We start from the raw sequence: 56,718 nt of genomic DNA, 5'->3' as shown, positions 1-56,718 counted from the left end.
ACAAGATGCTCCGCCGCAACCTCGGGCTGTACGGCGTGGGCGGTCTGATCGCCCCGTTCATCGGCATCAAGCTCATCGACCTCCTGATCACCCTCATCCCCGGAATCGGCTGATACCCGCCATGAACAACTCCGTAGGCAACACAGCACGTCTGATCGGTGCGGGCCTCAGGGCCCTGCTCGTCCTGACGATCGTGTGCGGCGTGCTCTACCCCCTCGCCGTCACCGGGATCGCCCAGGCCCTCTTCAACGACAAGGCCAACGGCTCCGAGATCAAGGACAAGAGCGGCAACGTCGTCGGATCCTCCCTCATCGGGCAGACCTACAACCTGCCCAAGCAGAACCCCGACGACGCCGAAGAGGCCGCCAAGCCGGACCTCAAGTGGTTCCAGCCCCGCCCCTCCAACGGACTCGGCACCAACAGCGTCAACACCCAGTACTCCCTGATCCTCTCCGGCGCCACCAACAAGGCCGGCGACAACCCGGACCTCGTCAAGCTGGTCACGGACGCCAAGGAGGCCGTGGTCACCGACAATTCGACGGCGACCTACAAGGTCAGGCCCCAGGACGTACCGGCCGACGCCGTCACCTCCTCCGGCTCCGGCCTCGACCCGAACATCTCCCCCGCCTACGCCGAACTCCAGATCCACCGGGTCGCCGAGCGGAACGGCCTCGACGTCAAGCAGGTCAAGGAACTCGTCGCCGATCACACCCAGGGCCGCACCCTCGGCTTCATGGGCGAACCCCGCGTCAACGTCCTCGAACTCAACACCGCCCTCAAGGCACTGACCGACAACTGATGGTTCGCCTCTCACGAGCCGGGAGCCGGCAGGGCGCGGAATGCTCGCGTCTTGCCGGCTCCTTACGTGCCCGCATCGAAGGAAAGGCTGCACACCAATGACCCGGGTGCTGGTGGTGGAGGACGATCCCCAGCTCGTCCGCGCACTCAAGATCAACCTCCAGGCGCGCAAATTCGACGTCGAGGAGGCTCCCGACGGCAGCTCCGCCCTGCGGCTCGCAGCAGCCCGCAAACCCGACGTCATCGTCCTCGACCTCGGGCTGCCCGACATGGACGGCATCGACGTCATCAAGGGGGTACGGGGCTGGAGCCGCGTACCCATCCTCGTGCTGTCCGCACGCCACACCTCGGAAGACAAGATCCGGGCCCTGGACGCGGGCGCCGACGACTACGTGACGAAACCGTTCAGCATGGACGAGCTCCTGGCCCGGCTCCGCGCGGCCACCCGGCGGCAGGCGGATCCGGAGCAGCGGACCGGCGACATCACGCTGGTGACGACCGACGGGTTCACCATCGACCTGCTCGCCAAGAAGGCCAAGCGCGGCGACCTCACCGTGCGGCTCACCCCGACGGAGTGGCACCTGCTGGAGATCCTCGTCACCCACCCCGGTCACCTGGTCTCCCAGAGCCGGCTGCTGCTCGAAGTCTGGGGCCCGACCTACAGCGACAACACAAACTACCTGCGTGTCTACATGGCCCAGCTCCGGCGGAAGCTCGAAGCGGACCCCTCTCACCCCCGGTACCTGATCACGGAACCGGGCATGGGCTACCGCTTCGAACCCTGAACAGCGACAGGACGGTCCGGGCGAAGGCCCCCGCCGCCGCCGAGGGCGCGCGGCACGTCGTGCGGCTCCGCGAGCCGGCCACACCGTCTGGAGGGACACACCGAGACGCCGGAGCGCGCCCCTGCCGTCAGCAGGTCTTGCCCGGGGCAGCCGCGACAGCCCTCAGCAGGTCTCGTACCAAGTCGAAATCGATGTCCCCCGGCTTGCGGAACCGCAGACAGCCCTTGCCCATGTCCTGCCCGGCCAGCCGCTCCTCGAACGCCTCCCGGACATCGCTCCGCATGAGGTAGAAGGAGACGTACTGCTTCTGACTGGCGAAGGCGATCTCGGCGGCGCCCTCCCGCTCGTAGGCGGGCATGCCGTACGCCATGACCTCGTCGAACCCCTTGAGCTCGGCCCGGCACAACCGCCTCAGCCTGGTCAGGGCGTCCCTGCGCCCGTCCGGCACCTCGGCCAGATACCCGTCGACGTCGCCCGCACCGCTCCGCACCATGCTGTGAGCCTAGTCCAGCCCCGGGTGACGATCCTTTCGAACACGGTCCGGTGCGGGTCATCGCGCCGACGCGCAGTCGGGGAGGAAGAGGATCCCCGCGAGGGCCGTGCCGCGGATCCCGCCCGGGTCGACGCCCGGCCGGGCTCCGGCCGGCTCAGCCGTCGTCGCCGCGCCTCACCGTGCGGTCGGTCTTCAGGTCGTCGAGCTGCTCCTGGACGCGCTGCAGCGTGTCGGGGCAGGAGACCTTCAGCAGGAGCGCCTCCGCCTGGACGGCGCCGCGGTCGGCGATGACGGGCCGCTGGCCGGGGCCGGTGGCACCGTTGGAGAGGTTGATCTTCCACAGGGCCGACTTGAGGGCGGACGCCGGGTCCTCACAGACGATGCCCCCGTCCTCGCCGAGCGCCCGCGCCAGGGCGTCCGGCTCCGCCGCCGGGGTGCGCCGGCTCGGCTTGCGCATGCGCAGGCACAGCCAGTGGTGAACACCGAGGTGCCGCCGGACCCGGAGTAGTTGACGATCACCGCGACGGACGCCAGCACGGTCGCGGCGACCACCCCGAACGCCGGCACGCCCTTGGCGGACAGCTGCTTGAACCGTGCGGGCAGCAGCCCGTCGTGCGTCGCGGCGAGCGGCATCTCCGCGCAGATCATCGTCCAGCCGTTCAGCGCGCCGAGCCCGGAGATGATCACGGCGACGGCCATGACGTTCCCGGCCCAGGTCCCACCGAAGATCACGTTCGCGGCGTCCGAGAACGGCGCGGTGGAGTCCTTCAGCCGCGCGGCCGGCAGAATCCCGAACACCGCGACCAGCGAGAGCATGTACACCACGGCCGTCGCCAGCGTCCCGATCACGGTGGAGCGCGGGATGTTGCGATCCGGATCGCGCACCTTGCCCGCGGCCACCGCGACGGTCTCCACCCCGAAATAGCTGAACAGGCCGATCGCCATGCCGCCGCCGATGGCGGCGACGGTGCCCTCGCCGCTGATGTTCGCCGGGCTGTGGTTCGCCCCGTCCACGAAGAACAGTCCGACGGTCGCCATGAACGCCAGCGCCGCGAACTTCAGCACCGTGGTCACCACCTGCACCAGGCCCATCTGCCGCACCCCGACGAGGTTCACCCACGCGGACAGCCACAGCCCGGCCAGCACCAACAGGACCGAGAAGAACCGGTTGTGCCCCTTGTTCAGGAACACCTCGGCGTACAGCACCCAGCCGACCGCGATCGCCGCGTTGCCTGCCCACGCGCTGATCCAGTACGAGCACGCGCTGAAGAATCAACGCGGTGGCGACCCTCAGCCCGAAACTGCGCTGATCCGAGCCGGCGGGCCGCGGCGGTCCACTGCCGTCGCCCGACGCGTTCGGAGCCGCCATGGCCCTCTCCCGTCGCTCCGAGAACGCCGGGCCGCCCCGACACGGGCGATCCAGGCCATGCGCCGAGCTTCGACACGCCACGCGCACCACGCAACAGCACGAGGACGGGGCGTGCGCCGCCCGGGTGAACCCGGGCGACGTCCGGGTGAGCCGCCCGCACCGACACCACAGTGTTACGGCGCCGACAGCGCGGAGCCTGGTCGAGGTCGTCCGGCGCGAGACCGGGCCGACCTCGGCCAGGACGACTGGTCAGTCGTCGATCGCCTGGTAGAGGGTGGTCCAGAAGTCGCTGATGAGCCGCGCCGAATCCGGAGTGGACATCCCGGTCTGGGTGAGGAGGATGCCGACGAGCCCGTTGTCCGGGTCGGCGTACGTGGTGGTGCCGGTTCCGCCGTCCCAGCCGAACTGGCCGATGGGCGCGTAGTCGCCGCGGTACGTGCGCACCGCCATCCCGAAGCCCCAGCCGCCGTGCTGCCCCTGGCCGTGTGACAGGTGGACGAGCTTGCGGGCTCGGTCTTCCCGGTCGGCCAGCTGCTCGGCGGGGAGGCGGTTGGTGGTCATGAGCTCGACGGCGGGCCGGGACAGGATCCGCCGGTCGCCGTGCGTCCCGTGGTTGAGCAGCATCCGGAAGTAGGCGTGGTAGTCGTCGATGGTGGAATCGAGCCCTCCCCCGCCCGACTGGAACGCCGGGGGCCGGCTGTGGTGTCCCCCTTCGGCCTCGTCCGCCACGGTGAACTCTCCGGTCTGCGGATCGGGGGCGTACAGGGGCGGCAGCCGGTCGATCTTGTCGGCGGGCACGTGGAACCCCGTGTCCTTCATCCCCAGTGGCTCGAAGACGCGCTCGCGCAGGAACGCCTCGAACGACTGGCCGGTGACCCTGGCCACCAGCACTCCGAGCACGTCGTCGCCGACGTTGTACAGCCACCGCTCCCCGGGCTGGTGCATCAGCGGGAGCGTGCCCAGGCGGCGCATCCACTCGTCCGGCTCCGGCGCCGGCAGCAGCCATCCGTCCTCCTGGCCGTACACCCCCCGCTCGAAGAGCGCGCCCATGATCGGCGAGGTCGGCGCCGTCAGGTCCAGCCCCAGCCCGAGCGTGGAGGTGAGCAGGTCCCGCACGGTGATCGGACGCCGCGCCGGCACGGTGTCCTCCAGCGGGCCGTCGGCCCGCCTCAGGACCTGCCGGTCGGCGAGCTCGGGCAGCCACCGGTCCACCGGGTCGTCCAGGCGTATGCGGCACTCGTCCAGCAGGGCCATCGCCGCGGCGGACGCGACCGGCTTGGTCGTCGAGGCCATCCGGAAAATGGTGTCCCGGCGCATCGGTAAACCGCCTTCATGGCGCATCGTCCCGATCGCTTCGACGTGTGTCTCCTCGCCCCGGCTCACCAGGGCGACGAGCCCGGGGATCCTCCCGGACTCCACGTGCCGTAGCAGCACCTCGCTCAGCCTGCGCAGTCCTGCTTCGGAGAAGCCTTTGTTGCCGTGTTCCACTGTGAATCCCCCTGTTCAGTCTGTTCGATCTCGTCGCCGTTTCGCCGTTTCGCCGTTTCGCCGTTTCGCCGTCAGACCGTCCCGTCCTCTTCGGCGGCGGCGTGCTCGATGTCGTCGGTGAGCCGCTTGCGCGCACGGGCGGGGACGTACCCACCGTCCGAGTAGTTCTGGGCGAAGGTCTCGACGAACTCCACCGGGTCCTCCCCGACGATCTCGCGGACCGGCGTGCCGTCCACGGCGGCCCGCTCGAACAGGTCCGCGAGGTCCTCGAACATCGATGCGTTGCTGTCGGCGTCGACCGGCACGAAGTGCATCAGGTGCCGCTCGATCGCCTCGACGGCCGCGCGGTACCCCCCGGGCAGCTCCTTGACGCGCGCCTTGTACGCCCTCCACCGCTTCTTGGGCCCGATCACCTTCGCGATGATCCCGCTCTTCTCGACCTCGGACATGACTACCCGCCCTCCCCTTCACGGAGCTGTTCCAGTCGTTCCGCGAGGAAGCTCCACGTCCCCCAGAACTCTTCGAGATATTCCCGCCCCTGGGCGTTGAGGGAGTGCACCTTGCGGGGCGGCCCCTTCTCCGAGGCGACCTTCTCCACGTCGACGAGACCACGCTTCTCCATCCTGATGAGCAGCGCGTAGACGGTCCCCTCGGCGATGCCGGAGAAGCCCTGCTCCCTCAGGCGCGCCGTGATCTCGTACCCGTAGGCGGGCCTGCCGGCCAGTGACGCGAGGATGATGCCCTCCAACGTGCCCTTGAGCATCTCGGTCAGCAGTTTGGCCATGGAACGCCTCCTCCCCGAGCTATTAAGCGTCGTTGACTACTGGTATACCGTAACGCTGACTACCAGTACTTAGCAAGACGGATTAGCAGGGAAGGAGGAGGCGTCCCGGACGCTCATCCCATGCCGGGGATGTGGGAGACCAGCAGGTCGATGAACTTGATCCCGAGGAACGGCAGGACGAGCCCGCCCAAGCCGTAGACGCCGAGGTTGCGGCGCAGCAGGTCATGAGCGGAGGCGGGCTTGTAGCGGACGCCGCGCAGGGCGAGCGGGATGAGGGCGACGATGATCAGCGCGTTGAAGATGATCGCCGAGGTGATCGCGGACCGGGGGCTGCTCAGGCCCATGATGTTGAGGGCTTCGAGGCCCGGGTAGGCAGCCGTGAACATGGCGGGGATGATCGCGAAGTACTTGGCGACGTCGTTGGTGATGGAGAAGGTGGTCAGGGCGCCGCGGGTGATGAGGAGCTGTTTGCCGATCTCCACGATGTCGATGAGTTTGGTGGGGTTGGAGTCCAGGTCGACCATGTTCCCGGCTTCCTTGGCGGCGGAGGTCCCGGTGTTCATGGCGACGCCCACGTCGGCCTGGGCCAGGGCGGGGGCGTCGTTGGTTCCGTCGCCGGTCATCGCGACGAGCTTGCCGCCGGCCTGCTCCCGCTTGATGAGGGCGAGCTTGTCCTCGGGTGTGGCTTCCGCCAGGTACTCGTCGACGCCGGCCTCGGCGGCGATGGCGCGGGCCGTCAGCTCGTTGTCGCCGGTCACCATGACCGTACGGATCCCCATCCGGCGCAGCTCCTCGAAGCGCTCCCGGATCCCTTCCTTGACCACGTCCTTGAGGTGGATGATCCCGAGCACCCGCGGCCCGTCCCAGTCGTGGACCGCCACGAGCAGGGGCGTGCCCCCGGACTCCGACACGGTGGCCGACCAGGCCGGCGCCTCCGGTGGTACGGTGCCGCCCCGCATCGTCACCCAGTCGCAGACCTGAACGGCCGCGCCCTTGCGGATGGCGCAGCCGGCGCCGTTGTCCCAGCTCAGGTTGACGCCGCTCATCCGGGTCCGGGCGCTGAACTCGGTGAACCGCGGATTGCTGAGGTCCTCCGCGGCGGCCGGCTGCAGCCCGTACTGCCGGGCGAGAGCCACGACGGAGCGGCCTTCGGGAGTCTCGTCGGCGAGCGAGGACAGCTGGGCGGCGTCCGCCAGCTTCGCGTGGCCGACGCCGGGCAGGGGGATGAAGGCCACGGCCTCGCGGTTGCCGAGGGTGATGGTGCCGGTCTTGTCGAGCAGCAGGGTGTTCACGTCTCCGGCGGCCTCGACGGCACGTCCGCTCATGGCGATGACGTTGCGCTGGACGAGCCGGTCCATGCCCGCGATACCGATGGCCGACAGGAGGGCACCGATCGTGGTGGGGATGAGGGTGACGAGGAGGGCGACCAGGACGGTCGTGGACTGTGGGGCGTGCGCGTAGGCGGCCATGGGCTGGATCGCGACGACCACGAGGACGAAGATGACGGTCAGGGCGGCCAGCAGGATGTTCAGTGCGATCTCGTTCGGGGTCTTCTGGCGGGTGGCGCCCTCGACCAGGGCGATCATCCGGTCGATGAAGCTGTGCCCCGGACGTGAGGTGACCCGCACGACGATCGCGTCGGACAGCACGGTCGTACCACCGGTCACGCCGCAACGGTCGCCGCCCGATTCCCGCAGCACGGGCGCCGATTCGCCGGTGACGGCCGACTCGTCGACCATCGCGGCCCCGTCGACGACGTCGCCGTCGGCCGGGATCAGCTCGCCGGCCTCGACGAGGACGAAGTCGAAGGGCTGGAGCTCGGCCGGCGTGACCACCTCGGTCTCGGCCCGGTTCAGGTTCGCCCCGTACGTCCAGTGGTTCAGCCGCACCGCGACCGTGTCCGTACGTGCCTTGCGCAGTGATTCGGCCTGGGCGCGGCCCCGCCCCTCGGCGACGGCCTCGGCGAGGTTGGCGAACAGGACCGTCAGCCAGAGCCAGACGCTGATCACCCAGGTGAAGACGGAGGGGTGGATGAGCGCCGAGAGCGTGGTCAGAACGGATCCGACGGCGACGACGAACAGCACCGGCTTCTTGACCAGTTCGCGGGGGTGAAGCTTGCCGAAGGCCTCCCGTGCGGAGGCGGCGAGGAGCTCGGGGTCCACCACGTTCACCTGGCCGGACCGTTTTCGGGACGGTCGATTGGTCGGGTTCCGCGGAGGTGTCCCGAGACCCGGAGGAATGTGCTGCGCAGCGGCGGGAGGCATGAAGCGACCTTCTGGATGGGTTCGAGGTGGCAGCCCTGGCAGCTCGTGGCCAGGATGCGGAAGAAGGGTGCCGCCGCCGGGGACTGTCTCCATGGACCCCCTCGGCCGTCATGTGAGTGATTTCGAGGTCCCCGGCGGCGCAACAGGCAGGAAACTACTGCCCGTTCCACCAGGAGCCTCCCAGCGGGCGCGGGAATTGGCACCTCCTTGACGGCGGCGCACGGAACGCGTCAAACCGCCGTGAGAGCAGCGTCAACACCGGCCGCGGCCAGGACCAGCACGCTCGACTCCCGCCCGTAAGCGACGGGCGCCATCGCATCCGGGGAGAGCGCGGCCGGCCCCTTGAGGGCGGTCAGCCGGTGGCGTTCGCCGCCATCGGTACGCGGGCCGCCGGAGCGGGCCCGTCCGGTGGCCGTCGCGCCGGCCGCGCAGGCCGGCTCCGCCCTGGATACGGCCGGCCCGTTCCACCAGACCTGACCGGGCCTGACCGGGCCTTTTCCGGCGCCTCCCGTAAGGGTGACGTTAAGAGTTCCCGCGCGCCCGTATGGACCCCGTCAAGGCGTCTTAACGCCGGGATGAAGACACGGTTATCTCGTCATCGGCCATCTGGCCGATTCATTTCCTACGCCGAACTCCAGATCCACCGGGTCGCCGAGCGGAACGGCCTCGACGTCAAGCAGGTCAAGGAACTCGTCGCCGATCACACCCAGGGCCGCACCCTCGGCTTCATGGGCGAACCCCGCGTCAACGTCCTCGAACTCAACACCGCCCTCAAGGCACTGACCGACAACTGATGGTTCGCCTCTCACGAGCCGGGAGCCGGCAGGGCGCGGAATGCTCGCGTCTTGCCGGCTCCTTACGTGCCCGCATCGAAGGAAAGGCTGCACACCAATGACCCGGGTGCTGGTGGTGGAGGACGATCCCCAGCTCGTCCGCGCACTCAAGATCAACCTCCAGGCGCGCAAATTCGACGTCGAGGAGGCTCCCGACGGCAGCTCCGCCCTGCGGCTCGCAGCAGCCCGCAAACCCGACGTCATCGTCCTCGACCTCGGGCTGCCCGACATGGACGGCATCGACGTCATCAAGGGGGTACGGGGCTGGAGCCGCGTACCCATCCTCGTGCTGTCCGCACGCCACACCTCGGAAGACAAGATCCGTGCCCTGGACGCGGGCGCCGACGACTACGTGACGAAACCGTTCAGCATGGACGAGCTCCTGGCCCGGCTCCGCGCGGCCGCCCGCAGACGGGAGCCGCACGGTGCCCCGCAGGCCAATGAGGTTTCCGTGGTCACGACCGACGAGTTCACCGTCGACCTGGTCGCGAAGAAGGTGCACCGGGGCGACCGCACGGTACGGCTGACCCCCACCGAGTGGCACCTGCTGGAAATCCTCATCACCCACCCGGGCCGGCTGATCACCCAGAGCCGACTGCTGCTGGAGGTCTGGGGCCCCAGCTACGGGGAGAACACCAACTACCTGCGCGTCTACATGGCCCAGCTCCGGCGCAAACTGGAACCGGACCCCGCGCACCCCCGGTACCTGATCACCGAACCGGGCATGGGCTACCGCTTCGAACCCTGATCACCCGACCGACCGTCAACAGAGAAGAAGAGTCTGAACATGGGACGCGGCAAGCTCCGCATCTACCTCGGTGCGGCACCGGGCGTCGGCAAGACGTACGCGATGCTCTCCGAGGCACACCGCCGGGTCGAGCGGGGCACCGACTGCGTCGTCGGCTTCGTCGAGCACCACAGCCGTCCGCGGACCGAGGTCATGCTGCACGGCCTCGAACTCATCGAACGGCGCGAGCTGGAATACCGCGGCTCCACCTTCACCGAGATGGACGTGGACGCGATCCTCGCCCGGCGGCCCGCCGTCGCGCTGGTGGACGAACTCGCCCACACCAACGTCCCCGGCTCCCGCAATGCCAAGCGGTGGCAGGACGTCGAGGAGCTCCTCCAGGCCGGCATCGACGTCGTTTCGACCGTGAACATCCAGCACCTGGAGTCGCTGGGCGACGTGGTCGAGACGATCACCGGAGTCCGGCAGCGCGAGACGGTCCCCGACGAGGTCGCGCGCCGCGCCGACCAGATCGAGCTCGTCGACATGTCCCCGCAGGCCCTGCGGCGGCGCATGGCCCACGGCAACGTCTACAAGCCCGACAAGGTCGACGCGGCCCTGTCGAACTACTTCCGCCCGGGCAACCTGACCGCGCTGCGCGAGCTCGCGCTGCTGTGGGTGGCCGACCGGGTCGACGAGTACCTCCAGGAGTACCGGGGCGAGCACAACATCCGCTCCACCTGGCAGGCCCGCGAACGCATCGTCGTCGGCCTCACCGGCGGTCCCGAAGGCCGTACCCTCATCCGCCGTGCCGCACGCCTCGCCGAGAAGGGCGCCGGAGGCGAGGTCCTCGCCGTGTACATCGCCGCCAGCGACGGCCTCACCTCCGCCTCGCCCAAGGAACTCGCCCTCCAGCGCACCCTGGTGGAGGACCTCGGCGGCACCTTCCACCACGTCATAGGCGACGACGTCTCCGACGCCCTGCTGGAATTCGCCCGCGGCTGCAACGCCACCCAGATCGTGCTCGGCGTCAGCCGCCGCCGCTCCTGGCAGTACGCCTTCAGCCCCGGCGTCAGCGCCACCGTCGCCCGCGAGTCGGGACCGGACCTCGACGTCCACATCGTCACCCACGACGAGGCCGCCAAGGGCCGCGGCCTGCCCGTCGCCCGCGGCGCACGGCTGGGCCGCTCCCGCATCATCTGGGGCTGGCTCACCGGCATCGCAGGCCCGGCCCTGCTCGCCGTGCTGCTGAGCCAACTCGTCCCCGAGCTCGGGCTCGCGAACGACATGCTGCTCTTCCTCACGTTCACCGTGGCGGCGGCGCTGCTCGGCGGCCTGCTCCCCGCGCTGGCCTCGGCGGCGTTCGGGTCCCTGCTGCTGAACTACTACTTCACCCCGCCGCTCCACGAGTTCACGATCTCCGACCCGAAGAACATCGTGGCCATCGCGATCTTCGTCGGCGTCGCGGTGTCGGTGGCCTCCGTGGTGGACCTGGCCGCCCGGCGCACCCACCAGGCCGCCCGCCTGCGCGCCGAGTCCGAGATCCTCTCGTTCCTCGCGGGCAGCGTCCTGCGCGGCGAGGACTCCCTCGGCGCCCTCCTGGAGCGGCTGCGCGAGACCTTCGCCATGCAGTCGGTGGCCCTCCTGGAGCGCAGCAGCGAGGTCGACCCCTGGACGACGGCGGCGTCCGTCGGCACCGGCACGGTCGTCCGCCCCGAGGACGCGGACGTGGACCTGCCCATCGGCGACAACATGGCGCTCGCCCTGACCGGCCGGGTCCTGCCCGCAGAGGACCGCCGTGTCCTCGGCGCCTTCGCCGCTCAGGCAGCCGTCGTACTCGACCGCCAGCGCCTGGTCGACGAGGCGGAGAAGTCACGTGAACTCGCCGAGGCCAACCGCATCCGTACGGCCCTGCTCGCCGCCGTCAGCCACGACCTGCGGACCCCGCTCGCCGGCATCAAGGCGTCCGTCACCTCCCTGCGCTCCGACGACGTCGAATGGTCCGAGGACGACAAGGCCGAACTGCTCGAAGGCATCGAGGACGGCGCGGACCGCCTCGCCGCCCTGATCGGCAACCTCCTCGACATGTCCCGCCTCAACACCGGCACCGTCGTCCCGCTCATCCGCGAGACCGACCTCGACGAGGTCGTACCCATGGCGCTGGGGGGCGTACCGGAGGACAGCGTGGACCTGGACATCCCCGAGACGCTGCCGATGGTCGCCGTCGACCGCGGCCTGCTGGAACGGGCCGTCGCCAACATCGTCGAGAACGCCGTCAAGTACAGCCCCCACGGCGAGTCCGTCAACGTATCGGCGAGCGCCCTGGGGAGCCGCGTCGAGCTCCGGGTGGTCGACCGGGGTCCTGGCGTCCCGGACGAGGCCAAGGACCGCATCTTCGAACCCTTCCAGCGCCACGGAGACGCCCCCCGCGGCGCCGGCGTCGGCCTGGGCCTCGCCGTCGCCCGCGGCTTCACCGAGGCCATCGGCGGCACCCTCGCGGCCGAGGACACCCCGGGCGGCGGCCTCACCATGGTCCTCACCCTCCCCATAGCGGAGGGCAGCCATCCGGTATCACCGGAGCTCCCGACGTCTGCGGTCACCTGACGATCGAGGCAACCCGCGAAGTCGCCGGCACAAATGCCCGAGTACGGGCCGATGACCCGCACACGTGAGCCGTCCGGCCCCGGTATCCCCACACCGGAGAGCCGGACGGCTCGCGTGTTGTGCGACGGGTGACCGACACGCGGTCGCACCGGCCCGTACCCCCACGGTGGGACCGTGCGCTTCATCGGCGGTGTTCAGGTCACCGCCCACCATCCGCGTGCCGCCGGTCCGTCGTCCGGCTCCGTCGCCACACCAGTCTGTGCCGAGCGGACGGCCCTGGCAGCGCTCCTTGACGTGTTCCTTCCGCGCGGAAGTCGATCTTTGATGCGGTGCTGACGAACGGTCATCAGGAGCCCGTCAAGAAGTCTTCGGGCGCTTGCCTCCGGCTCCTCCGATGCGCTGGGATTGCGGCATGAACAGCGGTCCGCGCTACGACGATCGGCCACCGGATCAGGTGCAGCCGACGGCGCCCGCTGTCCGCCCGGCCCTCTGACGTCGGCCGCGCGTCCTCCCCGTACCTGCCATCAGCCCCCTGAAGGGCGCTGACCGAGGCCGCGTACGCATCCTCACCTTCACCGCATGGACCGAGCCCACGCACCAGCCTCTCGCCGGGGCGCCGGGGCGCCGGGCACATCAGCCATGCCTTCCTCCAGGAATCCGACATGTCTTCATCCCTGTCCGGCCGTACCGTCCTCGTCACCGGCGCCACCTCCGGCATCGGCTACGAGACCGCCCGCCGGCTCGCCGAGCGCGGCGCCGGCGTCCTCCTCCACGGCCGCACGCCGGAGGAGGCCCAGGCCGCCGCGGACCGGCTCATCGCCACCGCCGGTGCGGACGGTGCCCGTCTCCGGCCGCTAGCCGCCGACTTCGTCCGCCTGGAGGAGGTCGAGAGCCTGGCCCACGCCGTCGTACGCGACCACCCGCGCCTCGACGTACTCGTCAACAACGCGGCCATCGCGGCACCGGAACGCCACACCCTCACCGCAGACGGCAACGAGATCTCCTTCCAGGTCAACTTCCTGGCCCACTACCTCCTCACCAACCTCCTGGAGCCCGCCCTCACCGGTAATCCCGGCGGGCGCGTCGTCAACGTCTCCTCCGCGCTCCACCGCTCCGGCGCCATCCAGTGGAACGACCCCCAGCGGGTGCGGCGCTACTCCCGCCTCGCCGCGTACGCCCAGTCGCAGCTCGCGCTGACCGTCTTCGCCGCCGACCCGCGCGTCACCGCCGTCTCCGTCGATCCCGGCGTCTGCGAGACCGGTCTCCTCCCGCTGTACGGCCACGAGGGCGCCCCCGCCGCCGAGGGCGCCGAGCACGTCGTGCGGCTCTGCGACCCGGCCACCGAGATCGTCAACGGCGCCTACTACGACCGCTCCGAGCGCGTCGCCCCGGCACCCGCCGCCACCGAGGACCGCACCGTCAAGCGCCTCACCAAGCTCGCCGACCTCCTCGTCGGCCACCCCGCCTGAAGGGACACACGGACAGGTCCAAGCGCGCACGCGACCCCCGGTCCGAGAAACCGAGCACCACCTGGAGAGCAGGGGCGGACCGGCCGGGCTCGCGGCTTCCGGGCATGCCCGGGCCGCTCTCGCCAAGGGCCGGATCCTCTCCGTCGCCCGCACCTACTTCGTCGCCCGGCCGGCTGCCGGCCTGGACGGCCGGTTTCCGGCTGACCCGCGCATACGTCCACCACGCCACCGGCCGGCCCCGGCATACACGGTCCGGACGACCCCGGTTCCTGCATGAGGCACGTCTCGCCGCAGACGGCCCACCGTCCCCCTGACCATGCACGGTGTCCGGCGGGGCCGTCAACACACCGTCAAGGCCCCGCTCGAGAGCCGTCAGGGGTGCATCAGGGGCGATTCGTTCCCGGCTCCACTGCTGTTCGATGGTGAGGTCGAGGACACGCGAAGGAGTCGGGTGCGGGTGAGCACGGAGAACATCGTCGGCATCGTCATTGCGGTCTGCTTGGTCGGGTACCTGGTCCTGGCCCACCTCTTCCCCGAGAAGTTCTGAGCATGGCGACCACGAACGACGCCTGGCCGGAAGCGGCGGCGCGGCAGCCGGTCCTCAGGCCCGGACGGCTCAAGGTCTTCCTGGGCGCGGCCCCCGGCGTCGGCAAGACGTACCGGATGCCCGACGAGGCGCACCGCAGGGCGGGGCGTGGCGCGGATGTGGTGGCCGGTTACCATGAGCGACCCGGACAGCGTGCTGGCGCTGGTGGTCTTCGCCGTCGTCGCCGCCACCGTGGCCGCCGCGGCGGACCGGTCACTGCGCCTCTCCCGCCGCGCCGTCGGGCCACGGCCGAGGCCGAGACGATGTCCTCGCTGGCCGGCAGCATCGTCCGCGGCGACCAGGCGATACCGGCACTGCTGGAACGCGCCCGGGAGACCTTCGGCATGGACACCGTCGATCTGGTTCGGAGGCACCGGACCCGGGATCGGGAACGAACGGCGGACGCCGCACTCGGACGGAGGCCGACCCCGCCCTGGTGGTCGCCGCCGGATCCGGGGCCTTCCTCGTGCTGCGCGGGCGTACGCCGCCCTCCTCCGAGCGCCGTGTGCTGGCCGCGTTCGCCGCGCACGTCGGCGCCGCGGTCGAGCGGGCCCGTCTGGCGGAGGCCGCCGCCGAAGTCGAACCCATCAGGGCCGCCGACCGCCTGCGCACCGCCCTGATGCGCGCCGTCAGCCACGACCTGCGGACCCCGTTGGCAGGGGCGCTGGCCGCGATCAGCTCACTGCGCACCCCGGACGTGGACTTCTCCGAGGAGGACCGGGCGGAGCTGCTCGAATCCGCCGAGACGTCCCTGAACCGGCTGAACCGGCTGGTTGAGAACCTGCTCGACCTCAGCCGCCTGCAGGCCGGCGCCCTCACCCTGGCGCTGCGGACCACCACCCTGGAGGAAGTCCTGCCGGCCGCCCTGGAGTCGCTGGAACTGCCGTCCGCGGCCGGGCCCGCCGTCGACGCGCAGAACCTGGAGACGGCGCCGGCACTGCGGGCGGATCCGCCCCTGCTCGAACGAGTACTGGCGAACCTGATCGGCAACGCGGTCCGCCACGCCCCCGCCGACCGCCCCGTGCTGGTCACGGCGAGCGCCCTGGCCGGCCGAGCCGAAGTCAGGATCGCCGACCGGGGCCCCGGAATCGCCGCCGACGACCGCGAACGTGCCTTCGAGCCCTTCCAGCGCCTCGGTGACCGCGACAACACCTCCGGCCTCGGCCTCGGCCTGGCCCTGGCCCGGGGGCTCACCGAGGCCATGGACGGCACGCTCACAGCCGAGGACACCCCCGGCGGAGGCCTGACCATGGTCCTGTCCCTGCCCGTAGCCGCCGATGTGGCCGCGGGGCGGCCCTGACCTCGTGGCCGTATCGGCCACCACATCGGGCGGCCGCTCCGGGAGGACGACGCGGAGCGCATGACGTGGAGCCGTGCTGTGCTCGGCCGCGGCGCACAGGCCCGTTTCGACGGCGTGGGCGTCGTAGGGGCACATGGGGGTGGAGCCGCTCCGGTGCCGGCGACGACGTACCAGCGGGGCTCGGCGGCGTGCCCGGACCCTGGGTGGGCCGTCGGCCGTGCGGCACCGTCGACGGGCTCCTGCCCGCTCGTCACACCGCTCCGCGTCCTCCTTCCCCGGTGCGCTCCCGCACTCCGTCGTGCGTGGGGCGGCCCATGGCGCGGCCGCGCGGCGGGCGCTGGGCACGCGTGGTCAGCACCAAGCCGAAGAGGAGTGCCGCACAACCCGGCATGGTGACGACGGGGCGGTAGACGGGATCGACCACCAGGAGGCCGGTCAGCTGCACACCCAGCGCGGCCGCGACGAGCAGCTGAGCCCAGCCGAGCAGACGGGGGCGGACGATGTACCGGCGCTGCCAGGGCAGCAGCCAGCCACGGCTGAGCGTCGCCACACCAGAGGCCGCGAGCAGCAGCGCCATCACGCCGATGGGTATCGCGACATACAGGCCAAATCCCATGTCACCCTCCTGTTTCCGTGGGAGCGATGATGTCAGGCACCCTTCGGCCCACCTTCGGGAGGTGGCGGCCCGGGCCGGGGCCCCCAGGACCCCCTCGACGGCTTCGTCACCGACACCGTCGAAGAGGAACTCGCCTACACCATGGAACAGCTGGCCGTCCCGCCCGCCACCATGCGCAAGCACGTCGAGGAGACCCTCGACCTCCTGGGCCTCGCCGACCTCCGCCACCGCGCCCTCCACGAACTCTCCGGCGGCCAGCAGCAGCGCGTCGCCATCGGCTCCGTCCTCACCGCCCACCCCCGCATCCTCGTCCTGGACGAACCGACCTCCGCGCTGGACCCGACCGCCGCCGAAGAGGTCCTGGCCGCCGTCACCCGCCTCGTCCACGACCTCGGAGTCACCGTCCTCCTCGCCGAACACCGCCTGGAGCGCGTCGTCCAGTACGCCGACCGCGTCATCCACCTCCCAGGCGACGGCCGCGTCGTCTACGGACCGCCCGCCGGGATCTTCCGTACGTCGTCGATCGCCCCGCCCATCGTCGAGCTCGGCCGCGCCGCCCGCTGGGACCCGCTCCCGCTCTCCGTCCGCGACGCCCGCCGCGCCGCCGCACCCCTGCGCACCCGGCTCGCCGGAACCACTCCCCCGCCGGTACGCCCGGCGCCCGCCGTCGACGGCGGCACGCTGCTGACGGCCCGCGGGGTGACGGTGGCCTACCAGGGCGTCCCGGCCATCCGCGAGGTCGACCTGGACCTGCGCGGGGGCCAGATCACCGCGCTCATGGGCCGCAACGGATCAGGCAAGTCCTCCTTGCTGTGGGCCCTCCAGGGCTCCGGGCCGCGCAAGGCCGGCTCCGTGGCCGTCGTGACCCCCGGCGGCGCCCGGCCACCCCAGGATCCGCGGAAGGTGTCCGCCGCCGAGGCCCGACAGCTGGTCGGGCTGGTCGCACAGACCCCCACCGACCTCCTCTACCTGGAGAGCGTGAAGCAGGAACTGGACCAGGCCGACACCGAGTCCGGGGTCGCCCCCGACGGGATCCGGGCCCGCACCGTCCTGGACCGGCTCGCGCCCGGCATCCCCGACGCCGCCCACCCCCGCGACCTGTCCGAGGGCCAGAAACTCGCCCTCGTCCTCGCGATCCAGCTGACCGCGGCACCCGGGGCGCTGCTCCTGGACGAGCCAACCCGCGGGCTCGACTACCGCGCCAAGAGCGAACTGATCCGCATCATCGACGACCTCGCCGCCGAGGGCCGGGCCGTGGTGATCTCCACCCACGACGTCGAGTTCGTCGCCCGCGCCGCCGACCGCGTCGTGGTCATGGCCGAGGGCGACGTCGTCGCCGACGGCCCCACCACCGAGGTCATCGTCGCCTCCCCCGTCTTCGCACCCCAGACCGCGAAGATCCTCGCCCCGCCGCTGATCTGCGGGGTCCTCCTCGTCATCGTGCTGTGCGTGGTGATCTCCGAGATCGCCGAAGGCGGCATCAACTCCAAGGCCCTCGCCATGCCGGGCGTGCTGTCCGCGGTGAACGCCGCGATCCGCCCGCTGGGCGCGGGCACGGCCGGGATCGAGACGGTGATCTTCATCCTGGTCCTCGCCGGCCGGGTCTACGGTCCGGGCTTCGGCTTCACCCTGGGCTGCACCTCACTGTTCGCCTCCGCCCTCATCACGGGCGGGGTCGGGCCCCGGATGCCGTACCAGATGTTCGGATGCGCCTTCGTCGGCATGCTCGCCGGCTTCCTCCCCAAGGCCACCGGCCGCCGCGAGATCGCCCTCCTCGCCGTCTACGGCTCGCTCTGCGGCTACCTCTTCGGCTTCCTCCTCAACCTCTCTTTCTGGCCCTTCTCCCTCGACCCCGACAGCTCGATCGCCTACCTGCCCGGCCTGCCCTTCACCGAGCAGTTCCATCGCTACCTCGCCTTCGACCTGGCCACCTCCCTCGGCTGGGACACCGGCCGCGCCGTCACCGACTTCGTCTGCATCTGTCTGGCCGGCCCGGCCGTCCTCACGGTCTTCCGCCGCGCAGCCCGCAAGGCCCGCTTCCAGGCCCCATCCGCTTCGCTCCCCGTAGGGCGGCGGATGGGGCCCCAGGCACAAGGACACCGGACGGACCGGGTACGCCGACCGGTCCCGCTTCTCAGTCACACACTTGGCCTACCCAAAGCTTGTAGCGCGGGTTCGGCTCCCGGCCTCCGCTCGACAGCAAAGCCCCAGGTCAGCAACCTGAGGCTTGCTCGTTTTCCTGGGCCGGCGGGAAGGCTGCCCCCGCCGGTGGTCAGGCGTGCTTGTCCGCGGGGTGGTGGGTGGGCTGGACCGACCAGGTCGGGGGTTCGTCGTTGCCCGAGTCCTCGTCGCGTTCCGCGTCGGCGAAGGTCGCGTGGATCTTGTCCGGGGCGTGGTGGACAGGGGCGTAGACGGCGTAGAGCTGCAAGGGCTCGTCACCCGTGTTGGTGACGTTGTGCCACGTGCCGGCGGGTACGAAGACCGCCCAGCCGTCCTCGACCTCCTGATCGAAGTCGAGGCGGTCCTTCGCGCTGCCCATCTGGACGCGGCCGCGGCCCGCGTCGAGCCGGAGGAACTGGTCGGTCTCCGGGTGTGCCTCCAGGCCGATGTCCTCGCCCACCGGGATCGACATGAGGGTCAGCTGGAGGTACTTCCCGGACCAGGCGACCGAGCGGTAGTCGGTGTTCTCCAGCGTCGCCTGCTCGAGGTCGAAGCTCTGAGGTTCGGGGCCGATGTCCTTGATGGTCATGCTTCTCTCCCGGTCGGCGTAGGTGGTACGCGTTCGGGCGCAGGTTTTGCGCCGGGCCAACCCTTCCAGACTCACCGGGGTGTTGTGGACCGACGCCAGTGACACTCGAGCCGGGTGGTCACGGGCGCCAGGACGCGGAGTCGGCCGCGCCCTCGCCGCCCGGCCGGGCGAGGGCCAGGCAGGAGTCGACGGTCCGGGCGGGCAGGTCCAGCCCGGTCATCACTTTGTGGATCACGCGCGGCAGCTCGTCGTCGAGATTGCCCCCAGCGCCCTATGTCTTGGACAAGGGCGTGGCTTCCCTTCGGCGAGGCGGGCGTCGGCCGGTCACGAGAGGGGCCTGTGGTATTCCGACCCCGTGCCGTTCCACTGCAGGTCCTCGGCCCGGTCGTGGTGGTTCACCGTGCCGGACGACGGGTGGGTCGCCACTCCGCCGACGGAGGAACCGCCAATGACGGCGGCCAGGATGAACGCCGGCGCCAGGACAGCGAACGAAAGGGACTGACGCAACGGAGCGCCGGATTTGTATCGCTTCATTTCATGCATCCGTTCTGGTGAGTTCTGCGCCGCGTGCCACGGGGCCCGCAGCGATTGGCCATGCTGCCAGTCCGTGATCAACGGGTGATCAATGTGCAGGTCGGGCAGTGCACCGGTGGCTGCTGTGCCCAATGCCGCGACGGCCGCCTCCGCGACGGGAGCGGCTTCCCACGGGCCGTGAATGACGTCATGGAGCGAGGCTCCGGTCCGCCGTCAGGCCACCCATGATCTCCGCGTCGTCGGCCAGGATCGCCTGGTGCAGCGCATGCAACTGCCGGCCGGGGAAGATTCCCAGGTCGTCGGCGAGCAGCTGGTGCGCCTCGCGATAGGTGGCCAGCGCGGCGTGGCGTTGGCCGGACCGCCACAGGGCCATCATGAGATCCGCGCGCAGTCGTTCCTGGTGCGGATGATCAGTGACCGTGGCGAGGAGTTCGGGAATTATCTCGAAGTGCTGACCGTCCGCGAGCTGCGCCTGGAAGTACTTCATCAGCAGTCCGAGCCGGAACTGTTCCAGCCTGGCCGCCTCGGCCTGCATGACCAGAGTGTGGGTGAGGCCGCTCAGAGGCTTGCCCCGCCACAGCCGGATCGCCTCGCGCAGCAGCCTTCCGGCCTCCTTGGGCGCACCGTTGTGGAGGCTTTCCCGGCCGAGCTGCCACAGTTGCTGGCACCGCACCAGGTCGACCTGATCGGACTCGGCCGTGAGCTGGTACCCGTCGCTGGTCGTGATCAGACGGACGCCGGTCGCGTAGGCGAACTGCCGGCGCAGGCGGCTCACGTACAGTTGGATGTTCTTCTTGGCGCTCGAAGGTGGCACCTCCCCCCAGACGGCCTCCATGATGTTGTCGACCGAGACGTGCCGGTTGGCATGGAGACACAGGTAGGCGAAGAGGATCTGCGGCTTCGCTCCTCCCGGGGACACGGTGACACCGGACACGAGGATCTCGAGCGGCCCTAAGAGATTCAGCTGAGTGGGGCCGGTCTCGACCCCCGCGTCCAGGTCGGCGTCCGAGGGAGACGCTCCGCCGCCCTGCCACGCTCTGCGCATGAGCTCCACTTCTACCCCCTTACGAGAAACAAGGACCATCCGGGGAAATAGCGACGCGTCCTGATGACGGGCCGCATGTCAGACGAGGGGCGAGGCATAGACTCATCCGGATTCCTATTTTATGAACTCATCGGCGACCCGGGGCGGCCACGAATTGATTTGCAGTATTCCCGTCGAGTAGGCGAGCGCGATCAGCGCCACCCGATTCGGCATGCCGAACTGCCGGAGCATGCGCGAGATGTGGTAATCGACGGTCTTGGGGCTGATGAATAAACGTGAGGCCAGAAATTCTGATGTCAGTCCTGCCGCGGTTCCTTCGAGGATCTTCGCCGCCATCTCACCGATGACCGGACTCTCCCTGATGCTCTTCGACCCGGCGGGGTCCGTGGGATGGAAGAGCTGTATGGCCACGGCCCTGTTCGGCGAACTACCCCACAGGGCTGTCGCCGTGAGCACGGCACTGAGCGGCGTGGCAGACCGTCGCCGCAGTGCTATGCGGTGACTGAACTGGTCCCGATCTCCGACGAGCAGCTGGTTCAGGCCGCGGTCAAGAGCCTCGCGAAGGTCCGATTCTATGAGGTAGCTGAACGGCTTTCCGTACAGTTCCTCGCCCGACCCGCCGAACTGCCGGAAGAATTCCGGACTCCCGTACTGCATCTGGTGTTTGCGGTCGAGGAAAACCAAGAACTCTCTGTCCGTTGTCAGCGCGGAATGACCCATTCGTGCTCCTGTGGCTTTCGACTGCACCCGGCCGGCCCGATCGACGGCGACTCGCAAGGCAGACATGTCGTAGGCGCCGCCGGGCATGGAGCGCTGCACGCGCCCGACCTGTTCGGTTACGGCCATACTGGCTCACGGCGATCAGCGCACGATCAGTGCGGAATCGATGAGTGCGGGAGCCGCCCGTACCCGGGAACCCCGCGGTCCCGGGCACGCTTCCGAGGAATGGCGCCGGAACGGCGGCCGGCACCCGGGTACAGCGAGCGGAGCGGCACCGGGCGCCGGCGGCCCGTCCGGTCCCCGAGCCGCGACGACGACGGACCGGCCGGGGTCCTCGGACCGGTGCCCGGTGTCAGCACGGCTCAGGACGCCCGATGGCGACCGGTACGGCCTCCGCCGTCGGGACGCGCGGAATCACCGCGGATCGGCGTACCCGGCGGCCAGGTCACCGAGCGAGACCGGTGCAGTGGGATCGGGCAGGGCGGCAAGCCTGGTCCGCCTCGCGTGGTCCACCAGGTCCTGAGGGGTCAGACCGGCCAGTGCCTTGCTCACGTGCTCCAGCATGGCGGTGGCGGCGGCGAGGACGGCTTCGTCGTCCAACGGGCGCGTTTCGACGTTCATCGCCCTCGCCGTGAGCTTCTGGAGGCTGCGGAACAGATCGCCCTTGTGGACCTCACGGATCGTCAGTGACAGGTGCACGGACAGGCCGCCGCTCCCGACTGCCTCGTGGGCGAAGGCGCGTGGGATGTACAGGACGTCCCCGGCGTGCACGGTGGCGCGCAGCACCTCCGCCGGCTCCTCCTCTTCCGCGCTCCCCTCGCGCCATTCACCGTTCGCCGGTCCCTCGTAGACACGCCAGTCCTTGCTGCCGGCCAATTGGAGAACGAGCACATCGGCGTCGTCGCGATGCAGTGGAGCTCCTTGGGCGCCTGGCGGGGTGACGAAGCAGAACGCCTCCACCGGCCGCTGGAGTTCGGCTGACAGGCGGGCCAGCAGATCGCGGGTGGGGCGGTGCCACTGGTCGACCCGGTGCATGAGCAGGGTCGCGCCCTGCTCGATCAGCCCCCGTATCTTCTGCTGGTCGGCGAACCCCGGATGGGAGACGCCTCGGACCGAACGTGCCGAGACGTAGGTGTCGGCGGGCAGGGGACCCTCGGCGCTGGTCATCTCCAGGTAGGGCTCGTGCAGGAAGCCGCTGGCGAGGGCGTCGTCCACGTCGGCCGGCGTGAAGGGACTGACGAGGGAGCCGTCGGGAGTGAAGACACCGGGACGGCGGCGCCAGTGATCGGCGGCGAAGGCCATCGGGTCGCCGACCCACCGGGACAGTGTCGTGGAGTGCGCAATGGTCATGTCGTGCGTTCCTCTCTGTGCTCGGACGATGTGCGCCGGGGCACGTGGGGCCGGAGGACGGGCAGGTCGCCCCGCTCGAAGCGCTGTTTCGTCTCGGAGATCCGCACCTTGCCGCTGGTCGTCACAGGCAGGCCGCCGGCGGGCAGCAGGGCGACCTCGGAGACGTACAGGTCGAGGACCTGGGCGAGCCGGCGCCGCACCTGGGCGGCCAGCTGCGCGGGGGACGGCGCGCCGGAGCCGCCGGTCACTTCCGACACCAGGCACAGGAGTTCACCGGCCGCCTCGTCCTCGACGCTGAAGGCGGCGCACCGCCCGGGTCTGAGGCCCGGTACGGCGGCACAGGCCGCGGCGATGTCCGCCGGGTGGAAGTTGCGGCCGCGGTGCACGAGTACGTCGTCCGTCCGTCCGAGGACGAACAGCTGGCCGCCGTCGAGGAACCCGAGGTCCCTGGTGGGGTGCCAGTGGGATCGCCGGACCGGCTTGCGCCAGTAGCCGCTGAAGAGTTGCGGGCCCCGGATGTGGATCTCTCCCACGCGGTGCGGGTCCTGGCGGCCGTCGCCGATGCGTACCCGGGTTCCCGGCAGCGGGACGCCCGAGGAGAGCAGGGTGGTGGAGGGGGTTCCCCGCGCGGCGCGGACCGCGCGGCCCGCACGCAGTGCTTCGGTGCTGACGGCGAGTCGGAGCGGAGGGAGTTCGGGGGTGGTGGCGGTGACCGTGAGGGTAGCCTCCGCCATCCCGTACGAGGGACACAGGACCTCGGCCCGGAACCCCGCTGCCGCGAACCGGGCGGCGAACCGCTCGGCAGTGGCGGTGCGGACCACCTCACCCGCGCTGCGCGCGACCCGCCAGGCACGCAGGTCCAGGGTGGCCATCTCGTCGTCGGTGGTCTTGCGCGCGCACAGGTCGTACGCGAAGTCGGGGGCGCTGGACAGCGTGCCGCGGCAGACGGTGAGAGCGGAGAGCCATTCCGCAGGACGGCGGGCGAAGCGCTCGGTCGGCAGGAGCACGGACTCGTATCCGCTGAACAGCGGCCTGAGGATTCCGGTGATCAGACCCATGTCGTGGCTGAGCGGCACCCATGTCACGGCGACGTCGGCCGGGCTCTCGCGGTAGTGGACGGCCGCCTGGCGGCAACTCGACCGCAGGGCGCGGTGATCGATGACGACGCCCTTGGGAGAGCCGGTCGATCCGGAGGTGTACTGGAGAAAGGCGGGTGTTCGCGGGCTCACCCGTGCGTCGGGCCCGCCGCCGCGCTCCGGCAGGGCGGCGGCAACCGCCGGCAGCTCTTCCCAGGTGCGGATCGGGACCCGCGTGGCGGAGTCCTCCAGCGCGGGGCGCACCGTGTCCCGCCACGCTTCCGTGGTGATCACGAGAGCCGGGCAGCAGTCCCGAACGATGGCGCGCACTCGCTGCTCGAACGCCTCCGCACGCATCGTTCGCGGGCCCGGGACGGGAACCGCGACGAGTCCGGTGCCGATCACGGCCAGCAGGACGGCGGCGAACGTCTCGTCGTTCGGCATCACCAGAACCACCCGGTGTCCGGGTTCGGCGTCCAGGCCCCGCAGCGCGCGGGCGACGGTGTCCACCAGCCGGTCCAGTTCCCCGAAGGTCGTACGGCGCCGGATCTCGCCTTCGTCCCAGTTGGTCAGGGCGATGGCGTCCGGCCGTTGCCGGGCGTGGTGCCGGAGCCATCCGGTGGCTGTGGTGGAGTCGTGGGCTGGTCCTCCGCTACCGGGGGCCATGGGGAGCGCTCCGGGCCAGGTCGCCGAGATCGGCCCGCCTCAGCTTGCCGCTGGGCGTACGGGGCAGGGAGCCCGAAACCGCGAGCACGACGCGCGGGGAGGGCAGGTCCAGTTGTTCCGCCGTGGCCTCGATGGCGGGCACCGGGTCCTGGAAGTCGCCGCCGTGACCGTGTTCCACGAAGCACACCGGTCCGTCGCCGACGCCGTCGAGGACGGCGGCGTCGGTGACTCCGGGCAGCAACCGGATGTCATGCTCAAGCCGCGCCATCCGGATCTCCCGCGGGCTCTCGGCCCGGCCGAGGACGTACAGATATCCCTCGTCGTCGAGATGGCCCACGTCCCCGGTCTTCAGCACGCCGGTGTCGGACGGAGCCCGGTCGGCCGCCCGCAGCAGGATGTCTATGTCCCCGGTCTCGCCCGCGAGCACGGGCCGGCCCTCCCGCGAGATCTCGACCCGGATCCCCGGCAGGGGCCGTCCGACCGATCCGGGCCTGGCCAGCCACTCCGCCGTCGTGATCTCGGTGATGACACCGTGGGACGTGCCGTAGTACTCGTGCAGGACCGGCCCGAACAGGTCGATGGCCGCGCGCTTGACCCCGGGTGGGCAGGCGGCTCCGCCGTGGAAGACGACCTGGAAGGGGTGGCGCGGTGCCGCACCGGCCTCGACGAGGTCGGTCAGGCGGTCGGGGCTGAACATGACGCTGTCCGCACGGTGACGGTCCGCCAGTTCCGTGAAGGCGTCGCAGGACCAGGTTCGCTGGACGACGACCGTGCTGCCCGCCTGCAGCGCGTACAGGGCGGGGCCGAGAGTGCCCAAGTGGTAGGTGGGGTTGGCCATCAGATGCGGGCCCCGGCCGGCTCCGGCGCCGTAGCGTTCGACGACCGCGACCCCGCGGTACGGCCTGCGTGGACGTGTCCGCGCCACGGCCTGCGGCAGTCCGGTGGTACCGGATGTGGCGAACACGAGGCGGCCCGCGGCCGGCGGCGTCGCAGGCGTGCCGGGGCCGTCCGCCCGGGCCGTCAGCTGCGTGCCCGTCACGACCGGGCAGGGCAGGGCGGGGCCGTCGGCCCAGGGCTGCGCACTGATGTGCACGGCGGTGGACACCGAGGCGAGCAGGGACGGTCCCATGGGAATCCCGAGCAGCTCACGGTCGATGGGGAAGAGTCCGAAGCCGTGTCGCAGCGCGGCCAGGGCCAGTGCGAAGAAGGCCGGTCCGGTGGGGATGTCGGTCGACACGACCGCGCCGTCCGGGATCCCGTGGGCGCGCAGCCCCCGGGCCAGGGCGTCCGCGCGACGGGTGAGATCGCCGTAGGTGCTCTGCTCGCCGTCGGCGATCACGGCCACGCGGTCGGGGTGGGTACGCGCGGTGGCCCAGGGGTCCCAGAGATAAGGCTTCATGATTCCTCAGTGCTTGGCTGTCGGCGAGGCGGCAGAGGGCTGCGCGAGCGCGGCGGCGAGTGCCGCGAGGTCAGGGAGGCCGACGACCAGTTCGACATCGACCTCGACGCCCAGGCTCTCCTCCAGACGGAGGCTCAGTTCGACCGCGGTGATGGAGTCGCCGCCGAGGGCGAAGAAATCGTCCTCGGGCACGGCCGGCCTGCCGAACACCTCGCTCACGGCGGTCAGTACCTCGTCAATCGGCGTGTCGGACATGGCGCCTTCTCTGCTGGGGGGCGTGGGACGAATCGGGTACGGCGGGGAAGTGGACGGCCCTCACGGCTCTTGCCCGGTCATCCGGCGGGCACGGTGGCCGCCAGGCCGGCGAGCATGTCGTCCAGGACCGACCGTGCCAGCGGGCCGTCGGCTCGGTGCCCGTCGTAGAGGAGGTCGATGCACAGGCGGTCGCGGAACTCGGTGCACCGGAGGTGAAGTGCGAAGGTGTCATGAAAGGTGATCCGGCGCAGCGGGTAGGCGTCAGCCGTGATCCGCAGACCGCCGATGTCGTCCGCGACCGCGGAGTTCCCTTCGAACCGGCGCAGGTTGACGTAGATGTCGCGGCTGACGTGTGCGCCGCCGGTCTCCTCCGCCTCCCGGGTCAGCGCGGTGAGGTCCGCGGCGTCGAGCCTCTGGTGCCGGAGCCCGTTGAGCAGTTGGTCACGCACCTGTGTCCGCACGGAGAAGGCGTCGGCGCCGGCGTCGCGCAGGGTCAGTGGGCAGGAGCCGGCGAACATGCCCACCACGTCCGTGTCCCGGGACGCACGGGAGTCCATCGAGGTCCACAGTCCCACTTCGGACATGCCGGTTCGAGCGGCCAGTGCGGTGACGAACAACCCGACCGCCGACTGCAGGACGGTGAAGCGGAACTCGGCGCACAGACCACGCAGCGCCGTGACCGTCGCGGCCGGCAGTTCCGCGCTCACCATGCCTCCATCCGCAGGGTCGGCCCCGGCGGGGCCGGTACGGGGCCAGGAGACGCGGGTCATGAAGGCCAGGCGTTCTCGCCAGTTCGCCCGCGCCTGCTCGCGTAGCCGCTCGCTCGTCCGCTCCCGCTGCCGGACCGCCGCGTCGGCGAACGAGGGGGCCGTGTCCGGCGGGGACCCGCCGTCGCGCAGGGTCTGGTAGTCGCGCCAGACCTCACGCCCGAAGAGGTGATGGGCCCGGCCGTCGAAGACGAGGTTCTGGAAGGTGGCCAGCAGCGCGTGGTGGTTCTCGTCGTAGCGCAGCAGCCTGATGACGAACGGCCGTTGTGTGTCGTACGACCACGGGGTGACGCAGTCGCGGGACAGCAGGGCCGAAGCGTAGTGGGAGAACTGTGCGGGCGAGGCGGCCTTCACCTTCGCCCGTCGGACGACTTCCTCCTCGGCCTCGATGCCCCGGGTCCACTGCAGGGGGTGCGGGCCCGGCACCGGATCCATCTGGAGGTGCAGGGCGTCGTGCCGGACCACGAAGGCGCGTACGGCCGCAGCGAGGGCGTCAGTGTCGAGGCCTCCCAGGATCTCGAACGCGAGCTGAGTGTTCTTGTGGGACCAGCCGCTGGAGAAGGTCTTGGTGTGGAACCACTCCTGCTCGTAGGTCAGGGGGAACGGGGTACCGGCCCGTGGGGCCGTCAAGCCAGGCACAGGTACTCCGTTCCGCTCTCCTTGAGGACGGCGGGGGAACCCGCCTCGACGATGCGCCCGTCGCGCATGACGATGACCTGGTCCGCCTCGTCCATCACGGTCAGGCGGTGGGCTATGACGACGACGGTGATTCCCGCGTCCAGCAGCCCCCGCATGATGGATTCCTCGAGAGCCGGGTCGAGGGCGCTGGTGGCCTCGTCCAGGATGACCAGTTCGGGCTTCTTCGCCAGCGCCCGGGCCAGCACGATCCGCTGGCGTTGTCCGCCCGACAGGCCGTGGCCGCCGGGGGCGACGAGGGTGTGGTACCCCATGGGCATGGCTTCGATCTCCTCGTGGATGTGCGCCAGCCCCACCGCCGTGATCAGATCCGACTTGCCGATGTCGTCGCCGCCGAACAGGATGTTGTCCCGGATGGTGCCGCCGAAGAGGTGCGCGTTCTGGTTGACGTAGCCGATGCGCCGCCGGTAAGTGGGCCGGTCGAGTTCGGCCAGGTCGGTGCCGTCGACGGTCAGGGTCCCGCCGGTGGGTGTGTACAGTCCGGCCAGCAGCATGCCGAGGGTGGACTTCCCGGAGCCCGAACGGCCGATGATGGCCATGAACTGCCCTGGTTCGAGTTCGAAACTGACGCCGTCGAGGGTGGGCCGCGGAGCTCCCGGATAGCGGAAGCCGACCGCTTCGGCCTTGATCCGGCCAGGCCTGGCCACGCCGGTCTCGGCGAAGGCGCCCCGCGGTTCGGGGGCCGCTCGCAGGACGTCGTCGAGTTTGGCGACGGTGGGCCGGACCGCGGCCAGCTGGGAGCCGGCGTCGAAGAGGCCTTCCAGCGGGATGAACAGGGCAATCGTCAGTGTCATGAAGCCCATGGCCTCGCCGAGCGAGTAGCGGTGGTTCAGGACCAGCCAGATCCCGGCGACCAGCACGATCAGGGGCGCGGCGAACTGCAGCGTGCGGCTGAGGGACGCGAACAGGGCGAGGTTGCGGCGGGCGCTCAGACGCTTGTTGACCTCATGGACCAAGGTGTGCGACCACCGCTCCACCGCCCGGCCGTCCATGCCGGCGGCCTTGAGCGTGGTGATGCTCTCCAGCATCTCCACCAGTTCCTCCTGGGCCTTGGTCTGGCGTTCGAGGACTTCCTGGCTCAGTCCGGTCTGCCGGCGCCAGGTCAGCACGAGGATGGCGGTGTGCACGACGACCAGCACGGTGACGAGAAGCGACATGAGCGGGTTCGCGACGGCAATGGCGATCAAATAGACGACGATGAGCAGGCTGTCGAAGACGGCCGAGACCGCGGTGAGGCTCAGGACCTGGACGAGCACGTTGCTGGTGCGGACCCGTAGCGCGAGATCACCGGAGTTGCGCACGGTGAAGAAGTCGTAGGGCAGGTCCGCCATGTGCCCGACGATGCCCAGGGTGAGCCGTTTCTCGATGACGGCCTGGCGCCTGGTGACCAGAAACGATCGCGCCACAAACAAGGAGAAGTAGAGGGCGACCATACCGGCCAGGATGGCGCAGGCCGTCCACGCTCCGCCGGTGGACCGGTTGCCGAGGACGCGCTCGACCAGGAATCCGGCGGTGAGCGGCAGGGCGAGTTCGAAGGCCATGAGTCCGGCGGAGGAGGCGAGGATCAGCGCCAGTTCCCGGCCGCGCGGCAGAAACTGCCGCAAGCGGCGCCAGGGGCCTAGGAGTTCACTGCCGCGTCGGCGCTCGCCGGAGTCGGCTTCGAGCGGCTGCTCGAACTCCAGGGCCACGCCCGTGAAGGACTCGGCGACCGTTGCCATGGTGAGCCGGCGGCGTCCATGGACAGGGTCGATGACATCCACATGGTCTTTGCCGGCTCCCTCCAGGACGACGAAGTGGTTGAAGTTCCAGAACAGGATCGAACCGGGGGACAGCCGGGCCAGGGCTTCCGTGCCGGCGCGCACGCCGCGGCCCTTGACGCCGTATTCGCGGGCGATCTCCAGGAGGGTGCGGGCCGATGCCCCATTGCGTCCGGAACCCGCACGCGCGCGGATCTCGTCGAGGGACACGTCCACGCCGTGGTGGCGCAGCACGGTCACGAGAGCGGCGGGACCGCAGTCGCTGACCTGGGTTTGGAAGCAGACCTGCAGCCGCGCTCCGCGTGTGCGTCGCCTGAACCGCTCGCGGACCGCCGTCATCCGCTCGGCTGCCCCCTTGGGCCGGGTCACGGCAGGAGCGTGACCGAAGACCGGTCCAAGGCCATCGCTCGTGCGATGGTGTTCGAGCGCCTCGGCGTTGAAACGCGAATCGCCAGGCATGAGTCCCCTCCCGTTGTGAGTCACTGGCCTGTCCGCCCGCGACAAGACGTCCGGACGTGAGCCGTCGGCCCGTCCGCCGAAGAAGCGCAGGCCCCTTCGGCAGACGGACCGCGGACTTCAGATCGTCAGATGACGCAGGTGGGGGAAATCCCGAACTGGCCGCCGACGATGTCGTCCAGCTCCTCTTCCGACAGGTCGGAAATGTCGATGTCGTCGAAGTTTTCCATGACTTCTCTCTTTCGCATGGGCTTCTTCGCATCCGTGGATCGGATTCTGTAACCAGAGAACGGTGTCGAGCCACACCAAGAAATCACCGAAAAGCGATGCCCGGACGAAGTCCACTACAGGCACCGAACCACCTGACGAGAGGAAGCACAGGGGATGTAACGCATTCACTTCATGTTCGGATGACCGAACGCCTGAACCATAGAGAGCATCATCCGATCGGTCAAGTCTCGATTGACCGCCCGCGATATTCTCAATCCACATCGCCTACGAATTCCTGCCCGCCGACACCGCGAACTGAACAGGATGGGCAAGAAGGGAAAAGTTCCGCATAAACGTCCACACTCATGGTGGCATGAAAATCGACTGGTAGAACGGCGGCCCGGAAAGACTAGTGGATTCCCTAGATTTTCGAGTTCCCGCCCCGTTCGGCCGCCGGGCACGCGGACCTCCGGCCGCGGGACGCGGCCGAGGACGACGGGGCCGTGGCGACGGCCGTCGACAGGTCTCGGCCACTCGGGAGAACGCCGGCCGGCCCGCTCGGACGGTCCCAATTGGCCGGGAGGTGGCGCCCGTTGGCTCCCCGGCGATGCCGAGCGGAAACGCCCTGATTGATAGACTCCCACAGGCCATGGTCTCCTGAGTCTCAGCCGGGAGATGCTCTGAGTATGTGCCGTACCTGTGGAGGAATGATCTCGGTGTTGACGATGCAAGAAGCACTGCTGGTGCTGAACAAGTACTGGACCGAACACGGGTGTTTGGTCGTTCAGCCCATGAACACCGAGGTGGGTGCGGGCACGCTCAACCCCGCTACGTTCCTGCGGGTCCAGGGACCGGAGCCGTGGCGTGTCGCATACGTGGAACCGAGCGTCCGGCCCGACGACTCACGTTACGGCGAGAACCCGAATCGACTGCAGACCCACACGCAGTACCAGGTCATCCTCAAGCCTGAGCCCGGAAACGCGCAGGAGCTTTTCCTGGGCAGTCTGCAGGCCCTGGGCATCGACACGGCCGCACATGACATTCGCTTCGTCGAGGACAACTGGGCGTCCCCGGCGCTGGGCGCCTGGGGGCTCGGCTGGGAAGTATGGCTCGATGGTCTGGAAATCACCCAGTTCACATACTTTCAGCAGGCCGGAGGCATCACCCTCGACCCTGTGTCCGTCGAGATCACCTACGGCCTGGAACGCATCCTGATGGCGCTCCAGGGCGTCAATCACTTCAAGGACCTCAAGTACGCGCCGGGTGTCACCTACGGCGAGGCGTTCGGCCAGGCCGAGTACGAGATGAGCCGCTACTACCTCGACGAGGCCGACCTGGAGACCCAGCGGAGCCTCTTCGAGGCCTACGCGGGCGAGGCACGCCGCACGCTCGACGCGCGTCTTCCCGTCCCCGCGTACTCCTTCGTCCTCAAGTGCTCGCACGCGTTCAACGTGCTCGACGCGCGGGGCGCCATCTCCACCACGGAGCGGGCACGTTCCTTCGCCCGGATGCGCGGGTTGGCCCACGAGGTCGCCGAGTTGTGGGTCGCGCGGCGCGAGGAACTCGGTTTCCCCCTGGGCCGCGTGTCGAGCAGCGACTCCGCCCCGGCCGACACCGCAGTGAGCGAGGCTCCGGACCGGGCGGCGGCCACGGAAGCCGTCGGGCCCGAGCAGGGCACGGTGACCCCGCCGGCCGAACCGGGGCCGGCCACCCTCGTGGTCGAGATCGGCGTGGAGGAAATGCCGCCGGCCGAGGTCACCCGGACCTCGCAGGCGGTGCGCACCGCGTTGGCGCAGAAACTGGGCGCGACCCGGCTGGGACACGGCGAGATCAGGGTCGACGCCAGCCCCCGACGCGTGGTGGCCACCGTCCTCGGCGTGGAAGCCCGCGAGGCCGACTACGAACAGACCGTGCGCGGGCCCCGGGTCTCGGCGGCGTTCGACGCGGACGGAAGCCCCACCAAGGCGGCCATCGGCTTCGCCAGGAGCAACGGCGCCGAACCGGCGGACCTCGGTCGCGTCACCGTCGGGACCAACGAGCATGTCGCGCTCACCCGGCAGGTCGTCGGGCGCTCGGCCGAGGATGTCCTCTCCGCTCTCCTCTCGGAGGTCGTGACCGGCCTTCGCTCCGAGAAGAACATGCGGTGGAACGCTCCGCAGCTCTCCTTCACCCGTCCGATCCGCTGGATCATGGCTCTGCTGGGAGAGCGGGTCGTCCCTTTCACGGTGTCCAGCCTGACGTCGGGACGTACGACGCAGGTTCACCGTGACGCGGTGCCTCCCACGGCGGAGGTGCCGACGGCAGACGGGTACCTGCCCTTTCTGAAGGAGCACGGAATCCTCGCGGACGCCGCGGAGCGGCGGTGCCTCGTGGTGGACGGCGCGGCGCGACTCGCCGAGGCCGTGGGCGGACGCATCCAGACGGAGCAGTACGGCGCGCTGATCGACGAGATCACCAACCTGGTCGAGTCCCCCACCCCGATCCTCGGGAACTTCGACCCGAAGTACCTCACGCTGCCCCCGGACATCCTCGTCACCGTCATGCGCAAGCATCAGCGCTACCTTCCCGTGGTGGATGCCGACGGCAGCATGCTGCCCCACTTCGTCGCGGTGGCCAACGGAACGTGCGACCACGACATCGTCCGCCACGGCAACGAGGCGGTGCTGCGCGCCCGGTACGAGGACGCCTCCTTCTTCTGGAAGGCGGATCTGGAGACCCCGCTGAGCGAGATGAGGGAGAAGACGCACCTCCTCACGTTCGAGGAGCGTCTCGGCTCCATGGCGGACCGCGCCGACCGCATCTCGGCCATCGCCCGCCGGCTGGCGAAGGTCATCGGCCTGTCCGGCACGGACCACGACGTCCTGGAACGGGCCGCGGCCCTGACCAAGTTCGACCTCGGCTCCCAGATGGTCACCGAACTGTCCAGCCTCGCGGGCATCATGGCGCGCGAATACGCCGTGCGCGCGGGCGAGAGCCAGGCGGTGGCACAGGCCCTCTACGAGAACGAACTGCCGCGTTTCGCCGGCGACACGTTGCCCGAAACCCTGCCGGGGGCCCTGCTGGCCCTGGCGGACCGGCTCGATCTGCTGGTCGGGCTCTTCGCGATCGGGGCCGAACCCACGGGCAGCTCGGACGCGTTCGGGCTGCGCCGCTCCGCGCTGGGCGTGGTCAACATCCTCCTCAGCAGGAGCGACCTGGCCGCGATCAGGCTCGGCCAGGCGCTGGCCATCGCGGCGGAGCACCAGGCCGTCACGGTCGAGCAGAAGCATCTGGAGGGCACGGCCCAGTTCGTGCTGCGCCGCTTCGAGCAGCAGCTGATCGAGCTGGGGCACTCCACCACCGACGTCCGCGCGGTGCTGGTGCGCGGCGACTCGCCGCGGCTGGCCACGCGGACCCTGGAGGAGCTGGAAGACCTGCAGGGTGACGACCGGTTCGCCACCGTTCTTGCGGCGTTCCAGCGGGTACGGCGCATCGTGCCGGCCGGGCTGGAGGCGGTGTACGACCCGGAGCAGCTCCATGAGCCCGCCGAGCAGGCTCTGCACGCTGCCCTGGTCAAGTGCCGGCATGTGCTCGACGAGGAGACCTCGCTCGTCCGCTTCAACGCGCAGACGGGCGAACTGGTCGACGCGGTGAACATCTTCTTCGACAACGTCCTGGTGATGTCCGAGGACCCCGCAGTCCGGGCCAACAGGCTGGGCCTGCTCGCCGGAGTGCGCGACCTCGCGGAGGGCATCGTCGACTGGGAGTCTCTGGTCTGAGAGGTCCGGCCGACCACTGACGGTTCATGAGCGGGTGCCCGTACGGGCACCCGCTCATGTGCCTTCGGCCGGCACGGCTAGCACGTCGTGCCGGCCGTTCGCATGTCCTCCCCGGAGCCGGTCTCCCCTGCCCCCTCAAGCCCGGCGGCTCACGTTGCATGCGCATTTTCGAGGACGAACAGACGTGGCTGATAGGCTGATTGCTCGCCGACCGCCGTCGGCTGGCCACCAGCGCACAGGTGATCGATCCAAGCGTGAACCGCTCCCCACGGTGGGTTGGTGACCATGGTGATGACGAAGGCGTTCGGAGTGGTCGAGCAAGGAGGGCCCTGGCGAGGTGACGGAAGAACTGCGCTTCGCCGTTCTCGGGGCGGTCCGTGCATACCGGGGCGACGCGGAACTGCGCCTCGGTCCACCCCAGCTCCGGGCCATGCTGGCGGTCCTGCTCCTGCGACCGGGGCACACCGCGTCGAAGACACAGCTGGTGGACGCGTTATGGGGTCTCACGCCCCCCAGCAAGGCCACCACCACGATCCGCACCTACGCCTGGCAGTTGCGCATACTCCTGGAACCGGACCGCTCCACGCCGAGCGTGCTCGTGTCGGTCGGCGACGGCTACCGCCTGGTCGTCCCCCCGTCCTCGCTCGACGTGGGGCAGGCCGAAACGCTCACTCGTGAGGCGGCGCAGGCACGTGCCTCGGGCAGGTTGGAGGAGGCGCGCGACAGGCTGGTCCGCGCACTCGACCTGTGGCAGGGAGAGACTCTGGCCGGAGTGCCCGGACCCTTCGCCATGCGCCAGCGTGACCGGCTCGAGGAATTTCGCATCGCGCTGCTGGAGGAACGTTGCGACCTCGACCTGGCCCTCGGCCGCCATCGCCAGGTCATTCCCGACCTGGCGGACCTCACGGCCATGCACCCCCTGCGCGAGCGTCCGTACGGCCTGTTGATGCGCGCGCTCTACGGGGCGGGCAGACAGGCCGACGCGCTTGCGGTGTTCAGCGGTGTCAGGAAGCTGCTGCTGGAGGAGCAGGGCATCGATCCCGGGCCTGAGCTGACCGCCGCCTACCGGCAGGTCCTGGAGAACGATCCGGCCCTCTCCTTAGCGGCCGTCGAGGAACCCGCGGTGCTCGAGGAACCGGAGGCGGCCGAGCCCCTCCCCGCGGTCGCCCGGGGCCGGGAGCCGCTGCCCGTTCCGGCACAGCTTCCGCCGCTGCTGCCCGACTTCGCCGGCCGCACCGACGCCGTCAGCGACATGCACACCCTGCTGACGACGCCCGGACGGCGAGCGCCGACCGTCGTGGCGATAGCCGGGATGGGCGGGATCGGGAAGACCTCACTGGCCCTGTTCACAGCCCACGGCGTACGGCACGCCTACCCGGACGGGCAGCTCTACGCCGATCTGCGTGGAGCGGACGACAATCCCGCCGACCCCGTCGGCGTCCTGACGGGGTTCCTGCTGTCGCTGGGCGTCGCCGCCGAGGCCGTACCCGACACCCTCGCGGACCGTTCCAAACTCTTCCGTTCGATGCTGGACGGCCACAGGGTGCTGATCGTCCTGGACAACGCACGTGACGCCTCGCAGGTCCTGGACCTGATGCCCGGATCGGCCGGCTGCGGAGTCATCATCACCGGCAGGTCCCGGCTCTTCGGCCTGCCGGTCACCAAACAGCTCAGCTTGGACACCTTCAGGCCCGACGAGGCCCTCTCGCTGCTCGGCGCGGTCATCGGGACCGAACGGCTCGACGCGGAACGGGAACAGGCGCTCGAACTGCTCCGGCTGTGCGGACTCCTGCCGCTGGCCATCCGGATCGTGGCCACCAGGCTGGCGTCCCGGCCGCGGTGGGCCATCGCGACACTGACCGCCCGGCTCGCCAACGAGCAGCGACGCATCGAGGAACTACGCGTGGGTGACGTGTCGATCCACCCGGTCTTCGAACTCGGCTACCGGCAACTGCCGCCCGAGCAGGCCCGCGCCTTCCGGCTGCTCGCCGCCCCGGTGTCCCTGGACTTCGGTCTGCCGGTGGCCGCGGCCGCACTCGCGACGGACGAGGAGACGGCGGAGGAACTGCTGGAAGCCCTGGTGGACGCCGCCATGCTGGAGTCCACCGAACCGGGCCGCTACCGCTATCACGACCTGCTCCGCGCCTTCGCCCAGTGCGTGGAACCGGAACACCAGGACGATACCCGGCAGGCCTTCGGCAGGCTGCTCGACTACCTGCTGGCCACCGCGTGCAACGCCTTCGCGCAGGCCGTGCCCGGAGACCCGGTGGCGAACTCCCTCGGCGCGCTGCGGTCCCAGGGGCTGCACTTCGGCGACGTCCACACGGCGCGTTCCTGGATCACCGGCGAGATCGGACTGGTGACGGCGGCCGCGCTGCACACCGTCGGCCGGCGGACGGATCCCTACGACGGCCAGTTGCGGACCGCCGTCGACCTGCTCATCGCGGTCAGCCCCTTCTGCGCCGACGTCCGGTTCGAGGGGCTACGGTCCGCCGCACTGGAGCTCGCGCGGGAGGCCGAGCTCAGGGGCGACCAACGGGTTCTGGGCCGGGCACAGTTGCTGTGCAGCAGCATCGCCCTGCAGGCCGCCCGCCCGTCCGACACCGAGGAGCACGCGCGCCTGGCCGTCACGGCGTCGAGGAACACGAAGGACACGGTCATACTCCGGCAGGCGCTCAACAACCTCGGTGTGGCGGTCATGTTCCTGCATCGATACGACGAGGCGGTGGCGTGCTTCGACGAGGCGATCGCACTCGCCCGTGTCCTCGGCCACAGGTCCGGCGAGGCGGCGACCACCATCAACGCGGCGCTCGCCCGCGTGCGCAGCGGCCGGGCCGCCGAGGCGATACGGGCCTGCGAGACGACGCTGGTGACCTTGCGTTCCATGGGCGACCTTCCGGGGGTCGCCTACGCGTTGTACGTGCTGGCTTTGGCGCTGCACGAACACGAGCGGTTCGGCGACGCCATCGCCCGCTACACCGAGTGCCTCGCGGTCTGTCGGTCCGCCGGCATCCGGGGGCGCGAGGCCCACGCCCTGTACCGGCTCGCCGAAACACTCCGCAGGACAGGGCGGTACGACGAGGCGGTGCGGTACGCCACCGAAGCCGTGGTCCGGTGCGAGCAGATCGGAGCCGTGCGGGACCACGCCTACGCGTTGATGGTCCTGGGCCGGGCCGAGGCCGATCGCGGCGGCATCGACACCGCCCGTGTCCAGCTGGGCAAGGCGCGCGAACTCTTCACCGGTCTCGGCCTGCCCGATGCCGACGATATCCGCCGGATCCTCGATCACCTGCCGGGCGGCTCCGCACCGACGGACGAACCGTGACGGTACCGGTCGCCGACCCATATCGGCGCGTCACGTCACATCGCTAAAACCCCCCTCGCGATGGAGCGGGAATGCCGAATAGGCGAGGCCCACGTCGAATATACCGGGGATGGACCACGTATATTCCCCGGCGTGCGAGAGTGGGCGTCAGCGGTCGCAAATATGCGCCAAAAAGCCGTGGAGCAATCAGTAATTCAGCTCCGGGGCGGCGCGGACCGAATGCGACCCTTTCTTAGGAGGCGTTTGAATGCCCAAACCTCGCGAACAGAAGGACAACCACCTCATCTACGCCGACGCCGTGGGGTCGCGCGGTAAGTCGGGCGTCTGGTTCGGCGATCGCGAAGACTTCAAGTCCAAGCAGGTCAGCGTGATGGACGCCGTCAAGGAGCGGATCGAGTGGGTGCCGGTCGAGGACGCCGTCATGGCGATCAGCCTTGACCCGCCGGGCATCGTTCTCATGGCGCCCAACCCGTCGCTGCCCGGCATCATCGTCCTCGCCGACGGTGCGACGTCCGAGAACACCGAGCATCTCAAGAAGCACTACACCGAGATCGTTCAGGGTGTCCTGACGGACGCGAACATCGCGCAAGAAGACTAATCGCTCCATCCTGCTGCGGTGCCATCGGCAAGCGACGGTGGCACCGCAGCGGGCTTCTCGCTGTGCGGTTCGATTCGACGCATGGCTGGTTCCGTTTCTTTAGGAGTTCACCGTGACGAACGATGCCGATCGACTCTGGAACAAGTATTTGCTGGTCACTCAGGGGGCGGAGGGTATTGTTTTCGATCCCGTCTCCCTGGGGAGCGCGAGTCTCACCGCCGACGAGATGAGGCAGATCCGCGACAATGAGCCCCGGATTCTGGCGGAGATGAAGCAGCTGGGCTTCACTCCCGAGCCGCCGGCCGCATCTCAGCGTGATCTGATCTTCGACCGGATCAACGGGCTGGGCATGACCGGAAAGCCGCCGCGGATCAGCGGATACCGCATCGTGGTGACCGACCGCTGCAACATGACCTGCACGTACTGCTTCGTGGACACCAACACGGGCGCCGACGACATCACCATCCCCGACCTCCGCGAAGGGCTCGAGTACCTCTTCGAGCAGAACGCCGGCCAGGACGAGGTCACCATTCAGTGGTTCGGCGGTGAGCCGACCACCCGGTTCGACCTGATGCAGTACGGAGACGAGTACGCTCTCGAACTCGCCGAGAAGTACGGCGTGGGGCGCGTGCAGTTCACCGTCGTCACCAACGGTGTCCTGATCAAGGAACCCATGATCGAGCACTTCAAGAAGTTCAAGTACGGCGTGGGCGTCTCCTTCGACGGGGCTCCGGACGACAACCAGGTCGAGCGGTTCCTGCTGTCGGGCAAGCCTGCGGACAAGCGGATCCACCGGAACATCCAGCGGCTGATCGATGCCGGGGTGCACGTGGGCTGCAACCTCACCCCCACGCCGATCAATGTGAGCAACCTGCCGGACACCGTCGAGTACGTGCTGTCCCTCGGCATCAACTTCATCTACGTCAACACCCCCATTCCGATCTCCGGCCGCTGGCACGTCGACGGCGAGGCGCTGTGCCGCGCGGTGTTCCGTTCGCGGCTTCTGGCGCTGTCCCGCGGTGCCATGCTGTTCTCCTCGCTCGACCGCATCTATCAGGCCCTGGACACCCGCCTGCCGAAGATGTACGAGCACATCCAGCAGGACGGCGGCCTGAACGCGGCTCTGCTGTCCCGCGGGCGCATCTCCATCCTCGACCTGAACTGGCGCGACGACTCGTTCGTCTTCCCGATCAGTCAGCTTCGGGAGCAGCCTGAGCTGCTGGCGGGAGCCGCCAAGAACCTCCTGCCGGCGAAGCAGTGCGGAGAGTGCCCCGCCGCCGCCGTCTGCGGTGGTCCGTCCCGCAACGACGTCTCGCTCCGGAACAACCCCGAGCCCGATCCGCAGATGTGCGACTTCTTCCAGGTCGGTCTCGAACTCGCCCTCACCGACCAGACGGGATTGCAGTGACCGACAGCCTCGGAGCACTCCGAGGAGTGCTCGTCTCGACCGCCGACAACTGCGAAGTGAACTGCCGGTTCTGCTTTCGGGCCGATGTCGGACGCGACGTCCTGAGCCTCGACACCTACGCCCGGGCACTGTCGCGGCTCCACGAACTCGGCGTGGACGAGCTGTGCTTGTCCGGCGGCGAGCCGACCGACCACCCGGAGTTCCGTCAACTCGTGCGTGTCGCAGTCCAGTTCGGCTTCCGCACCTCGGTGGTCACCGCCGCCAGGACCGGCCCGCGACTCGATGCCATCGCCGGTGTCGCCGGCATGCTCAGTCACGTCACCGTCTCCGCCGACAGCCGTAGAGCGGACGAGATCGGCCGCACCGGCCGGACGATCTCCTCGACGCCGAAGGTCTTCGAGGCGTTGGGACACCGTCGGGCGAGCCTGCACGTCACCGCATACGAGCTGGACGAAGCCGACCTGAAGGCCATCGTCTCGGTGGTCGAGACGGCCGATGTCCCGGTGGAGGTCAGCCCGCTGTTGCCGTCGTCGACGTTCCGTTTCGAGAATCCCCACCTCAAGCGCGACCTGGCGTTGATCGAAACGTTCTTCGGCATGTCGGAGCAGTTGAGGACAGTGGTGTCGGACTACCACGAGTGGCTGCGCGGCCCGGTCGTCCGGTCCTGCCAGTCCGCGCGGCTGTACCTGTCCGCGGACGGCTTCCTGCGCCGCTGCCCCTACGACAGCTCTCAACAGGTGTCGGTCTTCGCGACACGGCAGGAGATCCGCGAAGCGCTCGAGCAGTCGTTCTGCGAACCGCCGACCACCGGTCTGGCCTGCATGGCGATCTGCCGTTCGGAATCCCAGGAAGGGTGAGTTGTCCATGAACACGATGCAGGATCGGCCGTCCGTGGTGATCGGCACCATGCGCTGCTCGGGGTCCTTCAACGGCCTGATGGTGCTGGGCCGCGACGCGGAGGAGGGCCGGGAGTTCGTCGAGGGCGCGATCGCTCAGGGCTTCACCACGTTCGACACCTCGCCCGTGTATGCCCGCGGGAGAGCGGAGGAGGACCTCGGCGCGCACCTTCCCGGCGACGCGTCGGTCTGGACCAAGGTCGGGATCGACACCACCACTCCCCTGCCCACCCTGGACTACAGCCTGGAAGGAATGGCCAAGTCGCTGCAGGGAAGCCTGAAGCGGCTCGGGCGCGACCGGGTCGAGGTCGCCTTCGTGCACAATCCGGAGCCGAGGCGGCTGTCGGACATCGACTTCGCCGGGTTCGCGAGGCACTGCTCACAGACGGGGCAGGCGGATCTGGTGGGCGTCAGTGTGCTCCTGCCGGACGTGAGTCTGCCTCAGATCGCCGGCAGGCTGCCCGCCGGCAGCGTGGTCATGTGCGAGGCGGACCAGCTGGATCCGCAGGACACGAACGTGACGCGCCTCCTCGCCGACTACCGTCTCGTGGTCCGCAGTCTCTTCTCGGGCGGCTCTCGGCTGCGGGCGGTACCGCCCGAGCGCAGGGCGGAGGCGATCGCCGCCAGGATCTCCGAGATTCACGAGATCTACAGCCCCGAAGCCGTGGTCATCGGCCCTCGGACCAAGGAGCAGCTGGACGGCTACGAGGCGGGGCCGGCCGGGCTCACGTCCGCTGCTCGGCACTCCGCACCCGGGCGGTCCCATGTCACTCGATGAGGCGGAGGTCGCGCAGCAGCTGCGGGTGTTCGGATTCGCCCACCTCCGGGGAGCCGCCGCGGACACCGTGGAGGAACTGCAGCGTGCTTTCGGCCGGCTGATCGATCTGCCGGCGGACGGTACGCCGAACGAGAGGGTCACCAGGTTCGACGCCCTCAACGAGATGCCCGAGCTGGGGCTGATCTCCGGATCGGTGTGGGTGGACGCGATCTGCGGAGCGTTCTTCGAACGCAACCACCAGGTCATCACCAGCGATGCCAACGCGCTCGTCGGCGACTCGTACTGGCACTCGGACGGTTTCTACACCACGCCGTTCCTGCGTTTCGCCCTGTACCTGGACACCACCGCGCACGACACGGGTGCCCTGCGCTTCCTTCCCGGTTCGCATCGAGCCGACAACGGCTGGCTCGGGGAACCGACCCAGCACGTCATCAGGCACAGGGAGGACCTCGGTCTCACCGGTGGCGACGTTCCGGCGGTGGTCGTCGAGTCCCAGCCCGGCGACGTCATCGTCTTCGACACGAACATCCTCCACTCGGCATGGCACGGAGACATACGACGACAGCTGGCGTTCAACTGTGTCGGTGACCCGGTGACCGAGACCGAGCAGCGCGACACGCGTCGCTACTTCCTCAACCGCTATGTATCCGGATCGGTGTCAATCGGATGAGCCTCACCTCTTTGTCGGTGACCGACGCCGAGGTCACCCGCTTCAGGACGTTCGGATTCCTTCACCTGCGCGGCGTGCAGAACGACGTCGTGGCGGCCGTCGCCGACGCCTTCGAAGACGTCTTCGAGAACTTCCCGCAGGTCGGCCGGCAGGGGCGTGCGGGCGTCGCCCGGATCGCCGAGCGCAGCGCGGTGCTCCAGAAGGTGCTCCTGGCCGACGACCGGTGTCCTCGGGTGGCACGGCGGCTGCTGGGCACGGACGTCGTCTATGTCGGCGGCGACGGAGTCCGCTACGACGGTGCCACCTACTGGCACCGGGACGGCAACCACCGCGCTCTCCGGCTCCTCAAGATCGTCCAGTATCTGGAGCCGCTCGACGGCGACACCGGAGCGCTGCGGATCATTCCCGGCACCCACCGCAGAGGCGGGAGCTGGGACTCGTTCGCCGCGGAGATGGAGAACCCGCCGCGTCGCCTCGGGATGCGGCCCGCCGAGGTGCCGGCCTTCACCGTCGACTCCTCCCCCGGTGACCTCATCGCCTTCGACCCGCACTCCTACCATGCGTCGTTCGGCGGTGCCGACAAGCGGCGGCAGATCACCACGACGTATGCGGCCGTGCCGCAGTCGGCAGAAGCGCGACAGGAGCTGACGAGCTATCTGCTCGCCGACCGATCTCTCCTGTAACCCCCTCCCCCGGTACTACGTCAGCCTTATGAAGCGCGTGAATTGAACGGGTTGGTTTGTGATGGACAACGTAACGGCGGAGACCACGGTGCCGCAGATCCCGACGGACCGGGAAGCGGAACCGGTCAAGTGGTTCGACGAACTGCGTGAGTCGCACGGTGTGCACTGGGACGAGACCACGAACACGTGGTACGTGACGCGATACGACGACGTGTACGAACTTCTCCCTGATCCCCGGCTCGGCGCCCAGGTGGAAACCTATTGCCCGCCCTCGCTGACGGAAGAGCAGGAGAACACCTACTGGCGGGTGACGGAGTTCATCGACCGCTGGCCCGTGTTCTCCGATCCGCCGCGGCACACCGGTATGCGGCGTCTGCTCCTGCCGCTGTTCACGCCCGCCGCCGTTCGGCAGATGGTCGCCGCGATGGCGGCTTCCATCGCGGCGACCAGTTCCACGGCGACGCCTGACAGGCTGTTCGCCGATGTCGTCAGGCCGGCTCTGGCAGCCGGCCTGAGCGATCTCCTGGACGAGGAGACGGACGGCCTGGCACAGCTCGCCGACTGCGCCGCCCGGATCCTGGCCGTCGGGCCGATCGAGACGTACGACACCGACATCGGGCGGCTCGCGGAAGAGGCCATGGACGAGCTGACCGGGCTCGTCGTGCAGCGCTGCGCGGCTCCCCGGGGGGTCCTCGCTTCGGCGCTGAGCCGCGCTCTGTCCGACGGGACGTTGGATCTTCTGGACGCGACCGCGATATACGCCCAGCTGGTGAGTGGCGCGCTGGAACCCACCGCGGCGGCTGTCGCACGCCTGTTGGAGGCGTTGACCGGCCCGGAGAGCGCCGCCGTCGACCTGGAGGAAGACGTCGACGGGGCCGTGGACGAGGCGCTGCGGCTTGTCACGCCCTTCCACTTGGCCACCAGGCGGGCGCTGACCGATCTGACCCTGCACGGTCACACCGTACGGGCCGAGTCGCGCGTGGTCCTCGTACTCGTGGCAGCCAACCGCGACCCGAGGCGGTTCGCCGACCCGGGCACCTTCCGTGCGGACAGGACCGGGGCTCGCCATGTCGCCTTCGGGCGGGGCCGGCACGCGTGTCTGGCAGCCGGACTCACGCGGCAGGTCATGAGGGAGATGATGCTGCAACTCGCGTCGACGGGCCTGTTGGAGCAACTGCCTCGGCTGACCGCGGTGTGGAAGGGGGACTTCGGGGCGCGTTTCGCCGACGACCTCGTGGTCACGCGGGACGCCTGAGGCAGGCCGCAGGGGGACGGACCGGGCCGTCGCGGTCCCCTGTGCCGTGACGAGCGCCGGCGGGGCCGCGTGGACCGGCGACCGGCGCCCCGCTCCGGCCCGCTCCGCCGGCTCCTGAAACGCAGCGACGCGCGGCGGTCCGCGTTCCCGTCGATCCCCGCTTCCAGATAGGGCATCACGATCATGGTCAAACCGAACAGCCTGACAGCCCTGCGCCCGGACAGCTTTCAGCCTGATGCGGAAAGTACGGAGGCCGGACACGCCAGAAGTTTCGAGGAGACGTGGGACTCCCTGAAACCACTGCTGCCTCGCGTCCCCGTCACGCGCGTGTACGACACCACCCCCCTGGATTACATCAGCTCCCCCGTGTGGTCGGCCGTGACCCCTCTGGCCAAAGACCTGACGGTGAGCGCGGGAAAGGGGGCGACGCCGATCGCGGCGAAGCTCAGCGCCGTCATGGAGGCGATCGAGCGAGTCTCGGCCGAGGAAATTCCGGCCCTCCGGACCGTCAGGGGTTCCTACAAGGAACTCGCTCCCGCCGCTGCCGTCGACCCGGAGGAATTCAGCCTGCCGCAGGACACGACGTACCGGCCCGACGCCGTTTTCTCCTGGACGGGGGCGTACGACCTGGCGCAGGGGGGCCATCATCTGGTACCGACCGACCTCGTCCTCAATCCCTCCACGGAAGGCATGACGGCTCGGATCGAGACCAACGGGCTCGCCTCCGGGAATACGTATTCAGAGGCGGTCCTCCACGCGGTCTGTGAGCTTGTCGAGCGCGACGCGGTGTCGGAGGAAGCGTTCTACTCCGCTCACCACGACCCGCTCTTCTCTCCTCGTCGGCCTTTGAGGGTCATATCCCCGGAGTCGGTTCCAGCCGGAACCGCGAAGGAGTTCATCGACGCGCTGACCGGTCAGGGTCTGGTTGTCCGGATACAGGATCTGACCAACGTGATCGGCGTTCCGGTCATCCGGGTCGTCCTTTTCGACGACGGCTACTTCGGGCAGGAGGGAAAGGTGACCTACTTCCCGGGGTACGGGGCCGACCTCCAGCCCGAACGGGCGCTGCTTCGCGCTCTCACCGAGGCGTGCCAAGGTCACGCCAGCTTCGCCACGGGCGCGCGAGAGGTGTTCGAGACCGGGCGCGCCGGTCGCAGGCCGGCCGAACTGAAGCGGATCGACTCTCTTTACCGGAACCCCGGCTCCCTGGCGTTCCCGCAGGCCAAGGACGGCAGCGGCAGCATCCTGCAGAACCTACACACGGTCGTCGGCCGGCTGCGGGACGCAGGACACGAAAAGTGCCTGGTGACAGAACTTACCCGCGAGGATCTCGGCGTGCCGGTGGTTCGTGTCCTGATTCCGGGCCTCGCGTCTCCCTACGGTGAGAGTTCGCGCACCCCTACCCTCCGCCTGCTGGAATCGGTGATCTGAGCCATGAGAACCACCATATTCACCGGGCCGTCCCTGTCGCCGGGCGAGGCACGGGCCCTTCTGCCGCAGGCGCACGTCCTTCCCCCCGCGAAACGCGGCGACGTCTACCGGGCCAGAGAAAGCGGAAGCTCCCGGATCCTCATCATCGACGGATCGTTTTCGCAGGTGCTCCCGGTGTCACCGCGAGAGGTCGTCGAGGTGGCTCGCGACGGCGCTCAGATCGTCGGGGCGTCCAGCATGGGGGCCATACGGGCCGCGGAATGCTGGCCCGTCGGCGTCCACGGTGTCGGAGCCGTCTACAGGATGTACCGGTCCGGCCTCTTCGATTCGGACGACCCCGTGGTGGTCGCGACAGATCCCGACGACGACCACGCGGCGGTGAGCGTCGCCCTGGTCAACATCCGTGCGGCGATCAGAAAGCTCTACGGTCTCAAGCTGATCACCCGGTCCCGGGGTGTGGAGCTTCACCGGGTCGCCACCGAATCGTACTATCCCGACCGGGTCTGGCGGCTTCTGTTCAAGAAGGCCGGGATCGACGACCCGAGCGGCGTGATAGGTGAAGTCGCAGCCTCCGTCGACATCAAGAGGGTGGACGCACTGAGGGCTGTTCGCTTTCTTTCGCTCCTGCCCGACGGGGCACCTGCCGATGGAAACGACCGCCGATTCAGCCAAGGGCCGCGATACGCCTCGCACGACCCGCTTCTCGGCCACAGCCGTGAAGAACTCGATCTGTCACTCCCTCCGTTCATCTTCGGAACCGGCCGGTATCAGAAATACATCCGGTTCCTGCTGGCCGGACAGCTCGATTTCGCAGGACTGAACACCGGGATCGATTCGAAGCTGTCCCGAAATCCCTCAGTCGAGCCGGCTCTCGCGCGCCTCTTCCTGGACATTCCGTCGCTGTCCGCAAACCTGATGGACAAGATTCATCATTTCAGGCAGTTCGAGACGGAAGTGATGCTGTGGCATGCGGTTCACCGGCTGAAGGATCACAAGACGAGCAGCACGGAGGTGACACCTCCGCATGAGACCAGGGTCAGGGACTCGGTAGCGAAGGCCCACGGCTATGACAACTGGGACGCGCTGACGGCCGACTTGCGTGACGACGCTCTGCCCAGCGGGGTCCCCCTCGGCTGGATCGAGGATTCCTGTCACGACTTGGCTCTCGCCCGGTCCTGACACCCCCGGAACCGCCGAGCGGGGCTCCTTCAACCCGGCCGGCCCCTCCGGGCAGCCCGGGTACCAGGAGGACCCGTGCCCCTGCACATCGCCTACGGCGACCCGTCCGCCCTCCGCGCCCGCTGCGACATCGCCACCGTCCGGACCACCCGCCCCGGACCCTGATTGCCCGTACAAGCCGCGAGCGCTCGCGACAGCACGTCGGGCAGGAAACCTGGCGAAACCCAGGCCAAAAGTGCCGTATGGTGGAGGCATCGCCGCGGGGTGGAGCAGCTCGGTAGCTCGCTGGGCTCATAACCCAGAGGTCGCAGGTTCAAATCCTGTCCCCGCTACTGCTCAGAAGGGCCCGGATCCCGTACAGGATCCGGGCCCTTCTGCTGTACACGGCGCCGGCATTCTCCGGTACGCGCTACGCCCTTCATGCCCCCTGCCTTCCGAGCACGGCAGGCGGAACGCAAGCAGCGCTACCCGTACGTGTTCTTACGCAGGGCGCGGTGTCGGCGGTCTCCCTGGCCGGCGCCGTTCACCGCTGTGAGCGACGGGAGCGCCGCTCCGTTGGTTCCAGAGGCCGAGGTGATCACGATGGACGGCCACGACACCGTTTTGCACGGCGCAGCGTTCGGCGGGGCCGCTGAAGTACGTGGTGGTGACGAAGACGGCGGCCTCGGCTTTGAAGTGCACCTGCGAGCCAAGGAGGTTGCGGACCTCTCCGTTGGAGATCTTCCGTTTCGGGTGGTAGCGCTTGCACTGGATCACCATGGTCCGGCCGTCGGGCAGACGTCCGCGTACGTCGGCGCCGTCGTCACCCGTGCGGCCGACCCGGCGGACTTCCGTACATCCGTCCCGCCTGCAGAGTTCGGCCACGAAGTCCGCCGACAGCCCCAAGCAGCAACAGTCCGGCCAGGTATGGCCGGATGGCCGACCAAAACGTCAGGAGCAGCGCCAAGACGACGACGCCGGCCCATACGCCCCCCTTGAGCCGAGCCTCCCGACGCTTCCGTGATGCCGACCGGCGCCTCTTGCGTACCGCCACCCAGTACCTCCCCGTCTCCGATCAGCAGTCTGGGCAAGGCGACGCGTGTCAGTAAGGGCGCCCGTCGGCCATGGCTCGATCCCTGCGGGCTGCCCACCAAACGGGACCGGGCACGTGCTCAACGACGACCCGGTGTCCCCGCGGCCGAGGCCGAGGAGCGCTGGAGGTCATCCGCCGCTCGGGCCGTTGCCCGGACGAGTCCCGAATGCTGTGACAGCAGCAGTGATCGACAGTGCGGCGAGCAGTGCGAACAGTGCGGGGTATCCGCCGAGGGGGCCGGCCAGGACTGCGCCAGCGAAGGGGGCGAGGGCGGCTGCGGCGTGTGCGGGTGCGCCGAGGAGGCCGGAGAGCCGACCGTAGTGGGTGCTGCCCCAGCGGTCGGTGACGGCGGTGGCCTGGAGCAGGGTGAGGTTGCCGCGTATCACGCCGGCGAGGACGGATACGGCGATGATCAGCGCGAAGGGGCCGGCCACGGTGGCGAGGGCGGCGGTGGTGAGGGCGCCGAGGGCGATCAGGGTGACGGTGCGGGCGGTGACGCCGAGGTGGCGGGCGAGGGTCGCGTACAGGGTGCGGCCGAGGGTCTGGCCGGCGGCCACGGGGCTTTCAGCGCGATCGCGTGGGCCGGGACGGTCAGGGCCGCGAGGATGCCTGCGAGGACTACGTAGGTGCCGCGCCAGGACATGTGGTCGGCGAGGATCGCCGTCAGGGGGGCGAAGACGGTGGAGGCGAGTCCGCCGGCGAGGGTGACGATCGTGAGCGCGCGGATGTGGTCGGGGCCCCACCAGCGGGTGAGGGCGGCGAAGGCGGGCTGGTAGAGGGTGGCGGCCATCGCCGCTCCGGCGAGCAGCCATCCCGCGAAGAAGACGGCCAGGTTGGGGGCCGCGGCTGTTACCAGCAGGCTCAGCGAACCCAGGACGGAGCCGGTGGTCATGACGGTGCGGGGGCCGCGGTGGTCCAGGACGCGTCCGACGTAGATCCCGACTATGGCGGAGACGACGAGGGCGGCGGAGAACGCCGCGGTGGTCGCGCCCGCGCTCCAGCCGGTGTCGGCGGTGATGGCCGGGTTGAGGACGATGAAGGCGTAGTAGACGATGCCCCAGCTGGTGATCTGGGTGAGGCAGAGGGCGGGCAGCACGGCGCGGGGGGGGGGGGCGGGCCCCCCCCCCCCCCCCCCCCCCCCCCCCCCCCCCCCCCCCCCCCCCCCCCCCCCGCCGCTTTGAAGATCGCTCACCTCAGCAGCCGCTAGCGGAAGCGGCAGTGGGAGCGGCGCCGATGGTGAGGGTGGCCGGGGCCGCGCAGCACCCGCCACCGGTCTCCTCCGCGGCTGCGGGCTCGTCGAAGAGGCCCGCGCCGCCGCACACCCCGGTCTCGGGGAGGGTGAGTTCGACGCGTTCGGCCGCTTCCTGGTCGCCTGCGAGGTGGGCGGCGATGGAGCGGACCTGCTCGTAGCCGGTCATGGCGAGGAAGGTGGGGGCGCGGCCGTAGGACTTCATGCCGACGAGGTAGACGTCCTTCTCCGGGTGGGACAACTCGTTCACGCCGTGCGGGTAAACGGTGCCGCAGGAGTGCTGGTTCGGGTCGATCAGCGGAGCCAACTCGACCGGCGCCTGGAGGCGCTCGTCGAGGCCGAGGCGCAGCTCCCCCAGGAAGGACAGGTCGGGGCGGAAGCCGGTCAGGACGATGACCTCGTCCACCGGGCCCAGGCGACGGCCGTCCTCGCCCACCAGGGCGACGCGACCGTCTTCGGTCTTCTCGATGGCGTCGGTGCGGAAACCGGTGACCGCGTCGGCGTGACCGCCGTCGACCGCTGCCTTGGCCGCCAGGCCGAGGGCGCCGCGGGCTGGCAGCTGGTCGGCCTCGCCGCCGCCGAAGGTCGATCCGGAGATCCCTCGGCGCAGGATCCACGTGGCGTGCGTTCCATGGCCGTCGTCGGACTTGGCGAGATCGGCGAGGTAGGCGAGGGCGGTGAAGGCTGAGGCGCCGGAGCCGATGACCGCGGTGCGCTTCCCGGCGTAGCGGGCGCGGACGGCGGGGTCCTTCAGGTCCGGGACGCGGTAGGTGATGCGGGTGGCGGCGGCCTTCTCGCCGAGGGCGGCGAGTCCGCTGCCGCCTGCGGGGCTGGGGGTGGACCAGGTTCCGGAGGCGTCGATGACGGCGCGGGCGAAGAGGCGGTGCTCGTGGCCGTCGGCGTTCTCGTAGTGGACGACGAAGGGCTGGGAGTCGCGGTCGGCGTCGACGATGCGGTCACGGCCGGTGCGGGAGACGCCGGTGACGCGTGCTCCGTAGCGGACCTGCTCGCCGAGTACGTCGGCCAGCGGCTGGAGGTAGCGCTCTGCCCAGTCACCCCCGGAGGGGTAGGTGTCCTCGGCCGGCTTGACCCATCCGGTCGGGGCCAGGAGCTTCTCGGCGGCCGGGTCGACGAGCTCGCCCCAGCGGGAGAACAACCGCACGTGAGCCCACTCGCGCACGGCGGCCCCGGCGAGCGGGCCGGCTTCCAGGACGAGGGGCGTGATGCCGCGGTCGAGGAGGTGGGCGGCGGCCGCGAGTCCGGCGGGGCCGGCCCCGATGACGACGACGGGCAGCTCGGTGGTGGTCTCGCTCATGGCATGTCTCCGGGTCTTCGTGCAGGCGGGCGGGTGGGGACTTCGGATGGTCAGCAGCAGCCAGCGCCGGTGGCGACGGCTTCGCGCTTGGCCTGCGGGAAGCAACAGGCTCCGGCCGCCTCCGCGCCCTCGCTGGTGCCGCAGCAGGGTGAGGACTTGACGGGCGCCACCTCGGCGGCGGGTACGGGGGCGGTGCCGCAACAGGAGCCCGTCGTCGCGGCGCGGTTCGGGCCGGTGGGGCTGATCGGCTCGTTCATGACGACCCCCTTGTGTTTCGAAGTCTGTCTATGGCTTGTGTGATCAGCATGACACCTGTATCGATAGGCGTCAACATAGACATTCATCTAATTATTTGAGGCTGTCGTGGACCACGCGGAAGCCGTCGTCATCGGGGGCGGGCAGTCGGGGCTGGCCACCACACATGCGCTGGTCAGGGCAGGGCTGAAGCCGGTGGCGCTGGAGGCGTCGGACCGAGCGGCGGGTCGTGGCCGCGCTACTGCGACAGCCTGACCCTGTTCTCCCCGGCTCGGTTCAGCGCGCTGCCTGGCATGCCGTTCGGCGGGGATCCGGACCGCTACCCGCACCGGGACGAGGTCGTCGCCCACCCGACCGCGTACGCCGCCCGCCCACAGGCCGACATCCGCAGCCCGACCCCGTTCGCCGGGCAGCGTGTGGTGGTGGTCGGGGCGGGGAACTCCGCGGCGCAGATCGCCGCCGAGCTCGCCCTCGACAGCCGCACGAGCCTGGCCACGCGGGCGCCGGTGAAGTTCGCCCGGCAGCACCTGCTGGGCAAGGACCTGCACTTCCGGCTCACCCGCACCGGCCTGGACACCGCCGCGCTGGGCCGCGTACTGAGGGCTCCGCCCGCCTCGCCGGTCCTGGACGACGGCCGCCACCGCGCGGCCCTCACCGCCGGCGCCCCCGACCGGCGCCCGATGTTCACGCGGCCCACCGACGACCGGGTCACATGGGCCGATGGCACCACGGAGCGGCTGGACTCGCCGATCCTCGCCACTGGCTACCGCCCCCACCTGCCCTACCTCGCCGGACTCGACGGCGCCCTCGACCCGGCCGGGCTCCCCCGCCACCGCGGCGGGTCCTCTCCCGCCCATCCGGGCCTGGCGTTCGTCGGGCTGGAGTGGCGGCGCAGCCTGTCCTCGAACACGCTGCGCGGGGTCGGCCGGGATGCCGCCCGGGCGGCCCGCCGTCTGGCCGCCCACCTGGCCCGCAGCTGCCCCCTACCCTCTTAGTTCGACGTATGTCAACATAGACATATGTCGAATGTGAAGGTTCTGCCGCTGCTGGAGCCCGACGTCGTCGCGGCCTGCTGCCCGCCGCTGAACGAGCGCCCGATGTCGGCCGAGGAGGCCGAGGTCGCGGCGAAGATGTTCAAGGCTCTCGGTGACCCCGTGCGGCTGCGCCTGTTCTCCGCTGTCGCCTCCCACGAGGGCGGGGAGGCGTGCGTGTGCGACATCTCCGACGTCGGCGTCTCCCAGCCCACCGTCTCCCACCACCTGAAGAAGCTCAAGGAGGCCGGCCTGCTGTCCTCCGAACGCCGCGGTACATGGGTCTACTACCGGGTCGAGCCGTCCGTGCTCGCCGCCATGGGCGCGCTGCTGGCCGGCGCCGCGAAGACGGCGTGACCGCGGTGCGCATCGAGGCGCTGCTTGCCGCGCACGCCGAACAGGTGCTGGGCATCTACCAGTCGGGGATCGACGAGGGCAACGCGACCTTCGAGACGCAGGCCCCCGACTGGGCCGCGTTCGACAAGGCCAAGCTGCCTGGCCACCGTTTCGTCGCCCACGACGACGGCCGGGTGTTGGGCTGGGTCGCGGCGAGTGCCGTCTCGGACCGGTGCGCGTACGCAGGCGTGGTCGAGCACTCCCTCTACGTCCACCCCGCCGCGCGCGGCCGCGGCGTCGCCCGTGCCCTGCTGGATGCACTCATCGCCTCTACCGAGACCGCGGGCATCTGGACCATCCAGTCCGGGATCTTCCCCGAGAACACCGCCAGCCTCGCCGTCCACGCACGTGCCGGGTTCCGCATCATCGGCACACGTGAGCGCATCGGCCGCCACCACGGGGCGTGGCGTGACGTGGTGTTGCTGGAGCGCCGCAGTCCACAGATTGTCTGACGCCGCCGGTCCGACCGCCGACGTCAGTCACCGTTGTACAAGGTGAGTTCGCGCCGAATGGTCAGCCGTCCTGGAGGAGCGGGCCGAAGGTCTGCTGCCCGATCTGGGTGGCGCGGGCCTGGCCGACGATCTCACCGCGCACCTCGGGGTGCGCCAGCTGCCATTGCTCGGCCGAGGACTGGCCGGCGAAGAAGTTGAGGGCGTCGCAGCACACCGTGACGGCCGGGCCTCCACCTTCGCGACGCCCGACGAATACGTCCGCCGCGGCAGGCTCCCAGATTGCCGCGCCGTTGCTGAAGGTGACCGTCACCGGCTGGCCGTCGACGGTGTAGGTCTCGATGCGTTCACCCCAAGCGCGGCTCCCAGGCCGTTTGACCGGGGAGCCCGTCTTCATGGTCGAAGGAGCTCGGCGATCTCGCGGGCGACATCGCGGGCGGGGCGGCCGACGCCGATGAGGGTGGCGGATGCCGGGCCGGTCCAGTCGCCGTAGCCGAGCAGGTGCAGGCGCGGTTCGTCCGCGGCGCGGGTGCCGACGGTGGCGATGTGTCCGCGGGTGCCCCGCAGGCGCAGGGAGGCGATGGGCGCGAGGGCGGGGCGGAAGCCGGTGCACCAGATGACCGTGTCCGCCTCGGCCCGGGTGCCGTCGGCCCACTCGACCCCGGTCACCGTGAGGCGAGTGAACATCGGCTTCGCCGTCAGCAGGCCGGCGTCACGGGCGGCGCGGACTGGCGGCACGGCGACGATGTCTCCGAGGGAGGCGACACCGCCGGCGTCGATACGGCCTTCGTCCAGGGCGCGGCGGCGGGCAGTCGCGTGGTCGAAGAGGGCTCGGCCGTCGATGTCGTCTGCCAGGTAGCGGGGCGGGCGCTGCGTGACCCACGTGAGCTCGGCCGTACCCGTACCGGCGAGGTCGGCGGCGATCTGGGCACCCGAGTTGCCGCCGCCGACGACGACCACCCGCTGCCCGGTGAAGTCGGACGGGCTGCGGTACTGAACGGTGTGCAGCTGGCGTCCCTGATACTCGCGCCGCCCGGGTACCGCGGGCAGGAAGGGGCGGGTCCAGGTGCCGGTGGCGCTGATGACCGCACGCGCGATCCAGGATCCGGAGTCCGTCTCGACCCGCAGGACGGGGCCGTCACGGTGCACGCTGTCGACCCACGTGCCCCGCTGGACAGGGAGGGCGTACCGCTTCTCGTAATCCGCGAGGTAGTCGACCACGTGCCCGGCGTCCGGGTAGAGCTCGCCCAGCTGAGACGGCATGAGCCGCCCGGGCAGGGAAGAGTACTGGGCCGGGGAGAACAGGCGCAGGGATTTCCAGTTGTGCTGCCAGGCTCCCCCGGGCGCCGCTTGGGCGTCGAGGATGACGTGCTCGATGCCCAGGCGGCGCAGGTGGTAGCCGGCGGCGAGCCCGGACTGGCCGCCGCCGATCACCACCACGTCCGTGCGCTGCGTCATGCCGCAGGCGTTCCGTTGTCCGTCTTGCCGCGCATGAAGATGACGGCCACGAGCGCCAAGCCCACCACGGCGCCCGCGAGCTGCATGCCGATGAAGCCGGGCACCGAGGCCGGGGCGATGCCCGCGAAGGTGTCGGTGAAGGCGCGGCCGATGGTGACGGCCGGGTTGGCGAAGGAGGTGGAGGAGGTGAACCAGTAGGCGGCGCCGATGTAGGAGGCGACGGCGACGGGTGCGAAGCGGAGGCGGTCGGTGCGGGCCAGGCCGAAGATCAGCAGGATCAGACCGGTGGTCGCCACGACCTCGCCCAGCAGCAGGTTCCCAGCGGAGCGGTCGTGAGTGGACCACTTGACCAGCGGCTCGCCGAACATCGCGTCCGCCAGGACAGCGCCCGCGATCGCGCCGGCGATCTGCGAGGGCACGTAGACAGCGAGCTCGCGGGCGGTGACGCCGGCGCCGCCGCGGCGGGCAGTCCACCATTCGGCCAGGGTGACCACCGGGTTGAAGTGGGCGCCGGAGACCGGGCCGAGGAGCGCGATGAGGACGCCGAGCCCGAAGACGGTGGCGGTGGAGTTGGCCAGGAGCTGGAGGGCCACGTCCTGGGTGAGTTTCGTGGCCTGGATGCCCGAACCGACGACGACCGCGACGAGCGCTGCGGTGCCGACCAGCTCGGCGGCGGCGCGGGCGATCAGCAGGGTGCGGGGTGGGGTGGCGCCGGGTGCGGGCTGGGGCTCGTCGGCAGGTATCGGGGTGCCGACGGGCTGCGTGGCGGTCAAGGCGGGTTCTCCTCGGGCAGGTGAGGCAAAGCGCGGAAGGCTACGGGCAGGACCGCTTGAGGTTCGCTTCTGCGGTGGCTCGCGCGGTCTGTGCGAGGTCGGCGAACTGACCGGCGAGGGCTTCGATGACTTCCGGGCGCAGGCGGTAGTAGATGTACCGGCCGCATGGCTCCGTATCCACGACCCCCGCCTCCCGCAGCACCTTCATGTGGTTGGAGAGGTTCGTCTGCTTCGCGCCCGTCTCCTCCACGAGGTGGGTGGTGCAGAGGGTCTCGCGGGCGAGGAGGGTCACGATCCGGAGCCTGAGCGGGTCGGCCAGAACCCGGATCAGATCAGTGTCGACTGACGTCATCATGGACTGATACTGTCACATCAGTTGGGGCTGACACCAGCCCGAGCTGATCTTATTGGCTCCTTTGAACGGGATCGCCATGCCCTCGCCTTCCTCGCCTCTCCTGCCAGATGAACGGCTGGCCGCCGGGGCCGCCCGTCTCGCCACCCGATACGCCGGCCACTTCGCGCCGGCAACCGTGCTGGGCTTGCTCGCCGACTCCTACACGCTTCTTGCCGAACAGGCACGGATCCGTACGCACCTTGTCGTGCTGGCGGAACGGCTGACCGCCGACCGTCTCGACGCTCTCGCCCACACCCAGGGGCTGACGAGCGGGCCGACCCGGGTGCTGTTCGTGTGCAGCCACAACGCAGGCCGCTCCCAGATGGCCGCCGCCCTCCTGGCCCACCGGGCAGGCGAGCGCGTCACCGTCTCCTCCGCAGGCACCCACCCCGCAGGCGAGGTGGCGCCGCACATCGCCCAAGCCCTCACCGAAACTGGCGTGGACCTGGCCGACGCCTACCCCAGGCCGCTGACCGAAGAGGTCGTCCAGGCCGCCGACATCGTGATCACGATGGGCTGCGGCGACGCCTGCCCCGCCATGCCCGGCCGCCGCTACCTCGACTGGCCCGTCGCCGACCCCGACGGGGCGCCGATCGCCGTCGTCCGTGACATCCGCGACGCCATCGACGCCCGCATCACCGAGCTGCTCACCCAGCTCACCCCCTGAAGCCCCACAGATCCCCGTCGCAGTCGCCTCACCCCAAGGAAGAACAGATGTCCTCCGCTCCTGCCGCCTCCGTCCTGTTCGTCTGCATCCACAACGCGGGCCGCTCCCAGATGGCGGCCGGGTTCCTGCGCCACCTCGCGGGCGACCGCGTCGAGGTCCGCTCCGCCGGCTCCGTGCCCGGCGAGCAGATCAACCCCTCCGCCGTGGCCGCCATGGCCGAGCTGGGCATCGACATCTCCGACCAGAAGCCGAAGGTCCTCACCCCCGAGGCCGCCCAGGCGTCCGACTACATCATCACCATGGGCTGCGGCGACGCCTGCCCGTACTTCCCCGGCAAGACCTACCTCGACTGGCAGCTCGAGGACCCGGCCGGCCAAGGCGTCGAGGCCGTCCGTCCCATCCGTGACGAGATCAAGGGCCTCATCGAGGGCCTCATCGCCGAGATCGACGCCAAGCCGAAGGCCTGAGGCGCACGGACGTGACCGAGACGAACCCGACCGATGACGTACGCGACGTCATCGTCATAGGCTCCGGCCCCGCCGGATACACCGCCGCCCTCTACACCGCCCGCGCACAGCTGAAGCCGCTGCTGTTCGGCAGCTCCATCTTCGTCGGCGGCTCCCTCACCACCACCACCGAGGTTGAACCGTTCTGACTTCTCTGCCGCTCCGTTGTGAGCTATCAGAGAGGATGGGTCTCGTGCCCAAGAAGATCGACGCAGCCCTTCGTAGCCAGGCCGTGAGGCTGGTGACAGAGCATCGTGCGGAGCACTCCTCCGAGCGCGCACTGCACATCCAGGTCGCTGATTCCCTTGGCGTCTCCCGGGAGTCGGTGCGGCGCTGGGTGATGCAGTACGAGATCGACGCCGGCCAGGTCGCGGGCGTGAACACGGACGAGCGGGAGTAACTGCGCAGACTGCGGGCGGAGAACAAGCGCCTGCGAGAGGTCAACGAGGTACTGAAGTCCGCGACGATTTTCTTCGCGGGGGAGCTCGACCCCCGAAACCGCTGATCGTGGCGTTCGCCGATCAGATGCGGGCCACCGGGTATGCCGTCGAGTCGATCCTCACCGCCCTGAAACATGCAGGGCTGAAGATCGCGGCACGAACCCTGAGGGCCTGGTGTGCCCCAGCCGGCCCGTCCAATGTGGCCGCGGCCCGAACCGTGACCGACGCCCTGGTCGAAGATGCTGTCCGCCGGCTGGCCTTCACTACCAACACGGCCGGTGAGCGTGCGCTGGCTCCCGAAGGGCTTTATGGCCGGCGCAAAATGCTGGCTCTCATCCGCCGCACTCTCCTGCCCGAGGCCGGGTTCGGCGCCGTCGACCGCGCCATGCGCTCACTCGACCTCAACGGCGCGGTCCGCGGGCGAAGACCGAGAACCACGATCCCCAACCCCGCCGACGCGCGGGCCCCGGACCTGCTGGACCGCGACTTCACGGCCCCGGCACCGAACCGGAAATGGATCACCGACTTCACCTACGTCCGCACGTATCAGTCGTTCACCTACGTCGCGTTCATCGTCGACTGCTTCTCCCAGAAGATCGTGAGCTGGCACGCCTCGGTCAAGCGGGACGTGGAGCTGGTCGACGTGCCTTTGCGGATGGCCTTGTGGCGTCGCACCCACGAGGGCAACCCCGTGGGACGCGGCCAGCTCATTCACCACTCGGATGCCGGGTCGCAAGGCGGATTCAACTGATCGTCGCAACACCTCGTGATCAGCGAGGTGTGGGATGGTGCGTCGTCAGCAGGCAGCCGATCGGGCGACTCGAACGAAGTTGAGGTCTCCGGGGCATCCGAAATTTCAGCGTCATATCGAAGCGGCGTTCTGGGACGAAATCGCCAGGGGACTGCTCCCGGAGGAAGCGGCCGGGGTTGTCGGCG

General features: G+C 69.7%; 47 protein-coding genes, 1 tRNA gene and 8 pseudogenes (1 of these 56 only partly in view). 31 read left to right on the top strand and 25 right to left on the bottom strand.

Annotation, left to right across the window (positions count from 1 at the left end):
* The 3 genes from kdpB (ACEPPI_RS17540) to ACEPPI_RS17530 all read left to right on the top strand — a co-directional run.
* Nucleotides 1–113 carry the final stretch of a potassium-transporting ATPase subunit KdpB gene (gene kdpB / locus ACEPPI_RS17540; RefSeq protein WP_373916155.1) on the top strand. 2,026 nt of this gene lie to the left of the window's left edge, so only the last 113 of its 2,139 coding nucleotides appear in the window; the start codon falls outside the window, past its left edge; its stop codon occupies nt 111–113.
* A gap of 8 nt (nt 114–121) precedes the next feature.
* Nucleotides 122–799, top strand: coding sequence for a potassium-transporting ATPase subunit C (locus ACEPPI_RS17535; protein ID WP_373916154.1), 678 nt, complete (start codon nt 122–124; stop codon nt 797–799).
* A gap of 97 nt (nt 800–896) precedes the next feature.
* On the top strand, nt 897–1,583 hold the full coding sequence (locus ACEPPI_RS17530) for a response regulator (protein WP_373916153.1): 687 nt from the start codon (nt 897–899) through the stop codon (nt 1,581–1,583).
* A 127-nt stretch (nt 1,584–1,710) separates the two neighbouring features.
* Here the strand turns inward: ACEPPI_RS17530 and ACEPPI_RS17525 are convergent, their stop codons facing one another.
* The 6 genes and pseudogenes from ACEPPI_RS17525 to kdpB (ACEPPI_RS17500) all read right to left on the bottom strand — a co-directional run bounded on the left by ACEPPI_RS17525 (nt 1,711) and on the right by kdpB (ACEPPI_RS17500) (nt 7,981).
* On the bottom strand, nt 1,711–2,076 hold the full coding sequence (locus ACEPPI_RS17525; RefSeq protein WP_373916152.1) for an iron chaperone: 366 nt from the start codon (nt 2,074–2,076) through the stop codon (nt 1,711–1,713).
* A gap of 246 nt (nt 2,077–2,322) precedes the next feature.
* Nucleotides 2,323–3,336: pseudogene (locus ACEPPI_RS17520) on the bottom strand (amino acid permease); the annotation flags it as partial.
* A gap of 358 nt (nt 3,337–3,694) precedes the next feature.
* Entirely contained in the window at nt 3,695–4,933 is a 1,239-nt protein-coding gene (locus ACEPPI_RS17515) for a serine hydrolase domain-containing protein (protein WP_373916151.1), read from the bottom strand.
* Between the two features lie 71 nt (nt 4,934–5,004).
* Complete coding sequence (locus ACEPPI_RS17510; RefSeq protein ID WP_373916150.1) at nt 5,005–5,382, bottom strand: DUF1048 domain-containing protein; 378 nt, start codon at nt 5,380–5,382, stop codon at nt 5,005–5,007.
* Nucleotides 5,383–5,384: 2 nt separating this feature from the next.
* Complete coding sequence (locus ACEPPI_RS17505; RefSeq protein ID WP_373916149.1) at nt 5,385–5,717, bottom strand: PadR family transcriptional regulator; 333 nt, start codon at nt 5,715–5,717, stop codon at nt 5,385–5,387.
* 113 nt (nt 5,718–5,830) lie between these two features.
* Complete coding sequence (gene kdpB, locus ACEPPI_RS17500; RefSeq protein WP_373916148.1) at nt 5,831–7,981, bottom strand: potassium-transporting ATPase subunit KdpB; 2,151 nt, start codon at nt 7,979–7,981, stop codon at nt 5,831–5,833.
* 620 nt (nt 7,982–8,601) lie between these two features.
* Here kdpB (ACEPPI_RS17500) and ACEPPI_RS17495 point away from each other — a divergent pair.
* The 7 genes and pseudogenes from ACEPPI_RS17495 to ACEPPI_RS17465 form a co-directional block, all read left to right on the top strand.
* A pseudogene (locus ACEPPI_RS17495) lies at nt 8,602–8,775 on the top strand (potassium-transporting ATPase subunit C); the annotation flags it as partial.
* Nucleotides 8,776–8,872: 97 nt separating this feature from the next.
* A complete protein-coding gene (locus ACEPPI_RS17490; RefSeq protein WP_373916147.1) occupies nt 8,873–9,562 on the top strand; it encodes a response regulator in 690 nt (229 codons plus the stop codon).
* A gap of 39 nt (nt 9,563–9,601) precedes the next feature.
* The gene (locus tag ACEPPI_RS17485) at nt 9,602–12,145 is read left to right on the top strand and encodes an ATP-binding protein (RefSeq protein ID WP_373916146.1); all 2,544 of its coding nucleotides are present in this window, start codon (nt 9,602–9,604) and stop codon (nt 12,143–12,145) included.
* A 662-nt stretch (nt 12,146–12,807) separates the two neighbouring features.
* The gene (locus tag ACEPPI_RS17480) at nt 12,808–13,614 is read left to right on the top strand and encodes an SDR family NAD(P)-dependent oxidoreductase (protein WP_373916145.1); all 807 of its coding nucleotides are present in this window, start codon (nt 12,808–12,810) and stop codon (nt 13,612–13,614) included.
* Nucleotides 13,615–14,071: 457 nt separating this feature from the next.
* Nucleotides 14,072–14,161, top strand: coding sequence for a K(+)-transporting ATPase subunit F (gene kdpF / locus ACEPPI_RS17475; protein WP_373916144.1), 90 nt, complete (start codon nt 14,072–14,074; stop codon nt 14,159–14,161).
* Between the two features lie 2 nt (nt 14,162–14,163).
* Nucleotides 14,164–14,295: pseudogene (locus ACEPPI_RS17470) on the top strand (hypothetical protein); the annotation flags it as partial.
* 37 nt (nt 14,296–14,332) lie between these two features.
* Nucleotides 14,333–15,500: pseudogene (locus ACEPPI_RS17465) on the top strand (sensor histidine kinase); the annotation flags it as partial.
* Nucleotides 15,501–15,750: 250 nt separating this feature from the next.
* On the opposite strand, the gene ACEPPI_RS17460 reads toward ACEPPI_RS17465, so the two are convergent.
* On the bottom strand, nt 15,751–16,116 hold the full coding sequence (locus ACEPPI_RS17460) for a hypothetical protein (RefSeq protein WP_373916143.1): 366 nt from the start codon (nt 16,114–16,116) through the stop codon (nt 15,751–15,753).
* Between the two features lie 84 nt (nt 16,117–16,200).
* Here ACEPPI_RS17460 and ACEPPI_RS17455 point away from each other — a divergent pair.
* A pseudogene (locus tag ACEPPI_RS17455) lies at nt 16,201–17,526 on the top strand (ATP-binding cassette domain-containing protein); the annotation flags it as partial.
* 862 nt (nt 17,527–18,388) lie between these two features.
* On the opposite strand, the gene ACEPPI_RS17450 reads toward ACEPPI_RS17455, so the two are convergent.
* The 10 genes from ACEPPI_RS17450 to ACEPPI_RS17405 all read right to left on the bottom strand — a co-directional run bounded on the left by ACEPPI_RS17450 (nt 18,389) and on the right by ACEPPI_RS17405 (nt 29,499).
* Nucleotides 18,389–18,865 (bottom strand): cupin domain-containing protein, encoded by a 477-nt coding sequence (locus tag ACEPPI_RS17450; RefSeq protein ID WP_373916142.1) that lies wholly within the window; start codon nt 18,863–18,865, stop codon nt 18,389–18,391.
* A gap of 324 nt (nt 18,866–19,189) precedes the next feature.
* A complete protein-coding gene (locus ACEPPI_RS17445) occupies nt 19,190–19,531 on the bottom strand; it encodes a hypothetical protein (protein WP_373916141.1) in 342 nt (113 codons plus the stop codon).
* 55 nt (nt 19,532–19,586) lie between these two features.
* Entirely contained in the window at nt 19,587–20,444 is an 858-nt protein-coding gene (locus tag ACEPPI_RS17440; RefSeq protein ID WP_373916140.1) for a BTAD domain-containing putative transcriptional regulator, read from the bottom strand.
* Between the two features lie 114 nt (nt 20,445–20,558).
* Complete coding sequence (locus ACEPPI_RS17435) at nt 20,559–21,290, bottom strand: LuxR C-terminal-related transcriptional regulator (protein WP_373916139.1); 732 nt, start codon at nt 21,288–21,290, stop codon at nt 20,559–20,561.
* Nucleotides 21,291–21,578: 288 nt separating this feature from the next.
* Nucleotides 21,579–22,514, bottom strand: coding sequence for a JmjC domain-containing protein (locus ACEPPI_RS17430; protein WP_373916138.1), 936 nt, complete (start codon nt 22,512–22,514; stop codon nt 21,579–21,581).
* Nucleotides 22,511–24,256, bottom strand: a complete 1,746-nt coding sequence (locus ACEPPI_RS17425) for an AMP-binding protein (protein ID WP_373916137.1) — start codon at nt 24,254–24,256, stop codon at nt 22,511–22,513. Before ACEPPI_RS17425 ends, ACEPPI_RS17430 begins: the two co-directional genes overlap by 4 nt.
* On the bottom strand, nt 24,243–25,655 hold the full coding sequence (locus ACEPPI_RS17420; protein ID WP_373916136.1) for a class I adenylate-forming enzyme family protein: 1,413 nt from the start codon (nt 25,653–25,655) through the stop codon (nt 24,243–24,245). The genes ACEPPI_RS17425 and ACEPPI_RS17420 overlap by 14 nt, the downstream gene beginning before the upstream one ends.
* 6 nt (nt 25,656–25,661) lie before the next feature.
* Nucleotides 25,662–25,910 carry an acyl carrier protein gene (locus ACEPPI_RS17415; RefSeq protein ID WP_373916135.1) on the bottom strand — a complete coding sequence of 83 codons (249 nt, stop codon included), beginning with the start codon at nt 25,908–25,910 and terminating at the stop codon, nt 25,662–25,664.
* A 77-nt stretch (nt 25,911–25,987) separates the two neighbouring features.
* Complete coding sequence (locus ACEPPI_RS17410; RefSeq protein ID WP_373916134.1) at nt 25,988–27,316, bottom strand: condensation domain-containing protein; 1,329 nt, start codon at nt 27,314–27,316, stop codon at nt 25,988–25,990.
* Nucleotides 27,304–29,499 carry a peptidase domain-containing ABC transporter gene (locus ACEPPI_RS17405; RefSeq protein WP_373916133.1) on the bottom strand — a complete coding sequence of 732 codons (2,196 nt, stop codon included), beginning with the start codon at nt 29,497–29,499 and terminating at the stop codon, nt 27,304–27,306. Before ACEPPI_RS17405 ends, ACEPPI_RS17410 begins: the two co-directional genes overlap by 13 nt.
* Nucleotides 29,500–30,521: 1,022 nt before the next feature.
* Between ACEPPI_RS17405 and ACEPPI_RS17400 the strand changes: the two genes are divergently transcribed.
* The 12 genes from ACEPPI_RS17400 to ACEPPI_RS17345 all read left to right on the top strand — a co-directional run bounded on the left by ACEPPI_RS17400 (nt 30,522) and on the right by ACEPPI_RS17345 (nt 46,109).
* Nucleotides 30,522–33,554: a glycine--tRNA ligase gene (locus tag ACEPPI_RS17400; RefSeq protein ID WP_373916158.1), complete on the top strand. Its 3,033-nt coding sequence runs from the start codon at nt 30,522–30,524 to the stop codon at nt 33,552–33,554.
* Between the two features lie 337 nt (nt 33,555–33,891).
* Nucleotides 33,892–36,879: a BTAD domain-containing putative transcriptional regulator gene (locus tag ACEPPI_RS17395; RefSeq protein WP_373916131.1), complete on the top strand. Its 2,988-nt coding sequence runs from the start codon at nt 33,892–33,894 to the stop codon at nt 36,877–36,879.
* Nucleotides 36,880–37,126: 247 nt separating this feature from the next.
* Nucleotides 37,127–37,477, top strand: coding sequence for a hypothetical protein (locus tag ACEPPI_RS17390; RefSeq protein WP_373916130.1), 351 nt, complete (start codon nt 37,127–37,129; stop codon nt 37,475–37,477).
* A 268-nt stretch (nt 37,478–37,745) separates the two neighbouring features.
* Nucleotides 37,746–38,885, top strand: coding sequence for a radical SAM protein (locus tag ACEPPI_RS17385; protein WP_373916129.1), 1,140 nt, complete (start codon nt 37,746–37,748; stop codon nt 38,883–38,885).
* A gap of 26 nt (nt 38,886–38,911) precedes the next feature.
* Entirely contained in the window at nt 38,912–39,742 is an 831-nt protein-coding gene (locus ACEPPI_RS17380; protein ID WP_373916128.1) for a radical SAM protein, read from the top strand.
* Nucleotides 39,743–39,749: 7 nt separating this feature from the next.
* Nucleotides 39,750–40,559, top strand: a complete 810-nt coding sequence (locus ACEPPI_RS17375) for an aldo/keto reductase family protein (protein WP_373916127.1) — start codon at nt 39,750–39,752, stop codon at nt 40,557–40,559.
* Nucleotides 40,546–41,229: a phytanoyl-CoA dioxygenase family protein gene (locus ACEPPI_RS17370; protein ID WP_373916126.1), complete on the top strand. Its 684-nt coding sequence runs from the start codon at nt 40,546–40,548 to the stop codon at nt 41,227–41,229. Before ACEPPI_RS17375 ends, ACEPPI_RS17370 begins: the two co-directional genes overlap by 14 nt.
* Nucleotides 41,226–41,912 (top strand): phytanoyl-CoA dioxygenase family protein, encoded by a 687-nt coding sequence (locus ACEPPI_RS17365; RefSeq protein WP_373916125.1) that lies wholly within the window; start codon nt 41,226–41,228, stop codon nt 41,910–41,912. Before ACEPPI_RS17370 ends, ACEPPI_RS17365 begins: the two co-directional genes overlap by 4 nt.
* A gap of 61 nt (nt 41,913–41,973) precedes the next feature.
* On the top strand, nt 41,974–43,167 hold the full coding sequence (locus tag ACEPPI_RS17360; protein ID WP_373916124.1) for a cytochrome P450: 1,194 nt from the start codon (nt 41,974–41,976) through the stop codon (nt 43,165–43,167).
* 183 nt (nt 43,168–43,350) lie between these two features.
* Nucleotides 43,351–44,598: a YcaO-like family protein gene (locus ACEPPI_RS17355; RefSeq protein WP_373916123.1), complete on the top strand. Its 1,248-nt coding sequence runs from the start codon at nt 43,351–43,353 to the stop codon at nt 44,596–44,598.
* Between the two features lie 3 nt (nt 44,599–44,601).
* Complete coding sequence (locus ACEPPI_RS17350) at nt 44,602–45,777, top strand: TfuA-like protein (protein WP_373916122.1); 1,176 nt, start codon at nt 44,602–44,604, stop codon at nt 45,775–45,777.
* Between the two features lie 258 nt (nt 45,778–46,035).
* Nucleotides 46,036–46,109: transfer RNA gene (locus ACEPPI_RS17345), tRNA-Met, on the top strand.
* A gap of 148 nt (nt 46,110–46,257) precedes the next feature.
* Here ACEPPI_RS17345 and ACEPPI_RS17340 read toward each other — a convergent pair.
* The 4 genes and pseudogenes from ACEPPI_RS17340 to ACEPPI_RS17325 all read right to left on the bottom strand — a co-directional run bounded on the left by ACEPPI_RS17340 (nt 46,258) and on the right by ACEPPI_RS17325 (nt 49,670).
* Nucleotides 46,258–46,641 (bottom strand): restriction endonuclease, encoded by a 384-nt coding sequence (locus tag ACEPPI_RS17340; RefSeq protein ID WP_373916157.1) that lies wholly within the window; start codon nt 46,639–46,641, stop codon nt 46,258–46,260.
* Between the two features lie 336 nt (nt 46,642–46,977).
* Nucleotides 46,978–47,945 (bottom strand): annotated as a pseudogene (locus ACEPPI_RS17335) (MFS transporter).
* A gap of 97 nt (nt 47,946–48,042) precedes the next feature.
* Nucleotides 48,043–49,413: an NAD(P)-binding domain-containing protein gene (locus ACEPPI_RS17330; protein WP_373916121.1), complete on the bottom strand. Its 1,371-nt coding sequence runs from the start codon at nt 49,411–49,413 to the stop codon at nt 48,043–48,045.
* Nucleotides 49,414–49,463: 50 nt separating this feature from the next.
* The gene (locus ACEPPI_RS17325; RefSeq protein WP_373916120.1) at nt 49,464–49,670 is read right to left on the bottom strand and encodes a hypothetical protein; all 207 of its coding nucleotides are present in this window, start codon (nt 49,668–49,670) and stop codon (nt 49,464–49,466) included.
* 106 nt (nt 49,671–49,776) lie between these two features.
* On the opposite strand from ACEPPI_RS17325, the pseudogene ACEPPI_RS17320 reads away from it, so the two are divergent.
* The 3 genes and pseudogenes from ACEPPI_RS17320 (at nt 49,777) to ACEPPI_RS17310 (ending at nt 51,547) form a co-directional block, all read left to right on the top strand.
* Nucleotides 49,777–50,663, top strand: a pseudogene (locus ACEPPI_RS17320) (FAD-dependent oxidoreductase).
* 24 nt (nt 50,664–50,687) lie between these two features.
* Nucleotides 50,688–51,056 carry a helix-turn-helix transcriptional regulator gene (locus ACEPPI_RS17315; protein ID WP_030724816.1) on the top strand — a complete coding sequence of 123 codons (369 nt, stop codon included), beginning with the start codon at nt 50,688–50,690 and terminating at the stop codon, nt 51,054–51,056.
* Complete coding sequence (locus ACEPPI_RS17310; RefSeq protein WP_373916118.1) at nt 51,053–51,547, top strand: N-acetyltransferase family protein; 495 nt, start codon at nt 51,053–51,055, stop codon at nt 51,545–51,547. Before ACEPPI_RS17315 ends, ACEPPI_RS17310 begins: the two co-directional genes overlap by 4 nt.
* Nucleotides 51,548–51,608: 61 nt before the next feature.
* Here the strand turns inward: ACEPPI_RS17310 and merB are convergent, their stop codons facing one another.
* The 4 genes from merB to ACEPPI_RS17290 are packed head-to-tail and all read right to left on the bottom strand — an operon-like array spanning nt 51,609 to nt 54,130.
* Entirely contained in the window at nt 51,609–51,941 is a 333-nt protein-coding gene (merB, locus tag ACEPPI_RS17305; protein WP_373916117.1) for an organomercurial lyase, read from the bottom strand.
* Entirely contained in the window at nt 51,938–53,002 is a 1,065-nt protein-coding gene (locus ACEPPI_RS17300) for an ArsO family NAD(P)H-dependent flavin-containing monooxygenase (RefSeq protein ID WP_373916116.1), read from the bottom strand. Before ACEPPI_RS17300 ends, merB begins: the two co-directional genes overlap by 4 nt.
* The gene (locus ACEPPI_RS17295) at nt 52,999–53,775 is read right to left on the bottom strand and encodes an aquaporin (RefSeq protein WP_373916115.1); all 777 of its coding nucleotides are present in this window, start codon (nt 53,773–53,775) and stop codon (nt 52,999–53,001) included. Before ACEPPI_RS17295 ends, ACEPPI_RS17300 begins: the two co-directional genes overlap by 4 nt.
* 40 nt (nt 53,776–53,815) lie before the next feature.
* Entirely contained in the window at nt 53,816–54,130 is a 315-nt protein-coding gene (locus ACEPPI_RS17290; RefSeq protein WP_007267709.1) for a helix-turn-helix transcriptional regulator, read from the bottom strand.
* Between the two features lie 76 nt (nt 54,131–54,206).
* Here ACEPPI_RS17290 and ACEPPI_RS17285 point away from each other — a divergent pair, with 76 nt between their 5' ends.
* The 5 genes and pseudogenes from ACEPPI_RS17285 (at nt 54,207) to ACEPPI_RS17265 (ending at nt 56,533) form a co-directional block, all read left to right on the top strand.
* Nucleotides 54,207–54,836, top strand: coding sequence for a low molecular weight phosphatase family protein (locus ACEPPI_RS17285; RefSeq protein WP_373916114.1), 630 nt, complete (start codon nt 54,207–54,209; stop codon nt 54,834–54,836).
* 47 nt (nt 54,837–54,883) lie between these two features.
* Nucleotides 54,884–55,303, top strand: a complete 420-nt coding sequence (locus tag ACEPPI_RS17280; RefSeq protein ID WP_373916113.1) for an arsenate reductase ArsC — start codon at nt 54,884–54,886, stop codon at nt 55,301–55,303.
* Nucleotides 55,304–55,314: 11 nt separating this feature from the next.
* A pseudogene (locus tag ACEPPI_RS17275) lies at nt 55,315–55,488 on the top strand (FAD-dependent oxidoreductase); the annotation flags it as partial.
* A 95-nt stretch (nt 55,489–55,583) separates the two neighbouring features.
* Nucleotides 55,584–55,742, top strand: a complete 159-nt coding sequence (locus ACEPPI_RS17270; protein WP_373916112.1) for a hypothetical protein — start codon at nt 55,584–55,586, stop codon at nt 55,740–55,742.
* 107 nt (nt 55,743–55,849) lie between these two features.
* Entirely contained in the window at nt 55,850–56,533 is a 684-nt protein-coding gene (locus ACEPPI_RS17265; protein WP_373916111.1) for a DDE-type integrase/transposase/recombinase, read from the top strand.
* The last annotated feature ends 185 nt before the right edge of the window (nt 56,534–56,718 follow it).

Source organism: Streptomyces sp. AB3(2024), assembly GCF_041862025.1.
GTDB lineage: Bacteria > Actinomycetota > Actinomycetes > Streptomycetales > Streptomycetaceae > Streptomyces.
The sequence above is the reverse complement of the archived record's forward strand: the minus strand, read 5'-3'. Positions and strand labels throughout refer to the sequence as shown.

Bases quoted from the DNA above. Each gene is read 5' to 3' on its own strand.
- ACEPPI_RS17420 (WP_373916136.1), bottom strand. From the start codon at position 25,655: ATGAAGCCTTATCTCTGGGACCCCTGGGCCACCGCGCGTACCCACCCC.
- ACEPPI_RS17425 (WP_373916137.1), bottom strand. From the start codon at position 24,256: ATGGCCCCCGGTAGCGGAGGACCAGCCCACGACTCCACCACAGCCACC.
- ACEPPI_RS17530 (WP_373916153.1), top strand. From the start codon at position 897: ATGACCCGGGTGCTGGTGGTGGAGGACGATCCCCAGCTCGTCCGCGCA.
- ACEPPI_RS17435 (WP_373916139.1), bottom strand. From the start codon at position 21,290: ATGGCCGTAACCGAACAGGTCGGGCGCGTGCAGCGCTCCATGCCCGGC.
- ACEPPI_RS17365 (WP_373916125.1), top strand. From the start codon at position 41,226: ATGAGCCTCACCTCTTTGTCGGTGACCGACGCCGAGGTCACCCGCTTC.
- ACEPPI_RS17400 (WP_373916158.1), top strand. From the start codon at position 30,522: ATGCAAGAAGCACTGCTGGTGCTGAACAAGTACTGGACCGAACACGGG.
- ACEPPI_RS17535 (WP_373916154.1), top strand. From the start codon at position 122: ATGAACAACTCCGTAGGCAACACAGCACGTCTGATCGGTGCGGGCCTC.
- ACEPPI_RS17370 (WP_373916126.1), top strand. From the start codon at position 40,546: ATGTCACTCGATGAGGCGGAGGTCGCGCAGCAGCTGCGGGTGTTCGGA.
- ACEPPI_RS17485 (WP_373916146.1), top strand. From the start codon at position 9,602: ATGGGACGCGGCAAGCTCCGCATCTACCTCGGTGCGGCACCGGGCGTC.
- ACEPPI_RS17505 (WP_373916149.1), bottom strand. From the start codon at position 5,717: ATGGCCAAACTGCTGACCGAGATGCTCAAGGGCACGTTGGAGGGCATC.
- ACEPPI_RS17360 (WP_373916124.1), top strand. From the start codon at position 41,974: ATGGACAACGTAACGGCGGAGACCACGGTGCCGCAGATCCCGACGGAC.
- ACEPPI_RS17460 (WP_373916143.1), bottom strand. From the start codon at position 16,116: ATGGGATTTGGCCTGTATGTCGCGATACCCATCGGCGTGATGGCGCTG.
- ACEPPI_RS17490 (WP_373916147.1), top strand. From the start codon at position 8,873: ATGACCCGGGTGCTGGTGGTGGAGGACGATCCCCAGCTCGTCCGCGCA.
- ACEPPI_RS17315 (WP_030724816.1), top strand. From the start codon at position 50,688: ATGTCGAATGTGAAGGTTCTGCCGCTGCTGGAGCCCGACGTCGTCGCG.
- ACEPPI_RS17510 (WP_373916150.1), bottom strand. From the start codon at position 5,382: ATGTCCGAGGTCGAGAAGAGCGGGATCATCGCGAAGGTGATCGGGCCC.
- ACEPPI_RS17385 (WP_373916129.1), top strand. From the start codon at position 37,746: ATGAAGCAGCTGGGCTTCACTCCCGAGCCGCCGGCCGCATCTCAGCGT.
- ACEPPI_RS17440 (WP_373916140.1), bottom strand. From the start codon at position 20,444: ATGCGCAGAGCGTGGCAGGGCGGCGGAGCGTCTCCCTCGGACGCCGAC.
- ACEPPI_RS17375 (WP_373916127.1), top strand. From the start codon at position 39,750: ATGAACACGATGCAGGATCGGCCGTCCGTGGTGATCGGCACCATGCGC.
- ACEPPI_RS17285 (WP_373916114.1), top strand. From the start codon at position 54,207: ATGCCCTCGCCTTCCTCGCCTCTCCTGCCAGATGAACGGCTGGCCGCC.
- ACEPPI_RS17325 (WP_373916120.1), bottom strand. From the start codon at position 49,670: ATGAACGAGCCGATCAGCCCCACCGGCCCGAACCGCGCCGCGACGACG.
- ACEPPI_RS17350 (WP_373916122.1), top strand. From the start codon at position 44,602: ATGAGAACCACCATATTCACCGGGCCGTCCCTGTCGCCGGGCGAGGCA.
- ACEPPI_RS17480 (WP_373916145.1), top strand. From the start codon at position 12,808: ATGTCTTCATCCCTGTCCGGCCGTACCGTCCTCGTCACCGGCGCCACC.
- ACEPPI_RS17330 (WP_373916121.1), bottom strand. From the start codon at position 49,413: ATGAGCGAGACCACCACCGAGCTGCCCGTCGTCGTCATCGGGGCCGGC.
- merB (WP_373916117.1), bottom strand. From the start codon at position 51,941: ATGAAGACGGGCTCCCCGGTCAAACGGCCTGGGAGCCGCGCTTGGGGT.
- ACEPPI_RS17290 (WP_007267709.1), bottom strand. From the start codon at position 54,130: ATGATGACGTCAGTCGACACTGATCTGATCCGGGTTCTGGCCGACCCG.
- ACEPPI_RS17525 (WP_373916152.1), bottom strand. From the start codon at position 2,076: ATGGTGCGGAGCGGTGCGGGCGACGTCGACGGGTATCTGGCCGAGGTG.
- ACEPPI_RS17280 (WP_373916113.1), top strand. From the start codon at position 54,884: ATGTCCTCCGCTCCTGCCGCCTCCGTCCTGTTCGTCTGCATCCACAAC.
- kdpB (WP_373916148.1), bottom strand. From the start codon at position 7,981: ATGCCTCCCGCCGCTGCGCAGCACATTCCTCCGGGTCTCGGGACACCT.
- ACEPPI_RS17430 (WP_373916138.1), bottom strand. From the start codon at position 22,514: ATGACCATTGCGCACTCCACGACACTGTCCCGGTGGGTCGGCGACCCG.
- ACEPPI_RS17415 (WP_373916135.1), bottom strand. From the start codon at position 25,910: ATGTCCGACACGCCGATTGACGAGGTACTGACCGCCGTGAGCGAGGTG.
- ACEPPI_RS17390 (WP_373916130.1), top strand. From the start codon at position 37,127: ATGCCCAAACCTCGCGAACAGAAGGACAACCACCTCATCTACGCCGAC.
- ACEPPI_RS17450 (WP_373916142.1), bottom strand. From the start codon at position 18,865: ATGACCATCAAGGACATCGGCCCCGAACCTCAGAGCTTCGACCTCGAG.
- ACEPPI_RS17300 (WP_373916116.1), bottom strand. From the start codon at position 53,002: ATGACGCAGCGCACGGACGTGGTGGTGATCGGCGGCGGCCAGTCCGGG.
- ACEPPI_RS17355 (WP_373916123.1), top strand. From the start codon at position 43,351: ATGGTCAAACCGAACAGCCTGACAGCCCTGCGCCCGGACAGCTTTCAG.